The organism is Lysinibacillus sp. ZYM-1 (assembly GCF_001308875.1).
Lineage (GTDB): Bacteria > Bacillota > Bacilli > Bacillales_A > Planococcaceae > Lysinibacillus.
The window spans coordinates 1-57,671 of record NZ_KQ465127.1 but is presented as its reverse complement, the minus strand read 5'-3'; the positions used below and the strand labels follow the sequence as shown (position 1 = coordinate 57,671).

The 57,671-nt window shown below is 37.3% G+C and carries 66 protein-coding genes and 2 pseudogenes (1 of these 68 running past the window's edge); 53 read left to right on the top strand and 15 right to left on the bottom strand.

What is annotated here, in order from left to right; translation table 11 throughout:
* The 3 genes from AO843_RS16595 to AO843_RS16585 form a co-directional block, all read left to right on the top strand.
* On the top strand, positions 1-321 hold the 3' portion of the coding sequence (locus AO843_RS16595; protein WP_197278943.1) for a leucine-rich repeat domain-containing protein. The gene continues 534 nt to the left of window position 1, outside the view; only the last 321 of its 855 coding nucleotides appear in the window; the start codon falls outside the window, past its left edge; the stop codon is at positions 319-321.
* Positions 322-927: 606 nt separating this feature from the next.
* Entirely contained in the window at positions 928-1,800 is an 873-nt protein-coding gene (locus AO843_RS16590) for a GH25 family lysozyme (protein WP_054612201.1), read from the top strand.
* 155 nt (positions 1,801-1,955) lie between these two features.
* A complete protein-coding gene (locus AO843_RS16585; RefSeq protein ID WP_054612200.1) occupies positions 1,956-2,441 on the top strand; it encodes a GyrI-like domain-containing protein in 486 nt (161 codons plus the stop codon).
* A 278-nt stretch (positions 2,442-2,719) separates the two neighbouring features.
* On the opposite strand, the gene AO843_RS16580 is transcribed toward AO843_RS16585, so the two are convergent.
* Entirely contained in the window at positions 2,720-4,069 is a 1,350-nt protein-coding gene (locus tag AO843_RS16580) for a lytic polysaccharide monooxygenase (RefSeq protein WP_054612199.1), read from the bottom strand.
* Between the two features lie 448 nt (positions 4,070-4,517).
* On the opposite strand from AO843_RS16580, the gene AO843_RS24590 reads away from it, so the two are divergent.
* The 6 genes and pseudogenes from AO843_RS24590 (at position 4,518) to AO843_RS16555 (ending at position 9,476) form a co-directional block, all read left to right on the top strand.
* Complete coding sequence (locus AO843_RS24590) at positions 4,518-4,691, top strand: hypothetical protein (RefSeq protein ID WP_156313981.1); 174 nt, start codon at positions 4,518-4,520, stop codon at positions 4,689-4,691.
* 289 nt (positions 4,692-4,980) lie between these two features.
* Positions 4,981-5,619, top strand: a pseudogene (locus AO843_RS16575) (FadR/GntR family transcriptional regulator).
* Between the two features lie 21 nt (positions 5,620-5,640).
* On the top strand, positions 5,641-6,489 hold the full coding sequence (accD, locus tag AO843_RS16570; protein WP_054612198.1) for an acetyl-CoA carboxylase, carboxyltransferase subunit beta: 849 nt from the start codon (positions 5,641-5,643) through the stop codon (positions 6,487-6,489).
* Positions 6,482-7,438: an acetyl-CoA carboxylase carboxyltransferase subunit alpha gene (locus AO843_RS16565; protein ID WP_054612197.1), complete on the top strand. Its 957-nt coding sequence runs from the start codon at positions 6,482-6,484 to the stop codon at positions 7,436-7,438. The genes accD and AO843_RS16565 overlap by 8 nt, the downstream gene beginning before the upstream one ends.
* A gap of 845 nt (positions 7,439-8,283) precedes the next feature.
* Complete coding sequence (locus AO843_RS16560) at positions 8,284-8,553, top strand: CD3324 family protein (RefSeq protein WP_054612196.1); 270 nt, start codon at positions 8,284-8,286, stop codon at positions 8,551-8,553.
* A 236-nt stretch (positions 8,554-8,789) separates the two neighbouring features.
* The gene (locus tag AO843_RS16555) at positions 8,790-9,476 is read left to right on the top strand and encodes an MBL fold metallo-hydrolase (RefSeq protein WP_054612195.1); all 687 of its coding nucleotides are present in this window, start codon (positions 8,790-8,792) and stop codon (positions 9,474-9,476) included.
* 259 nt (positions 9,477-9,735) lie between these two features.
* On the opposite strand, the gene AO843_RS25185 is transcribed toward AO843_RS16555, so the two are convergent.
* Positions 9,736-9,831 (bottom strand): hypothetical protein, encoded by a 96-nt coding sequence (locus AO843_RS25185; protein ID WP_231630182.1) that lies wholly within the window; start codon positions 9,829-9,831, stop codon positions 9,736-9,738.
* Between the two features lie 364 nt (positions 9,832-10,195).
* Complete coding sequence (locus AO843_RS16550) at positions 10,196-10,849, bottom strand: TetR/AcrR family transcriptional regulator (protein ID WP_054612194.1); 654 nt, start codon at positions 10,847-10,849, stop codon at positions 10,196-10,198.
* A gap of 221 nt (positions 10,850-11,070) precedes the next feature.
* Here AO843_RS16550 and AO843_RS16545 point away from each other — a divergent pair, with 221 nt between their 5' ends.
* The 3 genes and pseudogenes from AO843_RS16545 (at position 11,071) to AO843_RS16535 (ending at position 13,287) form a co-directional block, all read left to right on the top strand.
* Positions 11,071-11,856 (top strand): SDR family NAD(P)-dependent oxidoreductase, encoded by a 786-nt coding sequence (locus tag AO843_RS16545; RefSeq protein ID WP_054612193.1) that lies wholly within the window; start codon positions 11,071-11,073, stop codon positions 11,854-11,856.
* Positions 11,857-12,002: 146 nt separating this feature from the next.
* Positions 12,003-12,614: pseudogene (gdh, locus tag AO843_RS16540) on the top strand (glucose 1-dehydrogenase); the annotation flags it as partial.
* Between the two features lie 391 nt (positions 12,615-13,005).
* A complete protein-coding gene (locus AO843_RS16535) occupies positions 13,006-13,287 on the top strand; it encodes a hypothetical protein (RefSeq protein WP_054612192.1) in 282 nt (93 codons plus the stop codon).
* 65 nt (positions 13,288-13,352) lie between these two features.
* Here the strand turns inward: AO843_RS16535 and AO843_RS16530 are convergent, their stop codons facing one another.
* Positions 13,353-14,006, bottom strand: coding sequence for a FusB/FusC family EF-G-binding protein (locus AO843_RS16530; RefSeq protein WP_054612191.1), 654 nt, complete (start codon positions 14,004-14,006; stop codon positions 13,353-13,355).
* Between the two features lie 531 nt (positions 14,007-14,537).
* The gene (locus AO843_RS16525) at positions 14,538-15,326 is read right to left on the bottom strand and encodes a lysozyme inhibitor LprI family protein (RefSeq protein WP_054612190.1); all 789 of its coding nucleotides are present in this window, start codon (positions 15,324-15,326) and stop codon (positions 14,538-14,540) included.
* A 667-nt stretch (positions 15,327-15,993) separates the two neighbouring features.
* On the opposite strand from AO843_RS16525, the gene AO843_RS16520 reads away from it, so the two are divergent.
* Positions 15,994-16,635, top strand: a complete 642-nt coding sequence (locus AO843_RS16520) for a class I SAM-dependent methyltransferase (RefSeq protein WP_054612189.1) — start codon at positions 15,994-15,996, stop codon at positions 16,633-16,635.
* Between the two features lie 6 nt (positions 16,636-16,641).
* Entirely contained in the window at positions 16,642-17,619 is a 978-nt protein-coding gene (locus AO843_RS16515) for an HD domain-containing protein (protein WP_054612188.1), read from the top strand.
* A gap of 42 nt (positions 17,620-17,661) precedes the next feature.
* Here the strand turns inward: AO843_RS16515 and AO843_RS16510 are convergent, their stop codons facing one another.
* Positions 17,662-17,958: a hypothetical protein gene (locus AO843_RS16510; RefSeq protein WP_082389499.1), complete on the bottom strand. Its 297-nt coding sequence runs from the start codon at positions 17,956-17,958 to the stop codon at positions 17,662-17,664.
* A gap of 287 nt (positions 17,959-18,245) precedes the next feature.
* On the opposite strand from AO843_RS16510, the gene AO843_RS16505 reads away from it, so the two are divergent.
* The 8 genes from AO843_RS16505 (at position 18,246) to thrS (ending at position 24,302) form a co-directional block, all read left to right on the top strand.
* The gene (locus AO843_RS16505) at positions 18,246-18,644 is read left to right on the top strand and encodes a MarR family winged helix-turn-helix transcriptional regulator (RefSeq protein ID WP_054612186.1); all 399 of its coding nucleotides are present in this window, start codon (positions 18,246-18,248) and stop codon (positions 18,642-18,644) included.
* Complete coding sequence (locus AO843_RS16500; protein WP_054612185.1) at positions 18,644-18,991, top strand: DUF3147 family protein; 348 nt, start codon at positions 18,644-18,646, stop codon at positions 18,989-18,991. The genes AO843_RS16505 and AO843_RS16500 overlap by 1 nt, the downstream gene beginning before the upstream one ends.
* A 14-nt stretch (positions 18,992-19,005) precedes the next feature.
* On the top strand, positions 19,006-19,488 hold the full coding sequence (locus tag AO843_RS16495; RefSeq protein ID WP_054612184.1) for a GNAT family N-acetyltransferase: 483 nt from the start codon (positions 19,006-19,008) through the stop codon (positions 19,486-19,488).
* A 51-nt stretch (positions 19,489-19,539) separates the two neighbouring features.
* On the top strand, positions 19,540-20,004 hold the full coding sequence (locus AO843_RS16490) for a hypothetical protein (RefSeq protein WP_054612183.1): 465 nt from the start codon (positions 19,540-19,542) through the stop codon (positions 20,002-20,004).
* A gap of 134 nt (positions 20,005-20,138) precedes the next feature.
* Positions 20,139-20,648, top strand: a complete 510-nt coding sequence (locus tag AO843_RS16485; RefSeq protein WP_054612182.1) for a hypothetical protein — start codon at positions 20,139-20,141, stop codon at positions 20,646-20,648.
* A 137-nt stretch (positions 20,649-20,785) separates the two neighbouring features.
* Complete coding sequence (locus AO843_RS16480) at positions 20,786-21,379, top strand: hypothetical protein (protein WP_054612181.1); 594 nt, start codon at positions 20,786-20,788, stop codon at positions 21,377-21,379.
* Positions 21,380-21,390: 11 nt separating this feature from the next.
* Entirely contained in the window at positions 21,391-21,747 is a 357-nt protein-coding gene (locus AO843_RS16475; protein WP_054612180.1) for a hypothetical protein, read from the top strand.
* Positions 21,748-22,388: 641 nt separating this feature from the next.
* A complete protein-coding gene (gene thrS / locus AO843_RS16470; RefSeq protein WP_054612227.1) occupies positions 22,389-24,302 on the top strand; it encodes a threonine--tRNA ligase in 1,914 nt (637 codons plus the stop codon).
* A gap of 108 nt (positions 24,303-24,410) precedes the next feature.
* Here thrS and AO843_RS16465 read toward each other — a convergent pair whose 3' ends face one another.
* A complete protein-coding gene (locus tag AO843_RS16465) occupies positions 24,411-24,881 on the bottom strand; it encodes a hypothetical protein (protein WP_054612179.1) in 471 nt (156 codons plus the stop codon).
* Between the two features lie 161 nt (positions 24,882-25,042).
* Complete coding sequence (locus AO843_RS16460) at positions 25,043-25,213, bottom strand: aspartyl-phosphate phosphatase Spo0E family protein (protein ID WP_054612178.1); 171 nt, start codon at positions 25,211-25,213, stop codon at positions 25,043-25,045.
* 909 nt (positions 25,214-26,122) lie between these two features.
* Here AO843_RS16460 and AO843_RS16455 point away from each other — a divergent pair.
* A complete protein-coding gene (locus AO843_RS16455; protein ID WP_054612177.1) occupies positions 26,123-26,680 on the top strand; it encodes a histidine phosphatase family protein in 558 nt (185 codons plus the stop codon).
* 151 nt (positions 26,681-26,831) lie between these two features.
* Here AO843_RS16455 and AO843_RS16450 read toward each other — a convergent pair whose 3' ends face one another.
* Positions 26,832-27,386: a GNAT family N-acetyltransferase gene (locus AO843_RS16450; RefSeq protein WP_054612176.1), complete on the bottom strand. Its 555-nt coding sequence runs from the start codon at positions 27,384-27,386 to the stop codon at positions 26,832-26,834.
* Positions 27,387-27,559: 173 nt separating this feature from the next.
* On the opposite strand from AO843_RS16450, the gene AO843_RS16445 reads away from it, so the two are divergent.
* The 3 genes from AO843_RS16445 to AO843_RS16435 are packed head-to-tail and all read left to right on the top strand — an operon-like array spanning position 27,560 to position 29,066.
* Positions 27,560-28,150 carry an SMI1/KNR4 family protein gene (locus AO843_RS16445; RefSeq protein WP_231630181.1) on the top strand — a complete coding sequence of 197 codons (591 nt, stop codon included), beginning with the start codon at positions 27,560-27,562 and terminating at the stop codon, positions 28,148-28,150.
* On the top strand, positions 28,150-28,641 hold the full coding sequence (locus AO843_RS16440; RefSeq protein ID WP_054612174.1) for a GNAT family N-acetyltransferase: 492 nt from the start codon (positions 28,150-28,152) through the stop codon (positions 28,639-28,641). Before AO843_RS16445 ends, AO843_RS16440 begins: the two co-directional genes overlap by 1 nt.
* Before the next feature lie 20 nt (positions 28,642-28,661).
* Entirely contained in the window at positions 28,662-29,066 is a 405-nt protein-coding gene (locus tag AO843_RS16435) for a GNAT family N-acetyltransferase (RefSeq protein WP_369814432.1), read from the top strand.
* 17 nt (positions 29,067-29,083) lie between these two features.
* Here the strand turns inward: AO843_RS16435 and AO843_RS16430 are convergent, their stop codons facing one another.
* Positions 29,084-29,821: a class I SAM-dependent methyltransferase gene (locus AO843_RS16430; protein ID WP_054612172.1), complete on the bottom strand. Its 738-nt coding sequence runs from the start codon at positions 29,819-29,821 to the stop codon at positions 29,084-29,086.
* Positions 29,822-30,013: 192 nt separating this feature from the next.
* On the opposite strand from AO843_RS16430, the gene AO843_RS16425 reads away from it, so the two are divergent.
* The 3 genes from AO843_RS16425 to AO843_RS16415 all read left to right on the top strand — a co-directional run bounded on the left by AO843_RS16425 (position 30,014) and on the right by AO843_RS16415 (position 32,700).
* Complete coding sequence (locus tag AO843_RS16425; protein WP_054612171.1) at positions 30,014-30,766, top strand: CPBP family intramembrane glutamic endopeptidase; 753 nt, start codon at positions 30,014-30,016, stop codon at positions 30,764-30,766.
* Positions 30,767-30,859: 93 nt separating this feature from the next.
* Positions 30,860-32,029, top strand: a complete 1,170-nt coding sequence (gene ccsB, locus AO843_RS16420) for a c-type cytochrome biogenesis protein CcsB (RefSeq protein ID WP_054612170.1) — start codon at positions 30,860-30,862, stop codon at positions 32,027-32,029.
* Positions 32,030-32,289: 260 nt separating this feature from the next.
* The gene (locus AO843_RS16415; protein ID WP_231630180.1) at positions 32,290-32,700 is read left to right on the top strand and encodes a hypothetical protein; all 411 of its coding nucleotides are present in this window, start codon (positions 32,290-32,292) and stop codon (positions 32,698-32,700) included.
* A 68-nt stretch (positions 32,701-32,768) separates the two neighbouring features.
* Here the strand turns inward: AO843_RS16415 and AO843_RS16410 are convergent, their stop codons facing one another.
* The 3 genes from AO843_RS16410 to AO843_RS16400 form a co-directional block, all read right to left on the bottom strand.
* Positions 32,769-32,969 (bottom strand): cold-shock protein, encoded by a 201-nt coding sequence (locus AO843_RS16410; protein ID WP_054612169.1) that lies wholly within the window; start codon positions 32,967-32,969, stop codon positions 32,769-32,771.
* A 234-nt stretch (positions 32,970-33,203) separates the two neighbouring features.
* The gene (locus AO843_RS16405) at positions 33,204-33,830 is read right to left on the bottom strand and encodes a response regulator transcription factor (RefSeq protein WP_054612168.1); all 627 of its coding nucleotides are present in this window, start codon (positions 33,828-33,830) and stop codon (positions 33,204-33,206) included.
* Entirely contained in the window at positions 33,805-36,003 is a 2,199-nt protein-coding gene (locus AO843_RS16400) for an ATP-binding protein (RefSeq protein ID WP_054612167.1), read from the bottom strand. Before AO843_RS16400 ends, AO843_RS16405 begins: the two co-directional genes overlap by 26 nt.
* Positions 36,004-36,191: 188 nt before the next feature.
* Between AO843_RS16400 and AO843_RS16395 the strand changes: the two genes are divergently transcribed.
* The 21 genes from AO843_RS16395 (at position 36,192) to AO843_RS16295 (ending at position 55,072) form a co-directional block, all read left to right on the top strand.
* Complete coding sequence (locus AO843_RS16395; protein ID WP_054612166.1) at positions 36,192-37,109, top strand: hypothetical protein; 918 nt, start codon at positions 36,192-36,194, stop codon at positions 37,107-37,109.
* A gap of 81 nt (positions 37,110-37,190) precedes the next feature.
* On the top strand, positions 37,191-38,168 hold the full coding sequence (locus AO843_RS16390; protein WP_054612165.1) for a thymidylate synthase: 978 nt from the start codon (positions 37,191-37,193) through the stop codon (positions 38,166-38,168).
* A gap of 184 nt (positions 38,169-38,352) precedes the next feature.
* Complete coding sequence (locus tag AO843_RS16385) at positions 38,353-38,538, top strand: hypothetical protein (protein ID WP_231630179.1); 186 nt, start codon at positions 38,353-38,355, stop codon at positions 38,536-38,538.
* A gap of 45 nt (positions 38,539-38,583) precedes the next feature.
* Entirely contained in the window at positions 38,584-38,790 is a 207-nt protein-coding gene (locus AO843_RS16380) for a hypothetical protein (RefSeq protein WP_054612163.1), read from the top strand.
* Between the two features lie 113 nt (positions 38,791-38,903).
* Positions 38,904-39,317 carry an Rrf2 family transcriptional regulator gene (locus AO843_RS16375; protein ID WP_054612162.1) on the top strand — a complete coding sequence of 138 codons (414 nt, stop codon included), beginning with the start codon at positions 38,904-38,906 and terminating at the stop codon, positions 39,315-39,317.
* A gap of 71 nt (positions 39,318-39,388) precedes the next feature.
* Positions 39,389-40,018: an NAD(P)-dependent oxidoreductase gene (locus AO843_RS16370; RefSeq protein ID WP_054612161.1), complete on the top strand. Its 630-nt coding sequence runs from the start codon at positions 39,389-39,391 to the stop codon at positions 40,016-40,018.
* Positions 40,019-40,342: 324 nt separating this feature from the next.
* Positions 40,343-41,761 (top strand): aspartate ammonia-lyase, encoded by a 1,419-nt coding sequence (aspA, locus tag AO843_RS16365; protein WP_054612160.1) that lies wholly within the window; start codon positions 40,343-40,345, stop codon positions 41,759-41,761.
* A 172-nt stretch (positions 41,762-41,933) separates the two neighbouring features.
* Positions 41,934-43,178, top strand: coding sequence for a methyl-accepting chemotaxis protein (locus AO843_RS16360; RefSeq protein WP_054612159.1), 1,245 nt, complete (start codon positions 41,934-41,936; stop codon positions 43,176-43,178).
* Between the two features lie 469 nt (positions 43,179-43,647).
* On the top strand, positions 43,648-43,950 hold the full coding sequence (ureA, locus tag AO843_RS16355) for an urease subunit gamma (RefSeq protein WP_054612158.1): 303 nt from the start codon (positions 43,648-43,650) through the stop codon (positions 43,948-43,950).
* Between the two features lie 14 nt (positions 43,951-43,964).
* Positions 43,965-44,333, top strand: coding sequence for an urease subunit beta (locus AO843_RS16350; RefSeq protein WP_054612157.1), 369 nt, complete (start codon positions 43,965-43,967; stop codon positions 44,331-44,333).
* On the top strand, positions 44,330-46,045 hold the full coding sequence (gene ureC / locus AO843_RS16345; RefSeq protein ID WP_054612156.1) for an urease subunit alpha: 1,716 nt from the start codon (positions 44,330-44,332) through the stop codon (positions 46,043-46,045). Before AO843_RS16350 ends, ureC begins: the two co-directional genes overlap by 4 nt.
* Before the next feature lie 52 nt (positions 46,046-46,097).
* Positions 46,098-46,544: an urease accessory protein UreE gene (locus AO843_RS16340; RefSeq protein WP_054612155.1), complete on the top strand. Its 447-nt coding sequence runs from the start codon at positions 46,098-46,100 to the stop codon at positions 46,542-46,544.
* Positions 46,486-47,226 carry an urease accessory protein UreF gene (locus tag AO843_RS16335; protein WP_231630178.1) on the top strand — a complete coding sequence of 247 codons (741 nt, stop codon included), beginning with the start codon at positions 46,486-46,488 and terminating at the stop codon, positions 47,224-47,226. The genes AO843_RS16340 and AO843_RS16335 overlap by 59 nt, the downstream gene beginning before the upstream one ends.
* Before the next feature lie 17 nt (positions 47,227-47,243).
* Complete coding sequence (gene ureG, locus AO843_RS16330; RefSeq protein ID WP_054612153.1) at positions 47,244-47,873, top strand: urease accessory protein UreG; 630 nt, start codon at positions 47,244-47,246, stop codon at positions 47,871-47,873.
* On the top strand, positions 47,866-48,672 hold the full coding sequence (locus tag AO843_RS16325; RefSeq protein WP_054612225.1) for an urease accessory protein UreD: 807 nt from the start codon (positions 47,866-47,868) through the stop codon (positions 48,670-48,672). The genes ureG and AO843_RS16325 overlap by 8 nt, the downstream gene beginning before the upstream one ends.
* A gap of 28 nt (positions 48,673-48,700) precedes the next feature.
* Complete coding sequence (locus tag AO843_RS16320; RefSeq protein WP_231630177.1) at positions 48,701-50,293, top strand: ABC transporter substrate-binding protein; 1,593 nt, start codon at positions 48,701-48,703, stop codon at positions 50,291-50,293.
* On the top strand, positions 50,283-51,251 hold the full coding sequence (locus tag AO843_RS16315; RefSeq protein WP_054612152.1) for an ABC transporter permease: 969 nt from the start codon (positions 50,283-50,285) through the stop codon (positions 51,249-51,251). Before AO843_RS16320 ends, AO843_RS16315 begins: the two co-directional genes overlap by 11 nt.
* Entirely contained in the window at positions 51,248-52,057 is an 810-nt protein-coding gene (locus AO843_RS16310; protein ID WP_054612151.1) for an ABC transporter permease, read from the top strand. The genes AO843_RS16315 and AO843_RS16310 overlap by 4 nt, the downstream gene beginning before the upstream one ends.
* Before the next feature lie 49 nt (positions 52,058-52,106).
* On the top strand, positions 52,107-52,796 hold the full coding sequence (locus AO843_RS16305; RefSeq protein ID WP_255350385.1) for an ATP-binding cassette domain-containing protein: 690 nt from the start codon (positions 52,107-52,109) through the stop codon (positions 52,794-52,796).
* 12 nt (positions 52,797-52,808) lie between these two features.
* On the top strand, positions 52,809-53,537 hold the full coding sequence (locus AO843_RS16300) for an ABC transporter ATP-binding protein (RefSeq protein ID WP_054612222.1): 729 nt from the start codon (positions 52,809-52,811) through the stop codon (positions 53,535-53,537).
* Positions 53,538-53,602: 65 nt separating this feature from the next.
* Positions 53,603-55,072 carry an amidase family protein gene (locus tag AO843_RS16295; protein ID WP_054612150.1) on the top strand — a complete coding sequence of 490 codons (1,470 nt, stop codon included), beginning with the start codon at positions 53,603-53,605 and terminating at the stop codon, positions 55,070-55,072.
* Between the two features lie 44 nt (positions 55,073-55,116).
* Here the strand turns inward: AO843_RS16295 and AO843_RS16290 are convergent, their stop codons facing one another.
* Positions 55,117-55,521 (bottom strand): YhfM domain-containing protein, encoded by a 405-nt coding sequence (locus tag AO843_RS16290; RefSeq protein ID WP_054612149.1) that lies wholly within the window; start codon positions 55,519-55,521, stop codon positions 55,117-55,119.
* A 102-nt stretch (positions 55,522-55,623) separates the two neighbouring features.
* Between AO843_RS16290 and AO843_RS16285 the strand changes: the two genes are divergently transcribed.
* The 3 genes from AO843_RS16285 (at position 55,624) to AO843_RS16275 (ending at position 57,288) form a co-directional block, all read left to right on the top strand.
* Positions 55,624-56,004 (top strand): PH domain-containing protein, encoded by a 381-nt coding sequence (locus tag AO843_RS16285; protein ID WP_054612148.1) that lies wholly within the window; start codon positions 55,624-55,626, stop codon positions 56,002-56,004.
* 94 nt (positions 56,005-56,098) lie between these two features.
* On the top strand, positions 56,099-56,449 hold the full coding sequence (locus AO843_RS16280; protein ID WP_054612147.1) for a YkgJ family cysteine cluster protein: 351 nt from the start codon (positions 56,099-56,101) through the stop codon (positions 56,447-56,449).
* Positions 56,450-56,778: 329 nt separating this feature from the next.
* Positions 56,779-57,288, top strand: coding sequence for a GNAT family N-acetyltransferase (locus tag AO843_RS16275; RefSeq protein ID WP_054612146.1), 510 nt, complete (start codon positions 56,779-56,781; stop codon positions 57,286-57,288).
* Between the two features lie 88 nt (positions 57,289-57,376).
* Here AO843_RS16275 and AO843_RS16270 read toward each other — a convergent pair.
* A partial coding sequence (locus AO843_RS16270; protein WP_156313979.1) for an integrase core domain-containing protein occupies positions 57,377-57,671 on the bottom strand: 295 nt, incomplete at its 5' end.

Below are 57,671 nucleotides of genomic sequence, written 5' to 3'. Positions count from 1 at the left end.
AAGATCGGAGAATTAGCTTTATTACGAGTTTTAGATGTTGAAGAAAATCAATTAAAGGAAGTGCCATATTCATTACATAAATGTTTAAAATTGAGACGGTTAAATTTAAGACATAATCAATTAATAACTTTGCCTGAATCGATTGGTCATTTAAAAAATTTATTAGAATTAGATCTGCGCAGCAATCATCTAAAAGAATTACCTGAATCATTATTGGCAATTGAAGGTCTAGAACGACTAGATTTAAGGTGGAATCATGAATTACATATTCCAAGCTGGTTAGGGGAATTAGAGGAAAGAGGATGTATCGTATATTTGTAGATGTATAACACATTTTAGATCAGATCTAGGGATGAGCATTGATTTTATTAGTTTTTATCGAATAATAAAAACTAAGGGAGATGATTCTACGTTGATCGTAAAAAATGTCAACACAAAAGTTTCAGGATCCATAACAATTTGCCTTCCACAATTATTTGTGGAAGGCTATTTTTATGCAATCCTAGTAGGTTAATCATTCTGAAAAATAAAATCAAACAGGGATGTATAGAAATGATGAAAAAGCACCAATGAAGTGTGGTACCACATACTTGAGGAGCAATCGGCTACGACATTTCGCTCATGTCAGGGGTCTTTTTTGTCTATTAAAACAGGAACTCCTTGGAAGGTTAAGAATTCTTTACTTTAACCAAATTCTATTGATAAATTTTAGTTCTAAAATTACGATGAGACTGTGGAAATAAGTGTTAAGAAAAAGCGCTGCTAATGTACTTAAATCGGTAGTGATGGGGATTGTTAGTAGTTTAGTATTTTGCCCTTTATTTGATTATCCAGTGTATGGCATGTTGATGGATGATTTTATCATCTGACTCCCAGATAAGGTACATTGGATTTACTAAAGGCAGCTAAAATGGAAGGAGAATTGAAATGAATAAAATAATTGATATTTCGCACCATCAAGGAGATATAGATTGGTCTGAAGCAAGTAAAGATGTGGACTTAGCTATTATCCGCACTCAATATGGTACAAGCACCATTGATCGTAAATATGTTCAAAATATAGAAGGTTGTAACAAGTATAAGATACCATTTGGCGTTTATATTTATGTAACTTATAAAAATGAAGCAGAAGCTTTGGCACAAGCAAAAGACTTCTATAACAGGGCAAAATGTCATAATCCACTGTTTTATGTTGTTGATGTGGAAGAAAGTTTTGGTGCTAGTATCCAAAACATTGTACAAGGTACACAGGCATTTGTTGATTATTTAAAAAGTAAGGGTGTAAAAGTAGGATTATATACAGGTCACCATTTTTACAAGCCTTATCAGATGGATACTATTAAAAATTATGATTTTCTATGGATACCACGTTACAGTGGTACAAGCAGTCCAGGCAAAAAACCCGATTTTGTATGTGATGTTTGGCAATACACTGATAAAGGTACCGTACAAGGTATTAAGGGAGAAGTGGATCTAAATTTTTTAAACGGTCATAAACCTTTAACTTGGTTTACAGACAATGACCATAAAGAGGCATTAACATTGGCACAATATGAAGAATTAAAAAATGAAAATAATCAGCTAAAACAGGAACTTGCAGAAATCAAAGCGTTATTAGCTGGAAAAGCAGAATTAAAATCAAATATGGCGGTAGCAACAACACATCAAGATGATTGGGAATGGGCCGTTGAAGAGGGCATCATCAAAGGGGATGGCAAAAGCCTGAATCCAAAAGGTGCATTAACTCGAGAGCAGATGGCAACCATGCTAAAACGTTACCACGATCAACAATTAAAATAATCATAAAGCGCAAGATAGCAGAGTGCTTTATTAAAAGTTAAAATATAGGTTGATACTATTTTGTTGTTTAACGTATTTTCAACAATCGATTCAGATGCCGAGCAACTCTTTATAAGAAAATTAGATCTCACGCTTAGGGAAAGGGAGGAAATTAATTGAGTTACAAAATTATAACTTTACCAACCTATCGGGCAGTAGGATTGAAATGGGAGGGAACTTTCTCTGAAATTGTCCCGAATTTACAAAACGTAATCCAACAAGTTGAAGACCGTGCCGATGAACTGGAGAATAAGGTGAATACCAATGTTTTATTGGGGTTATCTTATCATGTAATTGAGAATGGATTTGCTCATTATGCAGTGTATGAAGTGAGTGAGCAGCAGGGAATTCCGGATGGGATGATTGAAATAAGGGTTCCAGAATGGACTTATGTGAAAACGACACATAACAAAGGAGAAGATATACAAAAGACCTATACTGATTTACATGAATGGTTATTTGATAGTGACTATACTGCCTTTAAAGAAGCTGGTGTAGATTACTATGATCCTTATATGCCGATTAAACATGAGCATTATCCAGTTAACCGTGATTCGAATGATCCGCATTTTGATATTTATATACCGATTGTAAGAAAATAATGTTTTCTTATTAGACAAATGGGCGCTTTACTTCTAGTGTGGAGTAGAGCTTTTTCGACTTAAACGAACGGGGCCATTTGAATTAACTGTAAAAGGATAATTTTGAATTTTAAGGTGCTAAAAAGGTATGTTGCCTTGCGAGAAACCATTAATAAAAGCAGCTTATATGAAAGCTGCTTTTATTAGAATTTATTTAACTTCTAAATAACAAAACTAGCGTCGTTTTTCAATTATAAGGTTCTTATAATGGTTATCGACTCATACATGAACTTTACTTTTTATTTAATTTCTTTCCATAAAGACAATGCAGTTATCCAATTTGGATCTCCGTAGCCTTGATAGCTTTGAACAGCTTCATAATTCTTACCTTGGTATTCTACTTTATCACCTTTTGTGTACCCCTTAAATGGACTCCATTGCTCATAAGACGCTCCCTGGTCTTTTGTAGTCACAGTTAAAATTGAACTTTTAATAGATTCATTTCCAGCTGCATCCACGGCAGTTACTGCATACAAATATGTTGTGTTTGATTGAAGATTCATGTCCATAAATGATGTCATTTTCGATGTTCCAACAACAGTCATTTGTTCTACTTGTGTCCCTTGGTATATTACATAATGGTCGACTCCTACATTATCCTCTGATGCACTCCACATTAAGTCTACACTTGAAGATGTTGCTCCCATTGTGTGTAGTGCAGTTGGTTGCGTTGGTGCTTCTGAATCTGGAACAGCATTCATTGTCTCTACAACTACAGACTCACTTTCATTAGAAACATTTCCAGCTGCATCCACGGCCTTTACCGTATATGTATATTTTGTACTCGCTTTTAAATTTTTATCTGTGAATGTTGTTCCTGGAACTACTCCAACTACTTTATTATCACGTAATACCTGATATTCTTTTACAAGCACATTGTCTGTAGAAGGATTCCATTTTAGCTCGGCACTGTTAGCACTAATTTTTGTTGTATGTAATCCATTTGGCTGTGTTGGTGCTTCTAAATCTACATTTCCATTATTAATCAAATTAACATCAATTACACTATAGAACGCATTTGAAGTATCAGCTACATCCCAAACAGCTAGTATAATGTGATAGCCACTACGATCTGTTGGGACGTTAATTGTATGCGTTAAATTATTCGATGCGGCAGAACCATTATGTTCAACAGTTCCAATTAACTCAAGATCAGCGCGGGTTAATGGTTTATTTGGATTCCAAGCACTTTTTGTCATATAATAATGCCATTTGCTTGTTAAATGTGGCGCAGTATATTTCCATGTAAAGGTATTTAATCCTCCTGTAATCGTATTCTTAAACCAGCGATTTGAAGTTTGTTGATCAAGTATGCCACCAAACAGGCCACCTGCAGAAGCAATTTTACCATCAGCCGGTCCATTTTGTGGAAACCCTTTAGGTGCCTCTAAACTTTGTGGCTCATACATTATATTTCCACACATTAAGTTAAGTGCTCCATAATTTTGGCTACATAAAGCAGCACGGCTAGCAGGCTTTTCAACAAATCCATGGGCATATGCATTGGGTACCATTGCAGTACCCATTAATGCAGCTGCTAATAGGGCAGCACTTATTCCCTTTTTACTTTTTGTGAATTTAGTATTCATATAACTAGTCTCCTTTTAGTGATTTGTATAGCAATTAGTATGATAGCAATATATTAATAATTATTCAAAGTGTGTATATGTAGGATAATAGTACTGTTTCGGAAATTAGTTTTGTTCCGAGATGTATAGTTATATAGTACTTAAATGGATAAATATCTTACTTTATAGGGTTGTTTTCTATTAAAAAAAGCTAGGCATTTTAATAAAATCTTCATTTTTATTAAAATTTGTCAATTTACGTACAGTTACGCTCATCAGTCATCGAGTGAGCTGTAGCTTTGAAATAAAGCTTTGAAATAAAGTTGCGATGTTTATAAAAAAGATACGAAGTTTAAAATAAAGTCGCGACGATTATAAAAAAGTTACGATTAATAACCCTGGGTATTGGCTCAGTGGGCCACGTCCGGACGATGCCAGGTACGTGCTTTCCTTGTAGGTCGCCGTTTACATGCTTCAGGATGAGTTTGGAACGGTTTCTGTAACCTTATTCCCGCAAGTTTTTCATCTTGTTCAAGAGCTTTTACTAGAAGATGAATTGCTTTACATTGAGAAAACGCTTGAAAAGCGCTTTGGTAGACCTCAAGTGAAAATAAAATATGCACAAACGACGAAAAGAATATGAAATTGAAGGGAATTTTAGAAACTGCATAAATTTTTATGCAGTTTTTTCTTTACTTTCAAATAATTATTTTGTAAGATAAAGCCAACTTCAAAAGTGGCCAGACCACTTTTGGATTCATTCAGTAAGAGACGCCATCATCTGAAGGTGGTGGATTTTGTTTCTTTTTAGTAGGTATCCAAACACCTATTGAATGAAGATAAAGCCTTTGGATGCATTGTTTATCTGCGCGAAAGGAAAGCGACAGCAATAATTATGCCAAGGCGAATAGATTGACCGAGGAGTTGATCGTATGGATAAAAAAACCGAACAAACGAAAGTGTTTTTAGATATCGTCCAACAATTACGACAACTTATTAAAATAGAAAAAATACAGGCTGGTGAAAAGTTACCTTCCGAAAGAGTCCTTTCAGAACGTCTAGGTGTCGGGCGATCCTCTGTGAGAGAGGCATTGCGAAGTTTAGAGTTATTAGGTCTTATTGAAACGAGACATGGGGAAGGTACGTTTCTAGCTTCTACAAAAGCATCAGCTCGTAGAAATATTGTCGATGTTTATATTAGAAGATGAAAAATCAAAAAGGATGTCGAATTAACGCGATAAATTCATGAAAAGGAAGCCATTCGCGTTATAAGTTGTACAGAGACTCTGCGAACACTACCAGTGTGGGGCAGTTTTTTTGTAAAGCTAGAGATAGAAAGTACGATTAATTGTCGGGATGTTTTACGAGAAATAATCATCACGTCAGGAAATCGTCTTTCACTAAAAGTCTGGTTTCAGTTAGCAGTTTATGCCGGTGACCGTTTAAATCGAAACTCAACAGAAGAAGAAAAATTAATCATTCAAACTATGTTGAAATCGATGCAGCTTGGCTATGAAAAAGAAGCATTAAAAGCTTACGAACAGTGGATGAATGCTGAACAATTCATTTAGACAACAAAGGGGGAGTCAAACATGGCAATACGTAGCTTATTTAGTAAAAAGAAAGAGGACGGACAGGAAAAGGGATTTCCAGAAGGACTTATGACAAAATGTCCAGAATGCCGTCACATTCAGTTAACAAAGGAATTAGAAAAAAAACATAAAGTGTGTACAAAATGCGACCATCATTTCAAAATGACTGCACAGGAGCGCGTAGCATATTTCTTAGATGAAGGTTCATTTGTTTCAATGGATGATCATTTACAAACAAGTAATCCACTAAATTTCCCTGATTATGTAGAAAAAATTTCAGTGGCTAAACAACAAACGGGATTAAGCGAAGCTGTACTGACTGGGTTTGGTACTCTTGATGGAGAAGAAATTGTTGTAGCAATTATGGATTCCCATTTCCGTATGGGCTCAATGGGCTCAGTTGTAGGAGAAAAAATCACACGTGCCGTTGAAAAAGCTATTGAATTACGTGTACCGGTTATTATCTTTACTGCTAGTGGTGGAGCGCGCATGCAAGAAGGTATACTATCATTAATGCAAATGGTAAAAACGAGTGTGGCATTAAAACGTCATAGTGAAGAAGGATTATTATTTATTTCGATCATGACGCATCCTACATACGGTGGCGTTTCAGCAAGCTTTGCTTCTGTTGGAGATATTAATATTGCTGAACCACAAGCATTGATTGGCTTTGCTGGTCGCCGTGTAATCGAAGAAACATTAAGAGAAAAACTACCAAATGATTTCCAAAAGTCAGAGTTTTTACTAGCGCATGGTCAGCTTGATGCAGTTTTCCATCGGAAGGATTTACGAAACCAAGTAGCAATGCTTGTAAAAATGCATACGAAAGGCGGTGTGCAACATGTCTAAAAATTTAGATTTTGAAGAACCAGTAGTACAATTACGAGAAAAAATTGATGAAATAAAAACGATTGCTACAAAGGCAGATGTAGACATGACAGTCGAAATCGAAAAGCTTGAAACACGTCTAACACAGCTAGAACAATCTATTTATGCCAATATGAAGCCATGGGATCGTGTACAGGTTGCTAGACATCCAGAACGACCAACAACTTTACAATATATAGAAGCTATGTGTGAAAACTTTATTGAGTTACATGGAGATCGCACATTTGGTGATGATGCAGCTATTCTTGGAGGAATTGCTCTCTTTGAAGGACAGCCTGTAACAATTGTTGGACACCAGCGCGGAAAATCAACTAAAGAAAATATTCGACGGAATTTTGGTATGCCACACCCTGAAGGATATCGTAAGGCATTACGCTTAATTAAGCAGGCTGAGAAATTTAAGCGCCCAATTATTTGTTTTATTGATACGAAAGGTGCCTATCCAGGTAAGGCAGCCGAGGAACGCGGCCCAAGTGAAGCCATTGCCAGAACTCTTGCTGAAATGGCGATTCTAACAGTACCAGTTATTAGTATTGTTATTGGGGAAGGCGGAAGTGGTGGTGCAATTGCATTAGGTGTAGCTAATCGAGTCTTTATGTTAGAAAACTCAACGTATTCGGTTATCTCGCCTGAAGGGGCTGCATCGATTTTATGGCGAGATGGTAGCCTAGGGAAGCAAGCAGCAGAAGCAATGCGTATAACAGCACCTGACTTAAAAGAGCTTGACGTTATTGATGGAATAATCCCTGAAATAACTGGTGGAGCACACCGCAATGTTGCGAAGCAAGCATTTTATATAAAAAAGTGTATAAGCGTCACACTAAAAGCATTGAATTCTTTAAATGGCGAACAATTAATTGAAGATCGCTATGAGAAATTCAGAAAGATTGGACAATATACAGAAGCTTAAATTCATTTTTAGGTTTTTGGACATGTGAATTTGCTCGTAAAGAGATAAAAATTGTTTCTTAAAAATAAATTAATATCCTAATGATGGAAGAAAAAAGAGTTGTAGTTTGTAAAAAAGATTGATCAATTAAAATAAAGTTCGATAATTTGTAATATAGTTTGATAAAAATAACTTCGCATTTAAATAAAACCCATTCATTTTGATCAAACTTTTTTCAAAATGCATGGGTTTCTTCTATTATAAAATCAACGTTTGCAACAAACTTTTAATCAAACTTTATTCCAAATCAACATGAGCAAATAAAAGTTATTAAACTTGATCGAAACCTTAAGTATTGCAACATACAATGGCGATAAAGAATGTACCAAATAAATTAAACCTAACCAGTAGGGGAGATAGAGTTTTAAATCGTGTATGGCTACTAAAATTCCTTTTTCGTATTTAGATAAGGAAGTAACATTTTTGCCATTTGTATTAATCATTTCTATTTTTTTTCATGGCTTCTGCCACTGCATCAGCTTGAGGTTGTTCTTCTTTATAAAGCTCGCTAATAATATTGGCGTAATTAGCATTACGATTTTGACTTAAATTTATAGGCAGCCTTCACTCGTTATTAATAAAGTTGCATCATTTCATCCCTTTGGATATGATTATCCAAAGGGAAGGGGTGTTTTAATTGAAAAATGAATCTATTTCATTAAGAAATAGAACCCAAACTCATGCAAAGCCTTTAATTAGAAAAGCGATACTTTGCATGGGGAAAAATATTTAATCGCTAAATAATATTTCTAATATTTTGGCTTTGCACCTTATTTATGTTAAATCGAAATAAGGAGCGAGCAAAATTGAATTATATAAACGCTACAAAAGTATTACCCAAAGAGCTATTGGCAGAAGTTCAAAAGTATATACAAGGGGAAACTTTATATATTCCAATACAAGAAACCACTCGAAAAAAATGGGGTTCTGTTAGTGGTATACAAAAGCAACTGAATCAGAGAAATCGAAACATTCGAGAAAACTTTGAGAATGGAATGAACATCCAAGAAATATCTGAAAAATATTTTTTATCAGTTGAAACAATCAAAAAAATTGTTTATGCAAAAAAGAAATAAAATAATTGATAGGGCTAGTCTGGGGAATTATTAAAATAATACACCAGATAGCCTTTTTGTTTTTTAAAATCTAAAATAGGATATCTAATCACCAATCAGTATGGGTAAAAAGTATTGTTAGGTATTAAATGTTTCATTACTATTCTTTATCTATCTTTACTAATAATTATAAAGTAATGTTAAAAACAAGTAATGCTTGTTCAGTGTTTGAATATATAATTTATGGAGGAAGAAACATGAAGATATTAGAACTACCAATTGAATTTGAATTTAATGGACAAAAAAATACTATTTATCCTAGCTTAATTATATTGAATAATGAATTAACCTTGGTCGATACAGGGTATGCAAATTTTTTAACTTTAATTGAAAATGAAATTTTAAAAAATGGATATGAAATGAAGAATTTAAAAAATATTATCATTACTCACTATGATGATGATCATATAGGTTCCTTATATGATTTCAAAGAAAAGTATCCTTGGATTAACATTATAGCTAGTGAAATTGAATCAAAATACATTAGTGGTGAAATGAAGTCAGAGAGATTGATTCAAGCTGAAGAAATGCTGAAGTCTATGCCGAATAGCGAAGTAGATTTTGGTAATTGGTTTATACAGCAATTAAAGAATTTGAAGCATATTTCAGTTGATGAAAAGGTACATGATGGTGATATGATTTTAGATGATAAATGTAGGATAATAGCAACAATGGGGCATACTTCAGGGCATATTTCATTGTATTTCCCCAGTTTGAATAGTGTAATTACTGGTGATGCAGCTGTTAATGAAAAACAAGAATTGATTATTGCGAATTCAAACTTTTGTCTAGATGTCGATAATGCGCAACAGTCTTTAAGAAAGATTAAAAATCTTAAAGCTGAAACTTACTATTGTTATCATGGTGGGAAATTTTCTTTGTAATTGGGAGCTAAACGTAAAAGCTCTCGATTTTTATAACAATAATTGTGAATACAATTAAAAATTAAATATCTTTAACACCCTTCCAATCAATTCATGGATGGAATGTAGTGTAGGAAATACCTTCGATAAACGTTGGTTTATAAGGGTTTTTTGTATCTAGTTAATGTGCCAAAAACCCTTTTTACCCACATTTTTCCCACGAGTTTACGAATTAACGTGTTTCTTGTATAAATCGGGTGCATTGCGCTCGATTTTTTTGTTATATGCAGATAGGTATTGCTGTTGTTTTTATCGTTTTATGACCAAGCCTACGAGAGATATACTTTAAATCTGCACCAGCTTCTAAAAGATGCACTTCATGGCTATGTCTTAATGCGTGTGGAGATAAGTTGTTTCTGATACAAAAACTACATCTAGTGAACGAAAAATTGAATTTGATGATGATGTAGTTATCTCGATTTTTACTTGGTAATTTCAACCGAGATAAAGGATTTTCTCTTAAAATTTTAAATTCAAATACTGCGTCATTTAATGCACTAGCAAAAATACTGTGGTAACGTCTTATTATTCCATCCGAATAACTTTCACCAAGTTCTATTAGGAATTAATTTTTTGTTATATTGACGAAGACCAGGCACTCATTTTCAAAAGTGAAGTGAGTACCTGGTTTTTGTTTAGTTCATTAAATTAATTACCACTTTCAAAATATGGGTATTAAATTAATTGTCACTTCTAAAGAATGTATGAATTAAATTTGATACGGATCTATCATATAATGCTTTAGCAGTTTCCTTATTTATAATATGCCCCCCTAGATACAGATGAATAATGCCATGTAGTGATGCCCAGACAAGATTAACAACTAGTATAGGGTCTTTCTCAGTAATAATCCCTTGTTCAATCGCCTTTGTAATAATAGTGATTACTTGTTGTAAAGCCGTTCCAATAGCCAATAAACTTTCCTCTTCAGGTTTGAATTCGCTAAAGGCTCCTCCAAACATAACCATATAGTAACTGGTATAATTCTGTGAGAAATCCCAATAAGCTTGTCCAAGTTCGTGAAGATATTGTTTAATATCAACTTGTTCTGGAACTTCTTGAAATGAAGCAGCTAGTAATTTACACCCCTCCAGAAAAAGCTCCTTCGCCAGACCTTCTTTGCTTCCAAATAAATTATAAATAACTTTCGTGGGACATTCCATTTTTTGTGCAACTCTGCGAATGGTTACAGCTTCGGGACCAAATTCTTGCATAATGGCTGCAGCAGCTTCAATAATGTTCAGTCGCACTATTTCGGCATGTTGAAGTTTGGCCTTTGGGTAGGTTGTAACTGTATGAGCATCTATGGAAGGCATTTTTGACGAATTGTTCATGTAATTTCACATCCTTAGAACTTTAGTTTTCAAAATTTCATTCAATTCTAAACCTTATTTTACTGTTATGGTAGGCAAATTGCACATGCTTATTAGAAATTTGTTAGTAATGAATCAGTTCCTCAAGAATATTAAATACTATATTTGACATCAATACCCATTTAGTATACGATGATTCTTATTGAAACACTGTTTCTTTTTAAAAGGGGAGAGATGATAGAATGGTATCTACACAAAATAAATGGACGTTGATTACAGGTGCTTCTTCAGGAATAGGGGAAGCGTTTGCTCATGAATTTGCAGCAAGAGGGAGCCATTTGATTTTAGTTGCTCGTTCAGAAAATAAGTTGGTTGCTTTAGCTGAAAAATTACAAAAAGAACATCATATTCAAGCGCAGGTTATTGTTTCAGATCTATCTCAAGAAGGTTCCCCAACTAAACTCTATCAACAATGTGTGGAACGTGGTCTTAGCGTTGATATTCTTATTAATAATGCAGGATTCGCTACTCATGGGCTTTTTGAACAACTATCTGGTCCGAGACAGCATGAAGAAGTTATGCTCAATGTATTGGCGGTTGTGAATCTTACCCATTTATTTTTACCAGAAATGTTGAAAAGGAAAAGCGGAGTTGTTATTAATGTAGCTTCAACGGCTGGATTTCAACCACTCCCTAATATGGCTGTATATGGGGCTACTAAAGCTTTCGTCTTATCATTTACTCAAGCACTATGGGAGGAGAATCGAAAACGTGGGGTACAATTTCTTGCGATATGTCCAGGGTCAACAGAAACAGAATTTTTCAATGTTGTTGGCGCAGATGAAGCATCTGTGGGGAAACGAGACACTCCAGAAAATGTGGTTCAAGTGACTCTTCGCTCGCTTCAAGCAAAAAAAGTATACGCTATTCCAGGAATTAAAAATTATATTTCTGCTCAAATGTCTCGTTTCTTCACACGAAAACAAATGCTATATATTGTCGGACGAATGCTCCGTGCTCGTCATTAAAATTCAAATTGATGGTTCGAAAACAATAGATGAGAAGTGACATTATCGTTCAATGGAAGAATTTGAATATCCTGTTAAAGAGCAAGTGAAATATCCAATTAGAATATATATAGGAAACTAAAGATTGATATCAGTAAGAACATTCTTCAATTGCTGTTCAAGGTGATGTGACAGTGGAAGAAGATGTTATAAACCTCGTTCAGACCGCAATAAAAGAATTTGGGACACTCGATGTCATGATCAATAACGCAGGGATAGAAAATCCAGTCCCTTCACATGAAATGCCGCTTAAAGATTGGGATAAAGTCATCCATACAAATTTAACAGGTGCTTTTTTAGGCAGTCGAGAAGCCATTAAATATTTTGTCGAACATGATATTAAAGGGACCGTAATCAATATGTCCAGTGTTCACGAAGTAATCCCATGGCCGTTGTTTGTCCACTATGCTGCTAGTAAAGGTGGCATTAAGCTGATGACACAAGCGTTAGCATTGGAATATGCGCCAAAGGGAATTCGTGTTAATAATATTGGCCCTGGTGCGATCAATACACCGATTAATGCTGAAAAATTTGCTGATCCCGAAAAACGTGCGGATGTTGAAAGTATGGTTCCGATGGGGTATATCGGAAAGTCAGAGGAGATTGCTGCAGCTGCTGCCTGGCTCGCTTCCTCCCAAGCAAGTTATGTAACAGGGATTACGCTGTTTGCTGATGGAGGAATGACTTTATATCCTTCTTTCCAAGCAGGACGTGGATAAGGAATAGTTGATAAGAAAAGCAGAGATGTTGCACAAGCAATGTTTTTGCTTTTTTGTGTTCCTTTTTAGTCCAGATTCTTTCTTGAATTTATTGGAATCCTTTGCTAAACCAATACGTCCAATATAATTACAAAGTAAAGAGGGGGCTAACTATAAAGCTAAAAAATCCTAAAATATTGTTCTTTTTATTCGTGGTAGTCATGGATTTCCTAATTGTGCTATTGAGTATGAATGGATACTATTTTTTGTTTCTGAAACGAATGGGTATGTTTTCCCCATTTTACTGACACTGATTTCTTTCTATCTGGTAGTATGGACTGCTAGAATGCTAAGAAAATATGAAGTCATCATGCTGACAATCATAACCTTGTTCCTAGCAGGGGGTCTATTATTGATTCAAGCTATAACAGATTTTGAAATAGACACCATAGCCTCTCCGACAGGGAAAGAAAAGTTAATGATTGAACATCGTAACGTAACTTTAGGCGAGACAAGTCATTTTTATAATTTTTATTACCAGACGATTGTTCCGAGCGTCATCAAAAAGCTAAACAAAGATACCGTAACTATTATTAGGCATGAAAGAAACCTTCTGCTTGACGATTTACATGTTTTAGGTGTTGAGCATAAGGAGAGCGTATCAGTTTTCATTCAAGCTATGCCAATACACTAGTAAAATTTCGCTAGCCATCAAAAAGGCAGAAATGTTGCATACACAACATTTCTGCCATATCTCATTTATTTTTGTGTGATTCGTTGGAAAAATTCGCGTGTCCTATTCATATCTGAGACATGCTCGTTACATGTTTGGCTATCTGCACAAATGTAATTGCTATGGTTGGTAAATGTACCTACGATTTGTCCTTTAATGGAAGTGGTAAATAAACCAACATCCGAATGGCGATTACAGATGGCGCAAATACCGCGAACGGTATTGTTGGCAAATGTACCTTTAATCCCTTGTAGCTTGTCGTCTTGTTCCAGTACAACGTATTTTCGATGTGTCCCTGCATCATCCCATGCTAGGTAACAAATTTGTTGGAAATCTAGTACATCCAAATTAGGTAGCTTCAGCTTTTTTTCCTTTTTAAACAATGTTTTGAGTGTGCTAGCTGTCACCGGCTTGAACGGTATGACGTAAGGCTTTAACTGTTCTAACAAGGCATCGCCCTGGGCACGATCTGTGACGGCGAAAAGCTGTTCAACAAGCTTTGTCTCCTCAGTGGATAACTCTAATTTTGTAGTAATTTCCGTTTCGACAAGGCCACGTACTGCAAGAATGACACTATTGTCTTTCGTAGTTGTAAGGGCATGTAAAATTTTACTTAATTGCTGTTCCAGTAAATGATAGTTTGCGACCGTTAAGAACGGCTGAATTGTTTGTTTTTCCATTTGAAATCTCTCCTGTTTGATAGGCTAATTTTAAAGGTATTTGGCCTAAGAGATCATTCAATTTACGTTATAGGTATAACTTAATCTAGACCTCTTTGACCTGAAAAAGAAGTTCTAGAGCATGCATTACAAGTGAATGCGATCATTTTGATCCCTCCCTTAAGGATTGTTGATTTATATGCGTTCTTTATTATCTAGTTTAATATTGTGAATCATCTGTATTTGTTAATTTTATCAAATCTATAGCTTGATTTACAATAGTCAAATGACCAGAATGCCTGTAGGTATTTTAACATGCCCACGATCTAATTGCTCTTGTATTGTTTTGAATTTACTCCATTAACTATGTCATAAGAGGCTAAGGTAAGTCTCAGGTCAAATAAGTATATATACAGGTGATGGCAAAAGCATGAATCCAGGTGGCAAACTTACTCGTGAACAGATGGCGACTATGCTCAATTCATAAAGTAATAAAAAAGACATTTTAATATGTTGACCATCATTGAGATTTTATTTCAAAATCCCTATTTATCATTTCATATAAGTATCTAATAGTACATAGCATCTCTCTTTGGTTGAATTCGCTAAAGATTTTTGATACAGAATTTTTTTCATCGTACTACTAGCCATATTGGCTGTGTCTTCTTCTGCCTTTGCATCTCTATCAATTATCCACTGTCTTTCCTCCTTACGTAATTTTTCCATATCACTTTGCGATAATTTGATTATTAAAGTCTCATAAATTTCATTTAACAAATCATCAAATTTTTTGTATGTTTTATATGTTGTTTGGTACATCTCATCTACAGTTGTGACAGAGTTTGAAATTTCTTCAAACTCAAACGCAATTTTATCTAATGCCAATTTATATTCTAACTTTTGGTCACTTTGAATGTTGGAATCATGCTTAATATAATTATCGGTACTGGTTGTTTCTTGATCATTTGAAAGGGTTTGTTCTTCGGTACTTGAATCATTAGATATTTGAGTTTCTAACCATCTATCTACTATTGGTGTAGTAGTTTCCGATGATGCATAATCATCATTAAATTCTTTGTTCTTGCTTATATTGAAAATATTTGACCATACTTCACCTGATTCAACTTCCCGTTTTATATCAAAGTAAAATTTTATAGAAGCAACATTACCCGCATAACGACCTCTGTTTTCTTCTACTAATACTTGTAAATAGAATTGTCCGTCTAGCATCATTTGTTGTATAGAAAATTCCTCGTCAATCCATCCGACATCAGGAATTGAATCGTATTCGATTGCCTGTAATTGAAAACGTATAAAGGATGTATTGTAAGCGCCACCCAATATAATTTGAGAACCATTGAATAAAGTGGTTTCTTGATGATCAATAATAGCTTCTAGGTCAAAATCTTGTCCTACAGAGTTATCTTCAATATCAATGTTTTCTAAAGTTAATAGGTAATTACTGGGTATAGTATCATCCAGAACAATTCTGGTTAATTTATCATAAGTATTTTTATATTTGTTACTTAAAATAACTGCGCCTACAATTATAAATATTAAAACAGTAGTAGAGATAGCTGCTGTTAAATATTTCTTCCGAATATTCCACGAGTTTATACCATTATTATCCTATATTTATTAGTTTTACCAAAATATGATTAAAGTTTATAATATAATAACTAGAATGTACATGTTGTAAGAAGTGATTAGAATGAATAAAGAGATGTATGGTAGAAGTCTTATCGAGAATAGGGAATTTGTAAATTCATTCGAAAGTATACTAATAGAAGATTTGAAAAATAAATTATACTTAACTGATTACTTAACTATGGTCTGTTTTGGTTGTTAAACAAAAGTAATAAAGCGTTAGTTATTTTCTGAATTGTTCGATAGACAGATAATTGCTATAATTGAATGAATTGGTATATAAAGGGGGAATTGTTATGACACAGATGATGATAGGTCAACAATACAATGCTTGGAGAATTTATTCAATTTAGGAGGCACTATGATACTAAATCAACAAGGCTTTGATCTATGGGCGGAAGGCTATGACCAAACCGTTCAACTAAGTGAAGAGAATCATCAATATCCATTTGCGGGCTATAAAGACATTTTAAATAGAATTTTTAATGAGGTCATGCAAGTGCCAACATCGACGGTATTAGATATTGGCTTTGGCACAGGTGTTTTAACAGCAAAGTTATACGAGCATGGGCACTCTATCTATGGCTTTGATTTTTCATCTAAGATGATTACCATTGCACAGACAAAAATGCCACAAGCTAACTTAATCGAATGGGATTTATCGAATGGCCTGCCTGCAGCGCTGATGAATAAACAATATGATGCGATTATTAGCACGTACGCCCTGCATCATTTTAGTGATGAGCAGAAGGTTACCTATATCACGCAATTATTACATCAACTAACACCAAATGGCAAAATTTTGATTGGTGATATTGCCTTTCAAACAAGAGCGCAGCTAGAACAATGCCGCCTGGATAGTAAAGACTATTGGGATGATGATGAGTTTTATTTTGTCCATGAGGAGCTAAAAACTTTCTTGCAGGATCATTGTCAGCTGCAATTTTACCCAATCTCACATTGTGGTGGAGTTTTTGTGATATCGAATTGTGCTAGGGGATAGACATAAATGCTAATTAGAGACGTTCTATATGGAGAATTCGAAATTGAGGGTGTGTTAGAGGAACTTATTCATTCCACGCCCATTCAACGATTAAAAGGAATTCATCAAGCAGGAGCAGGCTATCTGGTGAATAATCAATGGCACATCACAAGATACGAGCATTCAATAGGTGTTATGCTACTGATTAGAAAGTTTGGAGGGTCACTGGAGGAACAAATTGCAGGGCTATTGCATGATGTTTCTCATACCGCTTTTTCGCATGTAATAGATGTTGTCCTTGAAAATGCTGAGGAAGATTATCATGATACTTTATTGCTGGACGTCATCCAGCCATCTGCAATTCCTGAAATTCTTAACAAATACGGTTATGATGTGGAGAAAATTTTATTTGATATGACGAGGTGGCCTTTGCTTGAGCAGCCAGCACCGGAACTTTGTGCAGATCGTGTGGATTATACATTAAGAGATATGTTTGGCTATGGCCATGCTTCATCAGAAGATATTCAAAGATTTTTACAGGATGTATTCGTTTTTCAAGGGAAGCTATGTGTAAAAACGATCGACAGTGCAGAATGGTTTGTGAAAACGTATTATCAAGAAGTAATAGATTTTTTCCTGCATCCTTTAAATATTTATGCGACTAGTACGTTAGCAGATGTGTTAAAACTATCACTAGAAAAACAAATTCTAACACTTGGTGATTTCCAAAAGACTGATCTTGAAGTACTGGGGCAAATGAGGGCATCACATGATCAAGATGTGCAAGCTCTTTTACAACAACTTCATGAAAATGTAGAAGTAAGGGAAGAACAAGTGAACGATGATATTCATTTTCATAATAAAGTACGACTGATAGACCCAACTGTCTATCATCTACAGCGATTATGGAAGGCTAGCGAAGTATCAGACCATGTAAAAACAATGAACGCCTATGCGATGAGTAGATTTGAGCAGGGTGTTCGCGTGAAAATTATCAAAAGTTAGGCAATAAATAAGGAGCTGTCAAAAGGCAGCTCCTTTTCTCTATTAGGCGAACATTGATAAAATAAATTTGCCAGATAGCATAAACACGGCATAGACAGCAAGCGCACTCATAACGGAAATACCTGGTTTAAACCAGCTTGTTAAGAGGAAGGCGAGCATAGTAAATAACAGCATGCCAACCGCTCCAAATACAGTGTTTTGTAAGACGGTATGAAAAGTATCTTCTTTCATATTTTTCATTTGCATACCCATATTAATAAGTGTCAAAATCGGCAAGGCTGTAATGATGCCTGACAAAAATAAATAATTCGATTGGCTCAGTAAAAGCGCTAATACCATAATGGTGCCACCTACTAAAAAATAGAGAAAGTATAACATAAGATGCCCTCAATTACATTTAGAATAGAGTAATAATACTGTAGAAAGTCAGTGTCTACAAGTAGCCATCGATGGTATTGAGCGAGATGTGCAAAAAATTAGAATTCTATGAAAATGAAAGAGCATATTCTTGTTAGTACTTTTTCTTAAGGGAAATGTCTGAAAATATAAACTTTATATGGAGACTGTTAATATATCGTATTATACGATATAATCGTATTTATCGATATATTAAAGGAGTTACCAAAATGATTACAGACATAAATGAGTATTTTACAACGATCTTTTATCATCTACATACAACACATGAAGATGTGATTTCCCATCAAAGCGTACGTATTTTACAGATGATTCAAAAGGAAGAAGAAGTAACAGTGCGTGATATTGCAGGGTTACTAAATATTTCCCATAATACAGCGTCAGAGCATGTCAAAAAGCTAGAGCGCCATGGCTGGGTGTCGAAAGAACGTGCGAGTGACGATCAACGGAAGGTTATTCTCCACTTGACAGTAGAAGGGTTACAGGTGCTGAAGAAAAACTCAGAATTAGATGAGGAGAAGCTAAAGCGCGCACTTCATCAGCTAACAGAACAGGAACAACAAGCCATCCTACAGGCATTCCGACGACTAAGTGAGGTGGCGAAATAATGTATACATTCTTTAAAATTCTTAGTTCTGCAGCAATTATTGGTGTGGTGACAGAAGTGGCACGTAGATTTCCTACCTATGGCGGGATTATTGCGGCATTACCATTGGTGAGTATTTTAAGTATTATTTGGTTGACGGTACAAAGTGAATCGAGTGAGCATATCCAGCGCTTTACAGTCGGTGTCATTGTTGGTTTGCCAGCAACGATGTGCATGCTATTTGTTATTTACATGGCGATGAAATCTTCTATTCATATTGTCTTCGCCATAGGTCTAGGTGTACTTTCTTGGGCGGTATTCTTAGGCATTCAAAAGGCCATTGCAGGTGTTTTTCATATTTCCATTTAACAAGGAGTTTAGACATGACGATAATAGCGATTCAACAATTACCACAACAAAATGTGCTTCATTTTTTTAGGGAGCATTGGGGAACGACAGAAATGGTCATTTCAAGTGGGATCTATGACTGTAGTCAATTAGAGGGCTTTGCTTATGTAAATGACCAGCAAGAGATGATAGGTCTTGTCACTTACATTATTCGTAAGCAAGACTGTGAAATTATTTCTCTAGATAGTCTAGTGGAAGGCAAAGGTATTGGTTCAGCGCTAGTAAAAGCGGTAGAACAAGTAGCATTGGATCACGGTTGTACATGCATTACTCTTATTACAACGAATGATAATTTACATGCCTTAAAATTTTATCAAAAACGAGGCTATTTTTTAATAGAACTACTGCGAGATGCGGTCGAGAAGGCAAGAGCCTATAAGCCTTCTATCCCACTCATCGGCAATGATGGCATTCCGATACGAGATGAATTACGACTACAAAAACAACTTGACTTCTAAAAAGTCAGGTTGTTTTTTGTTATACTGAGTAAGTGGAAAGAGAGGGAGCGTATGAAAAAAATACTATTTACATTATTACTGAGTGTGCTTGTGGTTGGCGCCGCATTTATGATTTATCTCAAGAGTAATCCACCACTTGTCATTCAAAGCTATACAAGCAAGCAGGGCAATGAAACGGTAAAAATCATTGCGATAGAAAATAAAGGATTACGAGAAATTAAGCTTAAGCAATTACTTGTCAATGAAAAACTTCCTGACAGCGCTGAGCTTGTCATTAGTAAGTCGGAACCATTCGAGATCGAAACAAAGCTAGATGGAAATACAAATATGTCTTTTCATAAATTAACGCAAGTTAAAATTTTACCTCGTTCATACATAGATCAACAAGCAATTGGTAAGCAACCGCAGCATTATGCTGTTCAAGTCAAAGCATCCGACATCAAAAAGGTAACGATTAAATACGACTATTTACGAATACCTTTTACCCTTACGGCTGAGCTACAACAGGGCCAATAGACAGATAAGACGCTAATTTTGTCTTATCGTTTATGCCTGTGTCATATCCTAAGATTGTTTGGTGAAAAGCACCTATCTCTCCTAAATCATGGTAATCTTATAGTAACAGCAATCGTGATACTAGGAGGGACCTAATGGCATTTATCATAATTGGTATAGTACTATTTATCTGTGTTATCACTGTGGCTTTGGTGTTTATAAAGAAATTTTTGAAAAATGATATTATGCTTGAAGTAACAGCAACCGCTGAGGGGAAAAATGAATTAGATCAAGCAATAATGAAAATATATTTTACGTATTCCATTGGCAAACTTGCTAGAAGGAAACGTCAAATCATAGGAAGTATAGAATGGTCCGATGGGTGGATGCCTGTCAGCTATAATTTAAAAGAGAATGGTGTGTATCGTGAGGAAAGGCTACTTTATGTAACAAAGAATCAGTCTTATTCAACCTTTGAATTTCATGCATCCAATGCAATAGATGATCAAGGGCGAGGGGAGGGCTATGCGGTTCTAGTATTGGAAAATCCAGAAATTTCCCATAGATCATCCAGAGCAGGTGTTATTCTCGCTGTCACAGCCAATATGGTTACATATCAATTATCCGACTCGACAAGCTGGCACAATGATGTTGTCATCAATTAATTTGAAGAATTAGCTACCCAAAGAATAGGGTAGCTTTTTTATTGGATCTGAAAAGTAAAATTAGGTTGATTATGGAACCAAATGGTGGAAATAACGTATAGAAAGAAGAAGGACTTGTAGGATGGAGGAGAATGGAAATGCACGAAATGCCAACCAATCACCAAAAACGATTAGCAATAGATGAGCAAATATGCATACTCTTACTGCAGCGGAAAGAGCTCTCCAGCCAAACGAAAGATTTCCCAACAGATGAAAATATTAAGGAGTGGGCACAAAAATATGGTTTCGATGACACTTATTTAGCTATGATTTTTAGTATGATCAGATCAGAAAAATATTATCAACCTCGTATCGAACCAGCTGGCTTTCGTCAATATATTCCTGTTTTGCAGTCCCAGGAAGTGGACGATCGAATCTATACAATTTCCTATATTCGCCAGTACGAAAATGCTAGTGTCGTGCAGTTATTAATGGACTGGGATTCACAGCAAGACACCCACCAAAATATTCGTCAAAGAATAAAGCAGCGCAACCATCTAGGATTATTTATAGATAAGCACTACGAATGTCGCAATACTGGTGCGAGAGGCTCAGATGGGCATGAAAGTAACACATTTGTGGTGACACCACCATTGCCTGATGACATACAAGGACTCAGTTTTAACTTTAGAGAATATCAGGATGTTTTTGAAGAAAAACCTACAGGGTTTGCTGTCACCATGCATTGTTAGGGGGATACTAAATGAAAAAATGGATAGTCCCAATGATCCTGCTACTCCTGTTAGCAGCTTGCCAGAGCCCTGATCAGGAAGTACATTATATTGCTAAAAGTGAACATTGGAAAGCGATCTACCATAGTAATGCTGAGCAAGGGTTACGCTTATATTATCTTGGTGATGGATATGATGTAGGGCCTTTACAAATCACCATTGAAGGGGAAAAAGAATCCAGAAGTATCATAGATGTTCAGTTAAATAAAGAGGGATATTACGCCTTTACAAAAAAAGAAAGTGAAAAAATTTTTAAACGTAATGCTAAACCCATTATTCATATGGAATGGCAATCTGATAGCGAGACTTTAGATATAAAAAATCATTAGGAGTTAATAATAATATGCGTATTGATAAAAAGAATATTTGCAGCACCTGTCAAAGTTCTTTTCTGCGTGACAAGACGTTTGATAGTTATTTTTGTCCGAGTTGTAATAAGTGGCAAGAGGAAACTTGTGATGATGAAAATTGTAAATATTGTAAAAACCGACCTGAACGCCCATTGCCAATCAAACGATAATTTTTATATTTCAATGTTTGACAAAAAAATCAGTATTCGTTATAGTAATTAACAATTTCATGCAAAGATGAAATGGGCAATGAAAAGGACAAGAGATTCGATCAATCATTTTCAGAGAGGGAGGCCTTAGCTGCAAGCTTCCTAATGTCGTGATCCCATCTTACTACCTTGGAGCCGTGCTTGGAAACTTGCACCGTTTTTTGCAACGTTACAGCAAAATCAATGAGCCACTAGTCCATTAACTAGTGGGAATTTGGGTGGAACCACGGGTAATGAACACATACTCGTCCCTTCGTAGGGGCGGATATGTGTTTTTTTATTTTTATCCTCATTCTGAAGCTGAATGAGGATAAAGCCTTTGGCAGATTCATGGATTTTCCATTTGTGCGCGCACAATCAGTCTTCTATGACGCCAAGGCAAAATTGATAAAAATAAAAGGAGTCGAGAACATGTCAAATCAAGTTATTCACATTCAATTTCCAGATGGTCAACAGCAAGTATTTACAAAAGGCGTGACACTAACCGATATTGCCCAAGCGATTCGTCCTGAGCTTCGCAAAAAAGCAGTGGCTGGGAGTGTCAATGGAACCATCGTTGATTTGACGCGCCCGATTATGGAAGATGCTCAAATTACATTGTACGATGCAAGCTCTAAGGAAGGGATAGAGGTTATTCGCCATTCAACGGCCCATTTATTGGCGCAGGCTGTAAAACGAATATACCCACATGCACAATTTGGGGTAGGGCCAGTGATTGAAAACGGCTTTTATTATGATATAGAGATTGCGGATACACTGACACCAAGTGATTTGCAACAGATTGAGAAAACGATGAAACAAATTGTACGGGAAAATGTACCGATACAGCGACGAGAAGTTTCACGCAATGAAGCCAAGCAACTATTTGCACATGATGCGTTAAAGCTAGAACTATTGGAGGCGATCCCCGCTGATGAATCCGTAACAATTTATGAGCAAGGTGAGTTCCATGATTTATGTCGAGGACCCCATGTTCCTTCTACAGGAAAGTTACAGCACTTCCAATTAATGCATGTGTCGGGTGCTTATTGGCGAGGCGATAGCAACAATCAAATGCTTCAACGTATTTATGGTGTCGCCTTCGCTACAAAAGAAGAACTGCAAAAATACTTTGTGTTTTTAGAGGAAGCTGAGAAACGAAATCATCGTAAATTGGGCAAAGAACTGTCATTATTTATGTTTTCAGAGGAAGCGCCGGGTATGCCCTTTTATTTAGCAAACGGGCAAATTTTACGCAATGAGCTAGAATCCTACTTGAGAAATTTACAAGCGAAATATGACTATCGGGAAGTACGAACACCACTGATGATGAATCAGCGATTATGGGAGCAATCAGGTCATTGGGATCACTATAAGGATAATATGTATTTTACGCAAGTGGATGATCAAAGCTTTGCCTTAAAGCCAATGAACTGTCCTGGACATATGCTAATCTTTAAAAATAACCTTCATTCTTACAGAGATTTACCTATTCGCATGGCAGAATTTGGGCAAGTGCATCGACATGAATTTAGTGGTGCACTGAACGGATTGTTACGTGTCAGGTCATTTTGTCAGGATGATGCACATATTTTTGCCACACCGCAGCAAATTGAGGATGAAATAGCGCTAGCTCTAAAAATTATCGATGAGGTCTACAACGTATTTGGTTTCCAATATACGATTGAATTATCTACACGACCGGATGACTTTATGGGAGAGCTGTCATTATGGGATCAAGCCGAAGCGGCACTTGAAAATGTTCTGAAGAATTTAGGTATCGCCTACACAATCAATGAAGGGGACGGGGCTTTCTACGGACCGAAAATCGATATTCATATTAAAGATGCCATTCAACGAAGTCATCAGTGTGCAACGGTACAGCTCGATTTCCAGCTACCAGAGAAATTTGATTTAACGTACATTAATGAACACAATGAAAAAGTAAGACCAGTTGTTATCCATCGAGCGGTGTTTGGCTCTATTGATCGTTTTTTAGGTATTCTCATTGAACATTTTGGAGGCGCGTTCCCAATTTGGCTTGCACCGCAACAAGTGCAAGTAATTGCTGTAGCCGATGCCCATCAAGATTATGCCAAGGAAGTTGTTAGAGCCCTACAACAGGCACAAATCCGAGTGCAAATAGATGATCGACAGGAAAAGCTTGGGAAAAAGATATGGGAGGCGCAATTGCATAAAATACCGTATATCATTGTAATCGGTGATCGGGAGGCTGCTAGTAAAAATGTGTCTGTCCGGAGACACGGGCAACAAGCCTCGCTTGAATATTCGCTGCCACAATTACTAAAAGAAATAACAGTAGCCATCAAACATAAGAGCTTATAAAAGAAAGCTTGTCTTGAATATACCTATTATTCAAGACAAGCTTTTAAAAAAATAATTTCTATTTTTTTGAAATGACTACTAGAATCTAGGTGATGTGCATACAATGAATTAAAGGTCCTTGCTCCTCTCTTGGAATTGGGATTGACCAAGTATAACTGTTTGTGTTTCAGCGTCAATGACTAGAAATTTTCGATAGGTTTCATTGGTATTGTGCTGAAAAGATGCTAAAAAATAAACTTGTCGATTGGGATGAATAAAAGTATGTTGAGAGAGGTCGATTGTTTCCTGTTTACTATTGGTTTGTAAATAAAAGTTTGCAGTTGCCTCTGCTATATTTCTAAAGGCCATTTTTTTCCGAATATTCCATGAAGCATTGCGATATTCCTCGTAAATTGTACGATTAAGCTGCTGATAAAATTCGTCCTCATCACGAAACGATTGAAATTGGTTGTTTGGATATTGATATAGTGTATTTATTTCAGTTGGTGTGCAAAGTGTGGGTGCTGTATAGTCTACTGAATGTTGGGGTGGCAATAATATTTTGGAAACAACCATAAAAGTTAAGATGAATACATGCATCATTCAACCTCCAAATGTCTTCTTATCAAAAACATCGCCTAGTTTTTCTGGATCTATACATGTAGAGGTTTGGCTAGCTGAATGCAAAGATAAAACCAGCCAAAAATCAGGTCTGGCTTTACCCATATCTATACTTTCTTCTATTATATGCCTCGTTATGATTAGGAAGCTTGTGCTTGTTTTAAATATCTATTTAGTAGGACATCCAATTCTTGACTGTAATCTACTACAACCGGGTGGGTGAAACCAAGATCCTTTGCCTTTTTATACATAATTCTACGTTTGATCTCAATTTCCGCCTTCAAGAATTGTTTAAGCAATAAGTTTACCAAGATATTTTCCTCCTAATTTTTTATCCTTATTCTTGAAATGAATTTCTTATGACCTCGATTCAACTTTTTCATTGTATATCACTTATATTAAAAAAAATGTCATATTGTGTACCGTAAGTCAAATTCGTAATTTAGTCACAGATAAGGACCTTCATCCTGTAAGGTGGAAAACAAACGATTTCTCCTTACTAGTTAAAAAGATATGGTAAATTATCCTTTTATTGAATAAAAATTATGACAAACAACCCTAATCATTGAGATGATGGGGTTGTTTGTTTGTGTAAATTTAGAAAAAATTAAGGGCAAAAGAGAAAGGGATTAAACCTTTTATACTATGAAAAAAGTTGTTGTTTGAGATTGAATTTTCCGACAATTTACGGCGTCATTCGTATCTTGTCACATTTTATCAAATTAGCTTTGATGTTGTTTAGAAATGGGGACATTTCATTGTGTATGGTGAAATGTTGAGAATTATTGAAATTAATGGAATAATAGAAGGGGTATGAAAGAGTAATTTTGTTGTCGCTACTTTTCCAAATAAACGAGCAGCATGTGAAGTGGAGGAGCTCTCACATGGGAACCATCCGTTGGAATACCTTTACTAAAATATGAAACGTATCAACTTTTCTTATATTGATATTATTACTACGTTGAAAATAGTTGAGTAAATGCTGTCTCGCTAGATGCATTATAGGCCATTACATATAGTAATCACGAATACGCAATAAAAGAATTGTTTGAGCAACAACTTGAAGTGAATTGGTTTGTTTGATGTAATGACGAATAGCTTTAATAAAACGCGCACTTCTGATATGCATGTTTATTTGGAAATTTCTGTGGATAGTAGGGGATCTTTGCATGGCAATATCATTTATCCTGATTTAGCAAGTGATGGTAGAGGAGACAAGAATGACAGAATTATATTTTGTGAGACATGCACATGCCGATTATTCCGAGGATGAATTTCGTCGTCCGTTATCATTAAAAGGGATTAAGGGTGTAGAAAGAGTGACATCCTTATTCAACGATCAACGCATCGATGCAGTATATTCGAGTCCTTATAAAAGAGCCATTCAAACAGTACAGGGTATTGCTAAGTATCATGATGTACCAATCCAAACAGTGGATGCACTAAAAGAACGGCAGCTTGCCAATGGAGCGATGGAAAACTTTCGGGAAGCGCTACAACGAGTTTGGCAAGAGCCGAGTTTTGCGTGGACTGGTGGGGAATCCAATCAGCAGGCAATGACACGGGCTGTACAGAGCTTACAATCTATCATTCTTTCTCACCCCCATGACAACATTGTTATTGGTACACATGGCAATATTATGGTGCTGATGATGCAATCCTTTGATACACAGTATGATTATGCTTTTTGGCAAAAGCTGACTATGCCTGATGTCTACCGATTATCTTTCCATGAGCTGACTTTATTAGAGGTAGAACGGGTATGGCAAGACTACTAGTGATGGTTGATGGAAGGGTCCATGTAAAGGACTATGATTGAGGCAGTTGGATAGAACAAAGTGGATGGATTCGTTAAATCCAGTCTGTGTTGATGTAAAGGAAAAATCCCAAAGAAGACATGATTTATGTATCTCCCTTGGGGAATATCCACTAGTTGATTTGAGTCCATTCAGAACGTAATAAGCCAAATACTATTAGGTCATGGAAGGTGCCGAAGCGGAATATTTCATTTCGTAAATGGCCTTCCTTCGTGAAGCCGCATTTTTCATAGGAGCGAATAGCTGCCGGATTAAAGCTGAATACTTGCAGTTTAATTTTTTGAATAGCCATGTATTGGAAAATGAATTCAATAAGTGTTTTCATAGCATCCGTGCCATAGCCCTTTCCTTGCCATTGCTGTCCAATTGAAATGCCCACAGAACAAGTGCTATTTTGCCAGTTTACGGCAAAAACACCACAGGAACCAATCAGTTGCTGAGTCGCTTTTTCATAAATACCAAAGAAGAATTCATCTTTTTTTCCACTAATAGAATGAAAGAACGCGGAATGGTCCTCCATCGTTTGAGGGAAGGGAATTTCATCATTAGCTAGGAGTAAAGTTTTTGTTTCACTTTCAATGGCTACAAATGATTCTAAGTCAGCGGGGGCCATTTGCTGTAAAGTAATTGATTGACCCGTTAAAAATGTTTTTAAATAATGATCCATGTATGATTCTCCCTTTAATAAGGGCTGCAAGTATCGTTACAACCCCTAGATTAATAGCAAAACTTTAACGTCTCCTACAATTTTGGCACCCATAGGCACAACTCCTTTAGTTTGAATGCTTAAATTGTACCATGGTTACCAATTTCGGGGAATATTTTTTAAGAGAGGGAGGAATGGCCGTGCATACAGCCTATTTTAAGAATTTACTGCAATATTTACCGCAAGAGGAGCAACAACAATTACAAAAAGCACATGGTGCTACAGACGCACAAATTGAAAGCTTACTAGAAATATTTCCAAATAGTCCGCAATCCTTAATTGAACTACTAAAGGATGTCAATGGCACTTACCATTGTCAGCATGGGCAAGAAACCATTAGTGTGCTTGTACTAGGTTCTGATTTAGGGGATTATCCCTATTATTTAAAATCTGTTGAGCAAATCCTAGCAGATGTTCAAAATCAGCGTGAAACAATTTTTGAGCGTTATCAGGACTTTTTAGAGTATGTGGACATAGATAAAAAGATAAATATGCATGTACCTTTAAATGAACGATTATGCTTTGCAGATTGCATGAATAATGGCGGAACATCAAGTTTATATATTGATTTTTCGCCAAATGAAGGTGGACAGGTAGGACAAGTGGTCCGTTATGTCCATGATCCCGATGGTTTTGAGGTCATCGCCACTTCCTTTGATGAATATTTACAACAGCTTGTAGATGGGGATTATGAATTCACAATTCTATACGAGGAGGAGTTCTGATGGCCCTGCAGTTAATGTTCTATGAGGACAAGGCGCAATCATTAATAGCGCAATATACAATTACAGAAGAGCAGCTTCGCTATACAAAGTCTCCAAAAGATAGTATTGAACTTGCCAAGCAGGATGACAGCAGACATGCTGTGTTAGCCATAGATGGAGACAAGTTGGTAACCTTTTTTGTAATACATGAAAAAGAAGGGGTAAAGCCATACTCCTCTAATGAACAAGCGTTATTAATCCGCTCATTTTCTACCGATTACCATGAACAGGGCAAAGGGTACGCTAAAACAACCCTCCAATTGTTACCGGACTTCGTTCGTCAGCATTTTCCACATATTAATGAGCTAGTACTGGGCGTGAATATGCCAAATGTAGCAGCGCAAGCACTCTATGCAAAGTGCGGATTTGTAGATGAAGGTAAACAGGTAATAGGCTTTGGCGAAGAGCTAAAAGTGATGAATTATTTTATGAAGAAGGATGTGGCAAATTGAGTTATATAAAAGAGGCTGGAATGGAGCATTTCCAAGCATTATGTGCAATCGATCAAGAAGTGATTGGGGATACATCCAGAAGCGGGGAAATTCAACAAGCAATCGAGGAGAAACGCTGTCTGCTCTACCAATCCACCGAAGATATTGCGGGTTTTTTGATCGTTTCTCATGACTTTTTTGGCTATGACTTCATTTCCTTAGTCATTGTCAAGCCATCAGAGCGGAGAAAAGGCATAGCCTCTGCATTATTAAGTGCTTATGTGAAAATAGCCAAAACATTGAAGGTTTTTTCCTCTACGAATCAATCCAATACAAGTATGCAGCAAGTATTTCAAGCAGTAGGGTTTGTCAAAAGCGGCTTTATTGATAACCTGGATGAAGGTGATCCAGAAATTATTTATGTGAAAATAGCCTCACCGCAATAGTAGGGTGAGGCTCTCGTTTATTTTTTTGCTTTGATGAATAAAAACGATGGTCGGCGAAGTTCCTTTTCAATAGATGGAAGCTGTTGAATGGCTTCCTTGCTTGGGATGGGCTCTACGATTTTATCTATCGATAAACCATGGTCAATTAATGTATTAATCATAGTAGCGATCGTGCGGTGATATTTGACAACCCCATCCACCAACCAAGTTTGCTGTCGCAAGCCTTCCTCCTGGTAATGATCCATGGCATAATGAAGTCGGTACCCTTGTGTATCATAGATCCAATTATCCTCCATTGTTTTACGAGAGGTAGCAATCGGATGCTCCACAGAGAAAATAAAAACACCGTCTGGACTTAGCATTCGTGCTATTTGTCCAATGACCGCCTCGAAGTCTTTGACATAATGAAGCGAAAGTGAACTTGTTATACAATCAAAGCGATGCGCTGCTACTTCATAATCCTCTATTGCTTGCAGCTGATAGTCAATTTGTGGATGGGCATTTTCTAATTGAGCGATGGTCAACATATTGCTCGAAACATCCAATGCTGTCACATGCTTGGCATGATGATCGATACAATATTTGGCGAATTCACCCATACCACAGCCAATATCGAGTATTTGTAAATTCAATAAAGGTGGCAGTAAAGACTTCATTGTAGGTTGCTCCAAGAGACGATTATAGTTAGATGTTTTTTGGCGTAACGCCTTATATTGATGGAAGAATTCAGGATTGTCATAAATATTTTGTTTCATTTCAACCTCCAGTTTGTGAAACATAACGTTATGTCATTTGTGCGCACTTTTATTTTCCCATGCTAGAGGAAAAAGAAATAGACTTTTATTGCAATTTTTTGTAAGATGTAGATAGAGGCATGCCATAACTTGATCATGATTAATTACCATCTATTTACAAATAGATGGTTTGTTTTTTTAAGGAGGACACTAATGAAAAAAAATGTTCTATTCATGACGACGTTTTTTTTATATTGCCTAACATTTTTGACGCATTATTTTCTTACTTTCTTTGAGCAGGGGAGGGCATTTCTTGGTACTACAATGGTAATTCCTTTGCTTTCCGTTATCCTCATACAAAAGATTTTTGCTAGGCTCCCAGTCCTATCAACGTTTTCTTTCACTAAACCTACATGGCCATGGCTCCCAGCCAGCATAATCATACCTTTTTCATTAGGCCTCTTATTACATAGTTATTTTTATTTTACTCACCATGATTCTTTTCTCATCAAGACTCCTTCCCAACTGATCATGTTATTGCTAATTGGGCTTACCATTAGTACAGGCTCCGCTCTGCTAGAAGAAATCGTCTGGCGAGGCAATTTCCATGTTTATTTACGGCAACACTATAGCTTCTGGTCGACTGCTTTCCTAATCGGCATATTGTGGTCGTTCTGGCATTTACCTATTGCCCTGCTATACAAGTCTTATATTATGCCAACAGTGGGAATACCTGCTTATTTGTTGCTTCTTTTTGTTTTATCCCTCATGCTTTCAATCATTCGAGAATGTGGTCAATCTATTGTGCCTGTTGCTATTTTCCATGGCATGATGAATGTCTTTTACTTAAGTGATGGACATGACATGACCATTTCTCCAGATAATCAAGAACTTGTTAAATGCCTGATGCTGATCGTGTTCTTTTTCCTTTTTTGTCATAGAAATGTAACAATTCTTAAAAAATAAAAAATTCAAAAGGAAAATATGGCACTTCTTGTCATTCATGTCGTTCTTATTAGTTGGAAGCATATTCCGTAAAAAAACATTGGAGGGATTCCGTTGAATCAAGAAACCTTATTATCCATTAGTAGCAATGCCTTATTTGTTGCCTTCATCTTACTACTGATTGCGATTGTGCCATTAGGGCTTGCTGTCAAATCAAAGGGGAAGATGTTTGGCAAATTAGGACTGCTTCTTACTTATGTAGCCTTTGTCCTGCAACTCGTTTATTTTGTTGTGAGATGGATGGCTGTAGATCATGCACCCGTCAGCAATATGTATGAATTTATGACATTTTTTGGCATTATGCTCACTGGCAGTTATCTAATCATCCATTTTTTATACAAACAAATCGTGGTTGGCTTATTTACAATTCCTGTGTCCTTAATCATCCTCGGCTATGGAAGCGTTTTCGCAAAGGAAGTGTCACCGCTCGTTCCTTCCTTACAAAGCCACTGGTTAACTATACATGTAATGACCGTTGCTTTTTCTAGTGCGATTTTATCGGTGTCTTTTGCCACTGGTTTGATTTTCTTATTAAGAACATTGGATGTGTCTAAGAAATCCATCAGTACATATGCACTAGAATTCGTGTTGTATTGTTTGGTTGTAGTAATTGGTTTTATTGGCGTATCGACTTTTTTCAGTCTAGCAACCGACGAGGTACAGGTACAATTTGAGAATGCTCAAGGACAGCCAGAAAAAGCAGTCTACTCAATGAAGCCACTGATTGTCAATAAAGGGGCAGTCATAGAGAATGGTGATGCGGTTGGTTTAATAGAAATTACAAACAAAATAGATGCTAAAAAATCTAATTCGATTGTCTGGGCATTTATGGTCGGTACGGTCTTGTATGCTGTCATTCGCCTCATCACAAGAAAATCGGTGAGTGCTCTATTAAAACCATGGACAAGTCGCGTTCAACCACAATTAATGGACGAAATTTCCTATCGTGCAGTCGTTATCGGCTTCCCATTATTTGCATTAGGAGGACTGTTGTTTGCTATGATTTGGGCACAAATTGCCTGGAGTCGTTATTGGGGCTGGGACCCTAAAGAAGTATGGGCATTGATTACCTTTTTATTCTATGCTGCATTTCTCCATTTCCGTTTATCCAAAGGTTGGGAAGGGGAGAAAACGGCCTGGTTGGCCATCATCGGATTCGGTATCATCGTGTTCAATCAGGTGTTTGTCAATTTAGTCATTGCAGGCCTACATTCTTATGCGTAGTTATAGAGAAGGGGCCTCGTTTGTTTTTTAAAAAAAGACCTCGCTCATTTGCGAGGTGGAGGTAACATTGTGATAGATCTGTTCAAAAGTGAGTGTTATGTAATCAATCTAGCATTTCCAACAGAGTCAGTGTCGAGCGATCAAACCAAGCTGTTCATCGGCACAGAGTTCCCCATTTAGATAGAACGTGACCCAAAACATAGCCAAATGATCCAATAACTTTTCAAATTAAGCATCTTTTGAAAGGATGAAAAAATCCAATGCCAATGTCCTATTTTCTAAAATTGAATATTGTTAGTGTACTGTATGGTTTGCTATTCTTTATATCCATGGAGTTACAAATCAATTATTATCGACTACTCAGACTTACAGGATGGGCAGGAGACATCTTGGATACTTTCTTGCTTATTGTTCAATTAGTGGGACTTATTGTAGCGACAGTGTGTATGTATAAGCTCGTTGTTACATGGCTTGGGCATCGTCGCGTTGTATATGTAACAACGATTCTTTGGTTGCCGTATACTGTGATTTTTACAATGATTTTTGCCTATCTGTTTCCTATTTCTCATAGGGGAGATATGCCGGTACCTGTGCAAGGTCTTATCTTATTGGTCTTGCTTGTGGGGTATCCGTTTTATATTGGCATGATTAGTATAGTTGCTAGGACGTAAAATAGGCCAAAAAAGAGACATCCTCATTGGATGTCTCTTTTCATTTGCTCGTCTATGTTAAGTGAATATTATAGTTTCACTACATTCGTTGCTTGAGGTCCGCGGTTGCCTTCTTCTACGCCGAATTCAACTTTTTGGCCCTCGTCTAAAGTTTTGAAGCCATCTGATTGGATCGCTGAGAAATGTACGAATACATCGTTGCCACCTTCAACTGCGATGAAGCCAAAACCTTTTTCTGCGTTAAACCATTTTACTGTCCCTTGTGTCATGTAAACACCCTCCCAAAAAAATTCAACAATCAATTTCTTCAATCACATATAAAAAACGTATTCAAAAGCTCGTATTACCTTTGAATACGCGTTTTTAATCGTAGCAATGAAGGAATGTAATTATTAGCTTTATTATAGTACAGAATTGTTTGTATATCCAGTATATTCCGTTTTTAGTAAGAAAAAATTTACATTTGTAATCTATTAGTAATGAAATGAAACGTTCTTCTAGTATTAGTCAATCCATGCTTTTTCCTTCGCAACTATTACTGCTTCTGCACGCGATTCTACGTTGAGTTTAACGAACAGTTTTGATAAATAGTTCTCTACGGTGCGTTGTGTGACGCCGATAGCAGAGGCAATGGCTTTATTCGTACAGCCTTGAGCAACAAGTTGTAAAATCTCCTGTTCTTTATCGCTGAGTAACACTTCTTGCTGGACATTCGGCAGATTTGACCGTTGTTGGACAAAGTCTAAGAAATCTGCTGCTAGTAATATTTCGCCTCGTAGGGCAGCTTGAATCGTTTGGATGACCTGCTCTTTCGTTGCTAGTTTTGATAATAAGCCATCAATCTTTTTCTCAATTAACAGCTCATAATAATCGGAAAGCTCATAGCCTGTATAAAGAATAATGAGGGCATCTGGTTGTTTCTTCTTGATCATTTCCGCTAGTTGGATACCATTAATTGGCTTCATATTAATGTCAATCAGAAATAACTGAAAGGCTTCTGTATCCATTCTTGGTAAAACTGCTGCACTATCCTGTTCTGTTTCAATTTGGACATTGGCTAAATCTTGTAACAATGTTTTCGTACCATCTAAAACGACAGGATGGTCATCTATAATAAGTATGTTCATCATATGAATCCCCGTCCTCATGTATTTGTATAAAAATATGCATGCCTTCATTTTCGCTAGATTGTATGGTGATGTCCCCGTTAAAAGCACGAACACGTTCACGGATCCCATTAATGCCCATGGAAGCGGAGGACTGAATTAAATCCTCGATATCACAACCTACTCCATTATCATCATATTGAAGGATAAAACCTTGAGGAATCGCTTTTAGTTGCAGTGAAACCTCGGTTGCTTCTGCATGCTTGATCGCATTATTTAATAGCTCCTGTACTAGGCGATAGACAACTAGATGGAGCGTGACATCCTGAAATTCTACTCGTTCAATTTGAGCACTTAATAAAAAGTCAGCCCGTATTTTTACCTTTTGAATCAATTTTTTTAAGGCCATTTGTAAGCCAAAGGTATCAAGTAACGGTGGGCTTAAGTTCTCACAATATTCTCGTAAGTCCTTTGTGGCATTCAACAGCTGTTCACGAATATCCAGGATGGTTTCCTTTTGAATAGTAGGGGTGCCAGCTAAGACATCTAGTTCTCTTGCTAAATGTAGCTGCTCCTGCAAAATCGTATCGTGTAATTCCTGTGCTAAAATGCTCTTTTCTTTCTCAATAATATTCCATAGCAGTTTATCAAGCCAAGGAAGCGGTGTATCACTGGTGTTTTTCATATGTTGAACTTCACGCACTAAATCTTCAATTTGCTGTAAATTATTGATAGACATTGAAACATACAGTGCGAGTAGCTCTAACCAAAGTAGCTCTTCCTTTTGTAGAGAATGCCTAATTTCTAACATTATTTTTTCATCACCAGCATCATGTAACAGCAATTGTGTGTAGTGGCTACCGAGCAGGGAAGAGGGCGTGTCTTCGGTAACCGTACTGATGTGAAAGGCTGTCGTGCCCAGCTTTTCAGTGATTTCATACTTAAAGCGATCCAGTAATTCTTGTTGATTTTTGGCTTTTCCCATACGTTGAACCGCAGCATATAAATTATGTACATAATTTCCAGTTGAAGAAAAAATAATTTTTCGATATTTAAAATCTATACGTTCCTTGATATAAAAACTAGCCATCATCACCATGAAAACTAGTAAAAAAATACTTGTGACATGGACTATGGATAATTGCCCGATAAACAATAGGGCAATACCTGTCGTCAGTAGAAGTGCACTGAAAAAGGCCAATGTTGAATAATAACGTAACCGTGATAATTGGTATTCAATATCAAATAATCGTTCATTAACCTGGATGAACAGAAATGAAAAAGGAATAAATAATAAAAATAACGCGGCAATATCAGCGTGTAATAACGGCTTATGACCGAGAATTTCAGGCGTGACGAAAAAGACTAGGAATGGTAAAAACGGAATGATAAAAGCAATGGCAATCAACCGAATCTTAGCCAATTTGGTGCGCAAATAACTCGTTAATAAAATATAAATAGCGTATAGCACAAGGACCGCGAATACACTCAAGTTTAAGAGTGGCGTAATCTCTCGGAACGAAGGTACAAAACCTTCTAGTAAGTAACAACCTGGGATGATAAGTGGTGAAAAATAAAGCCACTTGCTGTCAATATAAGCCCAATTGATTTGTAGGTAACAGAAAAAGTGCTGTAAAAAATGAATGAAAAGCACCATGCATAAAATAATGCATATACCAATAACAACTTGCCCAATAAGATTGGCCCTGGCAGATGCCCCCATACTGATATAAGCCAGGGAACAAGTTAATAAAAATAAGGTCAATAAAAATGTCGGAGGGTTATCTTTGTTACGTTGCCATAAATACATGGCCACACCAAAAGCTAAGAGAAAATAAAAGATCGGGAACAAAATTTGCAAATATAATTCTTCTGGCATATCTGTATGCTTCACGTCTATAGTTTGAATCGTCCCATCAGACTTTTGGATGGTTAACTGATTGGCACTTCTAATAAGTGAAAATAATTGCACAGAGCGATTGTCCCAGGTTGGTTGCCCATCAATGGAAAGGACGATATCGCCTTTTTCAACGTTTTTTTGCTGAGCCCAGGAAGGGTAATAGCTATCCATAATAACAGCTTGACCATTTGTCGTATCAAGGGTGAGACTAATAAACGGTGTTTTTATGGCAATTGTTAATACATAGATACCAAGAATTAAATAAGTAAGAAAAATACTATAAATCCATTTTTTCATTGTGGAACCTCAGTTTGTTAGATGATAATAATCTCCTATATATTATCGCTAATTATTGATAAATTTGGAATACCGAAATGAAGGGTTTCGGAAAACCACTATTGTTTTTTCGGAATAACGAAATAGTTTTTTCGGACATGGCTGTGATAGGGTAAGTTTAATATTGTGACGAAAAGGGGGATTATTATATGAAAAAAAGCTTATTAACACTGATTCTTTTTTTCCTAATCGCCTTGATTACCACTCCATTGACCACAAAGGCCAATGCAGTTGATCAAGATAAAGTCGAGGTTGAAATTTGCCTAATCGGTAGTGATAACCACTTTGTTTATAAGATACCAAAGCGATTACATAAGGATATACCATATACGGAGATGAGAAATGGTATTCAAACTTCCCTTGCTAGTCATTGGAAGATTGAAGAGGCCCGTTATGACACAAATAAAACGGATGTATCCTATACATTTTACATTCAGGACTTATTCCAAGAAAAGCAAAATGGACAGTTAAAAGTGGCCATTCCTTATAGTATTTTGGTAGGGATGTTTGGAGAGCAAGATCCTATTCAATTGCGCATTTTAGCGAGTAAATTATCGAATTGGACAGTGAATACAAAAGATTGGACAGCGCTTGGCTTTATGGAGCCTTTTACCTTTTTAAGTGAGCGTGAATATGTCTATGATGGAGCCGTCAATGATCTATTAAATCAAAGGGTTGGTCATTTTGATGGTACGATCCAGAAAAGTCAATTCTTCCTTTACGGGGTTATTTATTTTAGTTTTATTGGGGTCCAATTGCTTGCTTGTTTCATATTATCGAGACGATTAAAAAGGAAAATCATCGACAATCCCGACAATTTGCATCAGTTTCGTAAATTCAATTACATGTATCAATCTTTGCCGATTATGATTATTGTTGCACAAATTATTTTTCTGGTGCTTTCGGGTTTGATCACAGCATTCGGTCTTTATTTTAGTCCTGGTATCGATTTATTAGTCATTGTTGGACCAGTTTTATTGAATATCATCTTGCTGCCTACTTTTTTCGTCACAACAGAGAGTGAAATTTCGAAAGAGCTTACTAACAATTCCTCTCGTTCGAGTTGATAATGGAATAATTTCTTCGTACGAAAATACGTGACGAAATGGTATAATGGTCAACAGCAACTGGAAGGAGCTGTTGAAAAAATGTCGCATCCAGAAATGGCGTACTTAAATTTACTACAACATATATTAGAAAATGGCACGAAAAAAGAGGATCGTACGGGGACGGGTACATATAGCGTCTTTGGCTACCAAATGCGTTTTGATTTAAGCAAAGGATTTCCTCTTTTAACGACAAAACGCGTACCTTTTAAGCTTGTCGCGAGCGAATTATTATGGTTCATTAAAGGGGATACAAATATACGTTATCTATTGCAACATAATAATCACATTTGGGATGAATGGGCATTTAAAAAATGGGTAGAATCAGATGACTATACAGGGCCTGATATGACGGATTTTGGTCGACGTTGTTTAGAGGATGAGGCGTTTAATAAATTATATCAAAAAGAGCTAGCTTCATTTTGTGAGCGTGTCTTAACAGATGATGACTTTGCGCAAAAATATGGAGATCTTGGTAATGTCTATGGCAAACAATGGCGTCATTGGACAACCTCTACTGGGGAAACGATCGACCAGTTACAAGATGTCATTCATCAAATTAAACATAACCCAGATTCACGACGTATTATTGTCAATGCTTGGAATCCTGAGGATGTCATCAATGCAGGCGCGAAGGGCAGTAAAGCCGCATTACCGCCCTGTCATGTGATGTTTCAATTTTATGTGTCCAACGGCAAATTGAGCTGTCAGTTAATGCAAAGAAGCTTGGATACATTATTGGGCTGTCCGTTTAATATAGCTTCTTACGCTTTATTAACACACCTGATTGCACATGAGTGTGGATTAGAGGTTGGCGAGTTTATTCATAGTATTGGGGATGCTCATATTTATGCGAACCATGTGAAGCAAGTAAAAGAACAGTTAGCTCGAGAGCTAAAAGACCTACCGACATTGCACATCAATCCAGATAAAGCATCGATTTTTGATATCGAGCTTGAGGATTTATCAATCGAAGGGTATGATCCACATCCTGCAATTAAAGCTCCAATTGCCGTCTAACATTAGCAGCAGCCGTTTTGGTTGCTGTTTTTTAAAGCCTTATAAATAGGTCTAAATATATGTTTTACTAAATAGGCTAGTCGTTGGATGACTGAAAGATGAAAAGTTGATTATAGTAATCGTGGGATTGTTAGCATAATTTGGAACTGAAGTGTCTGTCAAATTTATGGTAGAGGTGAAAGTTGTGAAGAAAACAATGATACTTCAAGCAGAGGAAAGTGAGCAACAGTCCAATCATCTAGAACGAAAAATTGTTTCCGAGCAACAGGCGCATACCGCTAATACCTCAAAGTTATCCCGGCAACAAATTCTCGACATGATGCAAGTGATTGAAGAAATCCGAGTAAAAGGCTATAAAGAAAGACTGTAAATGTAAGCGCCTTCTAAGCTATAATGGCTGAGGAGGTGTTTTTTTATGAACGTAATCTTTGTAGATTCATTTTCTGGAGATGAATTATTACAAATAGTAACTCACGATGTGGCAGGAATGCTTGTAGCCGCACAGGGTGAAAGTGTGACGTTCCCAGTAGGTCATTTTAAGTATGAATTTCATAATTTAGATTTTTATGAAGACAATGGGCAAATCCGTCAAGAACTTGTGATTTATGTGAAAAAATTGTAAGCGATGTATAGGAAAGAAGGAAACGGAAAATATAAAGACAGGTAGTAAAAGGGCAATGTACTTGCTTTTTTATGCACCTGTAACTATAATGGTTACAACAGGTGGTGATACATATGGTGAACAGTCGATTTTCGGTGGCGATCCATATTCTTTCGCTCATTGCTACAACATCTGATAAAAGCCTACTTACGTCCGACTTTATTGCTGGAAGTGTAAATACAAATCCAGTTGTTGTAAGACGTATGATTGGTGTTCTAAAAAAAGCAGGCTTATTGTCATCACATTCAGGGGTTGCGGGGTATGAGCTATTAGTGGAGCCAAAGAAATTAACACTGTTAGCGATTTATCAAGCAATCGATGGGCCAGAACAGCTTTTTGCAATTCATGATGAGCCAAATCCAGCGTGTGCAGTAGGGCGAGAAATCCAACATACATTGGAAGATGTGTATACATCTATTTGGCAGGCAATGAAAGAGCAACTACAGGCACAGACTTTACAGGATGTGCTAGATCAACTTCGTACTTAGTCGAAGATGGTCTTTCTGTATCTAACCTGTAACTAAAATGGTTACATCTATATTTGAAGGAGGAACATTTAATGAAAATTGCTGTCATTGGTGCAACAGGGAAAGCAGGACAAAAAATTGTAGGGGAAGCGGTACAACGTGGGCATGAGGTAACAGCCATCGCTCGTTCCGCTGCGAAAGTAACAGCAGCTATTCCTGTTATTGAAAAAGATGTGTTTGATTTAACACAAGAAGATATCAAAGGCTTCGATGTAGTGGTGAATGCGTTTGGCGCGCCAGCTGGTCAGGAGGACTTGCATGTGAAAGCTGGTCGTCATTTAATTGGAATTTTCAATGGTATTGATACAAAATTATTTGTCGTGGGAGGGGCAGGAAGTCTTTTTGTGGATCCAGAAAAACAAATACGTGTTATGGACACACCTGATTTCCCAGACATGTTCCTTGCAACTGCGCAAAATCAAGGACAAAATCTACAGGATTTACAACAATCGGCTATCCATTGGACATTTTTAAGTCCATCTGCATTTTTCGATCCAGAAGGTCCACGTACAGGTCACTATACAACAGGTGCAGACCATTTATTGGTTAACGAAGCCGGTGAAAGCTATGTCAGTTATGCAGATTTTGCAGTGGCAGTGTTAGATGAACTTGAAAATCCACAACATAAAAATAGCCGTTTTACTGTGACATCAACTAAATAATAATAAGAAATAATGAACCAATAGAATTGACCTCGTCGGAATTTCTATTGGTTTTTTTCTTGGACAGACAGTTGTGATTCGTTGTGAATATGAGTAAGCAGCAGACATTCCTTATACGATACGAATGGTGAAGGCTCCATTTATATTTTGAATAGATCATTTAACGGCTAATAATGCTGGGCCACTAATAAAATGTGCTCGGTTTTTAGCGGATTCTTTGCTTTTTTGAAGATTTTTTTTCGTTTACTGAAAAATGACTGTTTACAATACGACTTTTATTAGCTACTATCAAGTGTGAGTATTACATAAAAGGAGACGACAATGATGTCAACACAACGTATAGAAAAAGATTTTTTAGGTGAGCGCGTATTACCAGCGGAAGCGTATTATGGGATTCAAACGCTACGTGCTACTGAAAACTTCCCGATTACAGGCTACACAATTCACTCTTCACTTATTAAAGCGATGGGGATTGTGAAGAAAGCAGCTGCTTTAAGTAATATGGAAGTACACCTATTATCAAAAGAAATTGGTGAGGCAATTGTCGAAGCAGCACAAGAAGTGATTGAGGGCAAATGGGATGCAGAATTTCTTGTAGACCCAATCCAAGGTGGGGCAGGAACATCCATCAATATGAATGCGAATGAAGTGATCGCCAACCGCGCCCTAGAAATTTTAGGGAAAGAAAAAGGTGACTATCATACAGTTAGTCCGAACAGTCATGTAAATATGTCACAATCAACAAATGATGCTTTCCCAACAGCTATTCACATCGCTGTGTTAAATTTAATAGATGAATTATTAGAAACGATGGATTATATGCAATCAGTTTTCCATCAAAAAGCAGAGCAATTTGCACATGTCATTAAAATGGGACGTACGCATTTACAGGATGCAGTGCCAATTCGCTTAGGACAAGAGTTCGAGGCTTATTGCCGTGTGATCAACCGTGATATTGTACGTATTCGTCAAACACGTCCAAACTTATATGACGTAAATATGGGTGCAACTGCTGTAGGGACAGGTTTAAATGCCTTCCCAGATTACATTAAATCTGTTGATGAGCATCTTGCAGAAATTTCTGGTTTACCATTAAAAGGTGCGACTCATTTAGTAGATGCTACACAAAATACAGATGCTTATACAGAAGTATCTGGTGCTTTAAAAATTTGTATGATTAATATGTCGAAAATTGCCAATGACTTACGTTTAATGGCTTCTGGTCCACGTGCCGGCTTAGCAGAAATCCTTTTACCAGCTCGTCAACCAGGTTCTTCTATTATGCCAGGTAAAGTAAACCCTGTTATGCCAGAGGTACTGAACCAAGTTGCATTCCAAGTAATTGGTAATGATCATACGATTTCTCTTGCTTCTGAAGCTGGTCAATTAGAGTTAAATGTTATGGAGCCTGTATTAGTATTTAACCTAATCCAATCCATTAGCATCATGAATAATGTTTTCCGTGCGTTTACAGAAAACTGCTTAAAAGATATTGAAGCAAATGAAGAGCGCATGAAAGAATATGTAGAGAAAAGTGTAGGGGTACTAACGGCTGTTAACCCTCATATTGGCTATGAAGTTGCTGCTCGTCTTGCACGTGAAGCGATTCTAACTGGTCGTTCAATTCGTGAACTTTGTATTGAAGCTGGTGTCTTGACAAAAGAACAATTAGACTTAATTTTAGATCCATATGAAATGACACATCCAGGTATCGCTGGCTCTAGTATCATGAATTTGAAATAAATATTGAGGACTGTAGATATGCCTTCGTGGTGTCTACAGTCTTTTTTTATAGAAAGCTCAGATAGGTTTTAGACCTTTATTCTTATAAAAACAGAGCATTTTCTTATGGTTTTTAGGATTATTAAACTATAATGATGGCAAGGAAGTAATATTTTAGTTGGGGGAATTTGCTATGAGTTTAAGAAATAAGAGTTTACTTGGCTTTTCAGCTTTAAATGTTTTAATGATTATTATTTTATATTTAGATTTGGCCAATGTAACCACATTAGAATGGCTTGCAACCGTTTTAACAGTCTTGGGAATTGCCATTACACTTTCGTACACGGTCTATGTCCATTTTAAGGTAATACAGCCTATCAAACAATTAACGGAGGCTGCACAAGATATAACCGCAGGCCAATTTGATACAGTTGTCATTGAGGTACATGACAAAAGTGAAATTTCTCAGCTAGCACAATCTTTTGTAGAGATGAAGAATCAATTACGAACAATGACACAAAAAATTGCGAATAGCTCTACGGATTTATCGGCTAGCATTGAAGAATTATCAGCAAGTACAAATGAAATTACGCTAGCTGTGGAAGAAGTAGATCAGCAGATAGAAAAAACATCAGAGGGCTTGAAACAAGCTGCTCAATCGGCTACTTATAGTGCCCATGCCATGCAAGAAACTGTCGATGGAATCGAACGTATTACGGTCGCGACACAGGATGTTTTTAGTCATGCCAAAGATGCCAATGAAATTGCAGGAAACGGGGCAACGATTTTAAATGTAGCGAAAGAACAAATGCAATTTATTTCATCGTCAACAGAAAAAACAAGTGGTCTTATGCAGCAGCTATCCAATAAAATGTCAGATATTAAATCGATGACAGCTATGATTACAACCATTACAGATCAAACCAATCTATTAGCTTTAAATGCTGCTATTGAAGCAGCACGTGCGGGAGAACATGGGAAAGGCTTTGCGGTTGTTGCAGAAGAGGTGCGCCAATTAGCTGAGCAGTCGAAGCATTCTGCTACGCAAATTGTTGACTTAGTTGTAGGTATTGAACATGATACAAAACAAGTCGCATCTTCAGTGGAAGAGGATTTGAAAAATGTTCAGCAAGGTGTTTATGTCATTGATGAGGCGACAAAATCATTCGGGAACATCTCGCAGCATGTTAGTCGCATGAATAACCAGCTTGAAGACATTTCCGCAACAGCCGAGCAGCTTTCCAGTAGCGCTAATGAAGTGGCATCGACTGTGATAACCATTGCGGATGGAATGGGCAGATTATCGAATTACACAGAGTCCGTTTTGCATTCAATGGATGAGCAAACTGCCTCCATGCAAGCAGTCAATCATGTCACACAGGATTTAAGTGTGCAAGCTGATAATTTACAAAAGTTAACAAATCAATTCGGTGTTTAAGATGAAAGAAGGAAAATTTCAAGGGTTTATAGCCCTGAAATAATGACCCTTGTAAAATAAATTTACAAGTTTTTTAGTATAATTTTAGTTTCACTATACTCAAAACGAAAAGAGGCTTTTTTACAGATGATCATTTTTCTGTAAAATAAGCCTCTTTTTTTATGAATTATTTATAAAACTTGTAAATTCACAGACAAATAAAAATGTTGAATTTTTTAATGTAGTTTCTTATAATGGACTAGCTGTTACCTCTATTACTCACTTCAACTATTGCAACCCGCATTCGCCGGGTCAACAAGTCATTTCTATTTCTCTTCGCATATCCCTTGCGAAATCATAATTTGTAAGACAACAATTTAATGTTTAAAAAAACTGAATGGTATGAAAATACTAATGTAATTGAAAGGAAGAATGCTTCAAAAAATATTATTGAAAGATAATTCTGAATATAGGAAAGTGAGAGATTGATTTGAAGCTATCACCAGTAGAACAAGAAAAACTACTCCTCCATGTGGCAGGAGAACTTGCGCTGAAAAGAAAAGCTCGCGGCTTAAAGCTAAATTATCCAGAAGCTGTTGCTCTGATTAGTAGTTTCATAATGGAGGGAGCTAGAGACGGGAAAACTGTCGCACAGCTAATGAGTGAAGCCAAGCATGTACTCGCATCGGAAGACGTAATGGAAGGTGTCGGGGACATGATTTCAGATGTACAAGTTGAATGTACATTCCCAGATGGGACAAAGCTTGTCACAGTTCACCGTCCAATTCAGTAAAGGAGTGTTAGCAGATGATTCCTGGAGAAATCCGACCAAAAAATGGTGTCATTGAAATCAATGTGGGCCGGGTAACTAAGAAGGCACTGGTAGCGAATACAGGTGACCGCCCGATCCAAGTAGGGTCACATTTTCATTTTATCGAAGTGAATAGATTTCTAGAATTTAATCGAGAAGATGCAATCGGTATGCATTTAAATATTCCATCCGGGACAGCAGTACGCTTTGAACCAGGAGAAGAAAAAGAAGTAGAGCTTGTCGAATTTGGTGGTAAACAGCATGTCTTTGGCCTAAATATGTTAACGGAAGGGTCAACCCACCATAAAGATGAAATTTTAGACAAGGCAATTGAAGGTGGCTTTAAAGGAGCGGAAGAAAAATGAAGGTAACACATGAAGCTTACGCGAAAATGTTTGGTCCTACTGTTGGCGATAAAGTTCGTTTAGCAGATACGGACTTATGGATTGAAATCGAAAAGGACTATACATCATACGGAGATGAAGGTGTCTTTGGTGGTGGTAAATCATTGCGTGTCTCGATGGGACAAAACGGTAAAAATACACGTAATGAAGGTGTACTAGATACAGTTATTACGAACGTCATCATTATCGATTATACAGGTATTGTTAAAGCTGATATTGGCATTAAAGATGGTCGAATTATTGGTATCGGCAAAGCAGGCAATCCGAATAGCATGGACGGTGTTGATCAGGACATGATTATCGGTGTGGGGACAGAGGTTTATGCAGGCGAAGGGCTCATTGCAACGGCAGGCGCTATTGACACACATATCCATTTCATCAGCCCCGATCAAGTAGAAACAGCCCTGTTAGCAGGGACAACTACATTTATTGGGGGTGGAACAGGGCCAGCAGCTGGTTCGAAGGCGACAAGCTTAACTGCTGGTGAATGGCATCTACATCGTATGTTACAGGCTGTAGAAGGCTTCCCAATCAATGTTGGTTTGCTTGGCAAGGGTAGTGCATCCGACCCAGCTCCAATTATTGAGCAAGTTCGTGCGGGTGCCATTGGTTTGAAAATTCATGAGGACTGGGGGGCAACACCTGCCGCACTCGATCAAAGCTTAACCGTTGCAGATGAATACGATATTCAAGTAGCCCTACACTCCGATACATTAAATGAAGCAGGGTTTGTGGAAGATACAATCAATGCCATTGATGGCCGTGTGATTCATATTTTCCATACGGAAGGTGCAGGTGGAGGACACGCGCCAGACCAGTTAGTGATGGCATCTTTACCGAATATATTGCCAGCATCGACGAATCCTACGAAACCATTTACAACGAACACGATTGATGAGCATTTAGATATGTTGATGGTCTGCCATCACTTGAAGCATGATGTCCCAGAAGATGTGGCCTTTGCGGATTCCCGTATTCGACCTGAAACGATTGCGGCAGAAGATATTATGCAGGACTTAGGGATTTTGAGTATCATGTCTTCGGATTCGCAGGCGATGGGTCGTGTTGGAGAAGTAACGATACGTACGTTCCAAACAGCAGACAAAATGAAAAAGCAGCGAGGTCCTTTACCACAGGATGAGGGCAAGGATCACGATAATTATCGCATTAAACGCTATATGGCGAAGCTAAATATTAACCCCGCAATTGCACATGGGATTAGCCATGAGGTTGGTTCACTTGAAGAAGGGAAATTAGCCGATATCGTCTTATGGGAGCCAGCGTTCTTTGGTGTAAAGGCGGAAGTTGTCATCAAGGCTGGAATTGCGGTCTATGGTATCACAGGTGATCCTAATGCATCTATTCCAACACCACAGCCAATGAAAGGTCGTCAGACATATGGCTTCTATGGACAAGGTCCGCAAAATTGTGGGATGACATTTTTACCGAAAATCGCTGTGGAAGAAGGCTTACCAGATAAATTAGGCTTAAAACGAATGATTGGAACGGTTTTGAATTGCCGAAATATTCGTAAAGCTGACATGAAGCTCAATAATGAGACGCCGGAAATAGATGTCAATCCAGAAACATATGAAGTAAAAATTGATGGTGAATTAGCAACATGTGAGCCAGTGGACGTACTACCAATGGCACAACGATATTTCTTATTCTAAGCAATCAAAGTGAGTGTAACAGCCAATAAAAAGAGGATGAGGTGCTGAATATATGTTAATTGAAAAAATTATGGGAAACATTGCCCACGAAGAAGAACATCAACAAAAGACAACAGAATGGATCGATCTAGAGTGGGAGGAATTAAGCAAACGAATTCTTCGCACAGAAACAGATCAAGGCACAGATATTGCTTTACGCTTAGAGGGTGATGAACCATTAAAGTATGGCGACTTATTATGGGAAGATGATCACCGTCGAATTGCGGTCCGCACTAAATTAGAACCAGTTATTGTTATTACGCCTAAAGACATGCAGGAAATGGGAAAATCAGCTTTTGAATTAGGAAATCGCCATACACCTTGCCTAATTGAAAACAATGAAATTATCGTACGAGCAGATCATACGATAAATCCATTATTAGATGAAATAGGGGTGCACTATGAAACTACAGAAAGACGTTTCAAGCAGCCATTCAAATACCGTGGACACGCTCACTAACTTATCCATACTGCAACTATTGCAGATTCATGATTCCGCATTTCCAATTGGTTCGTATACGCATTCCTATGGTATGGAAACGTATATTCAGGAAGATCTTATTTGCACAAAGGACCAATTAATCGAATTTTGTCAGGCTTATTTATTTCATAATTTAGTTTACGGGGATGCCATCATTATTCAAGAAGCGTTCCATGCAGCAAAAGAAAGAGATGTTGATCATCTCTCGGAGCTCGATGAACTTTGTGGAGCCATGAAGCTAGCCAAAGAATCCAAAGAGGCAAGTGTCAATGTTGGGAAGCAATTTATGCGAACAGTGGCACCTTTGATGGAAAGTCCTTTCTTATTGCAATGGAAAGAGAAAATCGACTGTGAAGAAGTGAAGGGGCATTACGCTGTCCTTTATGGCATCTATTGTGAGGCGTTAGGTGTCAATGTATTTCACACAGTTATGACCTTTATGTATGCTTCAATCAGTGGCTTAGTACAAAATGCTGTACGTGCAGTACCATTTGGTCAAAATACAGGTGTTCAAGCATTGAATGAGCTATTGATTTCAGTAGAAGAAGCAGCGCAAACAGTGATGTCGTTAACGATGGATGATTTAGCTAATAATGCATTAGGAATTGAACTAGCATCCATGAAACATGAGTTTTTATATTCAAGATTATTTATTTCATAGAAAGAGAGAGGATAAAAATGAAACCAATACGTATTGGTGTCGGCGGACCAGTAGGGTCAGGGAAAACATCTTTAGTAGATCAATTAACACGTGTGATGCACGAGCATTATAATGTAGCGGTTATCACGAATGATATTTACACAAGGGAAGATGCCCAATATTTAATAACAAACGGTGTTTTAGAGGAAGAGCGAATTATTGGGGTGGAAACAGGTGGTTGCCCTCATACTGCTATTCGTGAGGACGCATCGATGAATTTTGCAGCAATTGATGATTTAAATAAACGTTTCCAAGATTTAGATATTATTTTCATTGAAAGTGGTGGCGATAACCTATCTGCGACATTTAGTCCTGAGCTCGTGCATGGCTATATTTATGTAATTGATGTGGCAGAAGGACAGGATATTCCGCGAAAAGGCGGTCCAGCACTGACGCGTTCGGATTTATTATTAATCAATAAAACATCATTGGCACCTCATGTTGGGGTGGATCTAGAGCTTATGGATCAAGATGTGAAAAAAATGCGTGGGGGTCGTCCATACATTTTTGCAGATGTTCGTTCACAAACGAATGTAGATAAGGTGGTTGAATGGATTCAACACCATATGCTACTTGAAGGTGCCGAAGCAGTTGACAACCATGCTTAATCAACAAAAAGTGAATCATTTCGGCAAATTAGAAATGGCCTTTGAGCCTAGGAGGGGCTATACACGACTTGTTCATGTGTACCAGCAGCCTCCCTTAAAGGCAAGCCGGGAACTATATGAAGGCAGTGATCCTACTGCCACAGTTTTTTTGATGGAATCCTCTGGTGGAATGGTAGCGGGAGATCGCAATGAAATTTCTGTCAAACTAGCGCCAGACAGCCAAGTAAGACTCAAGCAACAATCAGCCTTGAAAATCTATCCTTCACACACTGGTGAGCATTGTACACAGGCTATTACGGTTGAGATTGCTGACAAGGCTCGGTTGGAATGGCTCCCTGAAGTGATCATCCCATTTGAACGAGCAAAGTTTCAAGTTGATACGACGATTCGCATGAAAGAGAGCTCGACATTGATTTGGGGTGAAATTATTGCACCAGGTAGAGAAAAGCGAGGAGAGATCTTTGATTATCAAGCCTTCCAATCTAAATATAAGGTTTATGTAGAGGACAATCTTATTGCATTTGATTCCCTCCATTTTAAGCCACAGGAGATGAATTTTTCAGCAATTGGCTTGCTCGAGAAGGCCCTCTATATTGGTTCCCTATGGATTGTGTCACCACTTGTGAAAAATCTTGCCATTAGAGATTTACAGGATATGATTCAACAGGAGCATTCTCTACAAGCAAGCGTGACAAAGCTAACAGATCAGGCGATTCATTGTAGATGGCTCGCCAAAGAGCAACGAACACTTCACAAAGAAATAAACAGTATGTTTGAACATATGACAACATTGCTGTAATTGCTGTTGTGATAAAGGAGATAGTAAATTGAAAAAGTTTTCAATATTGATACTTCTGATGATACTAGTAGTTAGTCTTGCAGGCTGTACCAAGGAGTCTAGTCAAGGCGAAGAGAAACAGTCAACTGCTACGTCATCTTCTCAGGCAAATGAGCTTGTTTTTGCTTCAGAGTCTGAGTTTGCAGGTTTAAATCCACTTTTGGAGGAAACCAATTTAGACGCCTTTTTATTTAGAGGTCTGATGCGTTTCGATGAAACAAATGTACCTGTTAATGATATTGCTAAAAGCGTTGAAATATCAGATGACCAGATGACTTATACGGTAGTGATCAATAACAATGTGACATTTCATGATGGTCAAGCTTTAACAGTGGACGATATTATTTTTACCATCGATAGTATTCTTGACGATGCAAATGGCTCCTATTTAAAATCTGATTTTATTCATGTGAAGGCCATGAAAAAGATCGACAACACAACAATGACCATCCAATTGGATGAACCATTTACGCCGATGTTAGATAAATTAACTGTGCCTATTTTGCCCAAGCATGCCTTCAAGGGACAGGAAATGAGAACCGCTCCATTTAACCAACACCCAATCGGTGCAGGTCCCTATATGTTCGAACAATGGGATAAAGGAACAAGCCTGACGTTGAAAGCCTTTCCTACTTTTTATGGCACAAAGGCTTCGATTGAAAAAGTCATTTTTAAATTTATCCCTGATAGCAATGTACGTGCCTTACAGCTAAAATCTGGCGAGGTTGATATTGCCTTACTTGACCCAAATCAGGTGGAGGAGCTTTCTCAAGTAGCACATTTAAAAATGTACGAGGTTGAATCAGCTGATTACCGCGGTGTTTTATTCAATATGAAGTATCCTATTTGGAAGGATGTTACGATTCGAAAGGCTATCAGCTATGCAACAGACCGTGCTGGCATTGTAAAAGGCATTTTACATGGTTACGGCATAGAAGCTTATTCGCCCCTACAAAAACATAGCTTTGTTAATAAAGAAATCGAACATTATACTTATGATGTTAAAAAAGCAAATGAGCTCCTAAAGCAAGCAGGCTGGCAACTAGCGGATGACGGTTTCCGCTATAAGGATGGCCAAAAATTAGCGTTTACCATTACGGCACCAATTACAGATACAGTGCGTGTCAATATGGCCAATTATGTGGCAGAGAGTTATAAAGCTGTTGGGGCAGATGTAAAAGTTGCCGCCTTAGATTGGAGCAATATTGTGATTGAAGAAACAGAAGCCTTTATGGTTGGTTGGGGAAGTCCGTATGATGCGGATCATCATACGTATAGCCTATTCCATTCTGGAGAATCAAGTCTTACAAGTGCTGGTTATAATTACGGCAGCTATACCAATGAAAAAGTAGATGCCTTGCTGGAGGAAGGACGTACTACGGTTGATCCTGAACAACGCAAGAAAGTCTATATGGCATTACAGGAGGAGCTTGCTCAAGATCCACCATTTGCCTACTTTGCTTATGTAGATGCTGTGTATGGTATCAATAAACAAATTAGCGGTGTCAAAGAGCGAATTTTAGGTCACCATGGGGCAGGCTTCTTATGGAATGTCGAGGAGTGGAAATGGAATGATCGCTAAATGGCTTGGGAAGCGAGTGATAATGGGGACAATTGTCCTCATTATCGTGAGCTTCCTCTCTTTTTTCATGATGCATGCCGCTCCTGGCAATCCAGCTACAGCTTATTATGGTGGCAATGCCCAAACATTAACGACTGGTGAAAAAGAACGTATTGAACAAGCATTTGGACTCGATAAACCTGTTCTCTTTCAATACGGCACTTGGCTAGGAGAAGCACTGCAAGGGAATTTAGGCTACTCAGCAAAGGAAGGAAGACCTGTTTCAACGATTTTACTTGAGCGTTTACCCAATACGCTACAGCTTATTGTCCTGACGTTATTCCTAGTAACGATTACCTCTATCTGGCTTGGCTTACAAGCAGGCATGAAGGAGGGCTCATTATTGGACCGTGGACTTTCTATCTTTAGTATTGCTAGCTCAGCGATACCACCATTTTGGCTAGGCATATTATTTATCATGGTCTTCTCTATAACGTTAGGTTGGCTTCCGTCATCAGGAATGAATGATGTGCGGGGCGATGGGGGATTGGTGGATCGTTTATACCATATGGTACTCCCATTAACGGTCCTTGTTATTTCACATGTTGGCATCTTTGCCCGTTTTTTGCAGGATAGTGTGAAAGTGGAGAATCATAGTTACTATGTACAAGTTGCACGCGCTAATGGAGTCTCAGAAAGGGAAATTCGAAGTATGATTTTACGAAATGCTGTCATTCCCTACATCAATTATGTCGGTGTTACCATTCCATCATTTTTCGGTGGCTCCATCGTTGTTGAAACATTATTTAGTTGGTCTGGCTTAGGACAGCTTTTGGTAAAATCCGTCATGGTCAAAGATTTCCCTGTTTTGATGGGGGCCATTCTGATCATTGGTGTGGTGGTGGTCATCTGTTTATTCATAATTGATGTCCTGATGATTTGTCTTAACCCTCGACTAAGAAGAGGGGGATTTGTATGAGAACACAGCGAAAGTACCCCCTCTTTTGGATAGTACTTTTAGCGCTCATTTTTACTACAACTATATTCTCTTCTTTATTAGCCCCTTTTGAACCAAATGCGATGGATATGAATCAAATTTATAAAGCGCCAAATGCCACGCATTTATTAGGGACTGATCAGCTAGGTAGAGATGTTCTTTCGCGCTTACTGGTTGGGGGTAAGGTGACGCTATTCATTGCCATTATTTCGGTTGTACTATCAAGTATAATAGGCATCATTTATGGCGGCATAAGTGGTTATTTTGGTGGTGCCATTGATGCGGTGATGATGCGTATTCTCGAAGCATTCTTAACGATTCCTTCATTAGTCATCGTCCTAGCTCTACAAGCTATTATGCAGGGCAGTGTTTGGCGGATGGCGATGATTATGGGTGTTACTGGATGGTTTGTCACAGCTCGTATCGTACGATCTGAGTTTATCCGATTAAAGGAACTAGAATTTGTGCAAATGGCGAAAATGTTCCGCACACCTTTGTGGAAAATTCTCTTTGGTCATTTATTGCGCAATTGTATCCCTGCTATTTTTGTGGTGACCATTTTTAATTTTGCTGGTGCCATTTTTACCGAGGTTTCCTTAAGCTTTTTAGGAATTGGTGTCCCACCAGCTACCCCATCTTGGGGAACAATGCTGTATACAGCGCAAAATGATTTACTTGTAGGTGCTTGGTGGATGGGACTTTTTCCAGGGCTGTTCATCTTTGTAACGATTTTATGCGTGCAAGTTATTGGAGGTACTTTCAAACAAGGGGGGCGATCACATATTTAAGATTGAAAACGTAGCTGTTCATTTAAACGGAAAATATCTCATTCATGATGTGTCTTTTACTGTGCCTAAGGGTCAAATTACCGCTGTCATTGGCGAAAGTGGGAGTGGTAAAAGTACAACCCTTTCAGCCCTTCTAGGAATGCTTCCAGCCCAAGCAGTTATGGAAGGATCGATTCTTTTTAATGAAAGAAATCTCATGGAGCTATCAGAACAGGAGCGAGCAGGGCTACGAAAAAAGCATTTCTTTACCATTTTTCAAGATGCCACGAATAGTTTTTCTCCAACTCTAAAAATCAAGCAGCAATTATATAGGTTGACAGCTTCGCGGCTAGGACAGAAGGAAGAGGCGTTTTTAGGTAAAATCACGGCTATATTAAAGGATTTAAACTTACCAGAGGATGTGTTAAATCGCTATCCCTTTGAGCTTTCTGGCGGGATGCTGCAACGATGTATGCTCGCCTGCGCCTTCTATAATGAGCCGGATGTTTTGATGGCAGATGAACCGACCTCAGCCTTAGATATGCTCCATCAACAGGAGTTTATCAAATTGCTGAAAAATCTCCATGCTCGACTAGGGGCGACAATTATTTTGATTACACATGATTTAGGGGTTGCTGCGATCGCTGATTCAATGATTGTTATGAAAAATGGCGAAATTGTAGAAGCTGGGCAAGTGGCAGAAATCTTTAAAGAGCCCAAGCATCCATACACAAAGCGGCTTGTAGCAAATCATTTTTAGGAGGCGTTGATGTTGTTGCTTCAAGTTGATCATGTCAGTAAAAGCTATCAAACACGACAGCAAGTATTAAAAAATATTAACCTTACAGTGGGAAAAGGTGAAATCGTAGGTCTCGTTGGAGAAAGCGGCAGTGGCAAAAGTACATTAGCCAAAGTAATTATGCAGCTAGAAACGCCTGAAAAAGGGGCAGTGTTCTTTGACAATCAATTGATGGCTAGGCATAATCGCGCGCATTTTTATGAAAATTGTCAAATCATTTTTCAAAATGCTACGGCTGCCTTAAACCCAGTGTGGACAGTCAAGGAACTATTACAAGAGCCAATACAGTCACAAAAGCCAGTGACAGATAGCTATCTACAGACAATGCTTGAAAATGTTAGGCTCCCAACGGATATCTTACAAGCCTTGCCTTCCGAGCTAAGTGGAGGGGAGAGACAACGGGTCAATTTACTAAGATCCATTTTAGTTGAACCCCAACTATTAGTATGTGATGAAATTGTTTCGAGTTTAGATCGCTTGATTCAACGAGAAATTATTGATTTATTAATGTCTCTAAATAAAGAAAGAGACATGGCAATTTTATTTATCTCACATGATTTAAAGGTCGTTTCATATTTGTGTGATCGCATTTATGTCATGAACGCTGGTGAGATTGTCGATGAAAGCCCTAAAAAGGAAAGTAGCTTTACTTTCACCGACAATTATGCACAAATGCTGTTTCAGGCCATAAGAAATGTATAAAAAAACCATATTCACTTCTTTTTAGCATTATTGTTATAATAGTATGAAAACGGCTAGGAGATTATATGGTGATAAAATTTAATAGTTTTTTAAGAGAAGAAATGTCCATATATGATATTCAAAAAGCACTGGAACAGGGGGAAATCACGTCTAAGGAATTAATTATGTATTACTTACACCGTATTGCCAGTTATGATCAAGATGGACCCATGATAAATGCGATGCTTGAAATAAACCCTGAAGCGTTATTTATAGCAGAAGCATTAGATGAAGAAAGAAAATCTAGAGGTGCAAGGGGATTACTTCATGGTATTCCCATTGTATTAAAAGACAATATTGAGACAAAAGATTATATGCACACCAGTGCGGGGACGATAGCATTAGAAAATTTTGTTGCGAATGAAGATGCATTTTTAGTAAAAAAACTTCGTGAAGCGGGAGCAATCATTTTAGGAAAAGCCAATATGACCGAGTTAGCAAACAGCATGTCCAGTACGATGTGGGCTGGCTATAGTTCACGGGGTGGTCAAACGCTAAATCCTTATGGAGACCCAACACTTTTTGTGGGTGGCTCAAGTACTGGATCAGCTGTTGCAGTGGCTGCTAATTTTTCCGTTCTTGCTATCGGAACTGAGACGGACGCATCAATATTGAGCCCAGCTATTCAAAATTCAGTTGTTGGTATAAAACCAACTGTCGGGCTCATAAGTCGTCGGGGGATTATCCCGTTTACCTACGCGCAAGATACCGCAGGCCCATTTGCCCGAACAGTGACAGATGCAGCCATATTATTAGGTGCGTTAACAGGTGTAGATAAGGCAGACAGCGCTACTTATAAAAGTGAAAGAAAAAGTTGTGAGGATTATACAAGTTTCCTAGAGGTTACTGGATTAAAAGGTGCTAGAATTGGTGTTTATAATCAAGGGAGCGACGCATATTATGATTCTGGTGAATATGATGCGGCTCTATTCCATCATGCAATTCAGGTTATGCAAGAACAAGGTGCAGTTGTCATTGAGGACATTGACATCTCTTCATTTCATAGAGAGTGGAAAAAGGGTGTGCTGTTACATGAATTAAAGCATAGTTTGGATAATTTTCTAATAAACTTACCTGCGCATTTTCCTGTACATTCAATGAAGGAATTAATTCAATTCAATCAGCAAACAAAAGTAAACTCGTTGAAATATGGTCAAGATAAGTTAGAGATGCGCCAGAACATACCCAATACATTAAGAAATCCTGACTATTTGCATGCCAAATTAGAAGATATTTATTTTTCACAGGACCAGGGGATTGACTATACCTTGAAAAAATATGAACTTGATGCTATAGTTTTCCCCTCCTATATAGGCTCTACCATTAGCGCGAAAGCAGGTTATCCAACAATAGCTGTACCTGCAGGCTATATGGAAAGTGGCCGACCCTTTGGCATCTCGTTTGCTGGTAATGCGTTCAGTGAAGCAACTTTAATAAAATTCGCCTTTTCATTCGAACAAGCGACAAAACTACGGAAATCCCCACAATTGCACTAATTGCTAGAAAAAAACACTTTCCTTGCTTGAACGGAAAGTGTTTTTTATTCTCGGATCAATGACGATAGTGAGTCGGTAAAATCCTCGGAGATACTATAAATTGTATGTGTATCCTTCACATCCATCAAAGTGCTATTTTGTCCTGTTTGCCCTAACCATAGATGATAGCCATGCTTGTTTCCAGCTGTATCCACTACTTGTAAATCAAATTCTGGAGCAGCCATATCGACAATTCCCTCATTTCTCACAGCAGTTGTAATCGCACCATGGAAAATTTCGAGAGATTCTTCATCCTCATATTCTTTTATAAAATGGGTATTCACACTGCCAAATCCAGTGCTTTTAGAAATGCTGACTTTAGCAAGTTCGCCGTCTGGTAGCTTTTCATCCATACAGCCTGAAAGAACAATGGCTAGTAGAGCGATGACAACCATTCTTAATTTTCTCAATGGAACCCCTCCTTACATGCTAAATAATACCATAATCTTGTGTCGTAGCAGTGCCTTCTTCGTAATATATTAAAAATAAACAGAACTGAAAGGGGATAGAAGATGGGCTTATTTGATGGGTTAATCGGTAATGCAAGTGAAGTGAATTTAGAAAAATTACAAGCTGAGGTAAATGATTTATTAATTCCTCATGAAACGATCAAAAATGCCTATAAAATTATAAGAGATATTTTTATTTTTACAGATAAAAGATTAATCCTCATCGATAAGCAAGGCGTCACGGGCAAGAAAATCGAATATCATTCCATTCCCTATAAAAATATCGTGCATTTTTCAGTGGAAACAGCTGGGACATTTGATTTGGATGCAGAGCTAAAAATATGGGTGTCTGGTAGTCAAATACCAATTCAAAAAAACTTCAATAAGGCAACCAATATTTATAAAGTACAAAGTGTTTTAGCACAGTATGTTTTAGGCTTGTAATTTATGGTATAATAGTAGTAACATTTGCAAACACACCCAAAGCCCGCATTTTATGCGAGGCTTTTTTTGTTGTGCAGAGAAAGGGGTATCAAGGATGGGGAAATTACCATGTGAAGGATGTAAGGGACTGTGCTGTGGCCCAGTTCCAATCACGGAAAATGAACTGAAGAATATAAAAAAGAGGCTCAAATCAATGCCCACCAAATTACGTATAGAACTTAAAAATCAACAAAGATTCGTTGGGACATGTATTTTTTATGATATGCAAAAAGATCGGTGTGGTATCCATTCAGCAAGGCCAGAAATTTGCCGTATGTTTGGTTATTACCAAGAGCTAGTTTGTTTTCGAAATCCAGTAGTAGCCACCAAAACGATGAAAACTTCTACATTCGAAAAGCATATAGGTATTTTATCAATCGATTATATGTGGAAGGATTTTGACTAAATAGAGTTTAGAGTATTAAAAGGTGGAAAGTAGAGAATCGTTTTTCAACAAGAAATCTTCCTTATTGTCACTGTCACTATGTATGTTGAAACAGCACCTATAATCTACAAAATCTTGTGTAAGATCCAGCTCATGAAGTTTTCTTATAGAAGAATTTTTTAAATAACTGAGATTAGTTCTACTTTGTTCAAGAATACAAATTCAATAATCTAATCGGTAATATATTACATTATTTACGGTTTTTTAGTATGATATAACAAATACTATTAGATAGCTTCTTGATAAAAGAAAAATTTTGAAATTTAATCTGTCGAAAATTGGGAGACTTTATGAATATTACAATAAAAAAATTAGAATATGTTGATATTGAAGATTTGTATGAATTTGAGCTTAAGAATAGGGCGTATTTTGAAAAAATGGTACCTAGTCGCGGCAATGAATATTATCATTTTGAAACTTTTAAAGTGAAAAATGAGATCTTATTAGAAGAGCAAGTTCAAAAGTTATCCTATTTCTATTTAATAAAAAATGAAAATGGGCTAATTGTTGGGAGAATAAATTTGGTCGATATTGATAAAAATCAAGAGCTAGGTCATATTGGTTATAGAGTTGATGGAGATCATATTGGTAGAGGAATTGCTAACAAAGCATTAAAATTATTATTAGCAGAGATGAGTAATCTAGGAATCAAGCAAATTGAAGCGAAAACGACGACTAACAATATAGCTTCACAAAAAATATTAGAGAAAAATGGATTTAAATACATCGGCACAAGTGATGAAGAATTTGAGATGAACGGACAAGATTTAAAATTTGTTTATTATAGGTGGGTAGATTGAACTGCACCCCGTCAAGTAGACAGTGGAAATAATAAAAAATGTATTAAGCGGCTTGAACTCTGAATTCAAAAGGACTCAAGCTGTTTAATCATTTCTGGTAGCGATAGTGATTATAAAAATGAATATAGTCATTTATCGCTTGTTCTAACTCTCCATATGTATCGTACTTATATAAATAATACTTCTCACACTTCAGTGTGCCCCAAAATGATTCAATTGGTCCGTTATCACTACATCGACCAACCCGCGTCATACTTTGTGTCATATCGGCTGTTTCCACAATACGCTTAAAATCCTTCGATGTATATTGAAAACCTCGGTCACTATGTATTAACGGCTGCTCGCCTGATTGTAATGATTGAATAGCTGATTTTATTGTTTTG

Bases quoted from the DNA above. Each gene is read 5' to 3' on its own strand.
- AO843_RS16530 (WP_054612191.1), bottom strand. From the start codon at position 14,006: ATGGAAAAACAAACAATTCAGCCGTTCTTAACGGTCGCAAACTATCAT.
- AO843_RS24590 (WP_156313981.1), top strand. From the start codon at position 4,518: ATGCTTCAGGATGAGTTTGGAACGGTTTCTGTAACCTTATTCCCGCAA.
- accD (WP_054612198.1), top strand. From the start codon at position 5,641: ATGGCAATACGTAGCTTATTTAGTAAAAAGAAAGAGGACGGACAGGAA.
- AO843_RS16340 (WP_054612155.1), top strand. From the start codon at position 46,098: ATGTTAATTGAAAAAATTATGGGAAACATTGCCCACGAAGAAGAACAT.
- AO843_RS16490 (WP_054612183.1), top strand. From the start codon at position 19,540: ATGAAAAAAATACTATTTACATTATTACTGAGTGTGCTTGTGGTTGGC.
- AO843_RS16435 (WP_369814432.1), top strand. From the start codon at position 28,662: ATGGAGCATTTCCAAGCATTATGTGCAATCGATCAAGAAGTGATTGGG.
- AO843_RS16415 (WP_231630180.1), top strand. From the start codon at position 32,290: ATGCCAATGTCCTATTTTCTAAAATTGAATATTGTTAGTGTACTGTAT.
- ureC (WP_054612156.1), top strand. From the start codon at position 44,330: ATGAAGGTAACACATGAAGCTTACGCGAAAATGTTTGGTCCTACTGTT.
- AO843_RS16590 (WP_054612201.1), top strand. From the start codon at position 928: ATGAATAAAATAATTGATATTTCGCACCATCAAGGAGATATAGATTGG.
- AO843_RS16405 (WP_054612168.1), bottom strand. From the start codon at position 33,830: ATGATGAACATACTTATTATAGATGACCATCCTGTCGTTTTAGATGGT.
- AO843_RS16455 (WP_054612177.1), top strand. From the start codon at position 26,123: ATGACAGAATTATATTTTGTGAGACATGCACATGCCGATTATTCCGAG.
- AO843_RS16510 (WP_082389499.1), bottom strand. From the start codon at position 17,958: ATGGTATTAGCGCTTTTACTGAGCCAATCGAATTATTTATTTTTGTCA.
- AO843_RS16390 (WP_054612165.1), top strand. From the start codon at position 37,191: ATGTCGCATCCAGAAATGGCGTACTTAAATTTACTACAACATATATTA.
- AO843_RS16450 (WP_054612176.1), bottom strand. From the start codon at position 27,386: ATGGATCATTATTTAAAAACATTTTTAACGGGTCAATCAATTACTTTA.
- AO843_RS16545 (WP_054612193.1), top strand. From the start codon at position 11,071: ATGGTATCTACACAAAATAAATGGACGTTGATTACAGGTGCTTCTTCA.
- AO843_RS16315 (WP_054612152.1), top strand. From the start codon at position 50,283: ATGATCGCTAAATGGCTTGGGAAGCGAGTGATAATGGGGACAATTGTC.
- AO843_RS16410 (WP_054612169.1), bottom strand. From the start codon at position 32,969: ATGACACAAGGGACAGTAAAATGGTTTAACGCAGAAAAAGGTTTTGGC.
- AO843_RS16295 (WP_054612150.1), top strand. From the start codon at position 53,603: ATGGTGATAAAATTTAATAGTTTTTTAAGAGAAGAAATGTCCATATAT.
- AO843_RS16275 (WP_054612146.1), top strand. From the start codon at position 56,779: ATGAATATTACAATAAAAAAATTAGAATATGTTGATATTGAAGATTTG.
- AO843_RS16480 (WP_054612181.1), top strand. From the start codon at position 20,786: ATGCACGAAATGCCAACCAATCACCAAAAACGATTAGCAATAGATGAG.
- AO843_RS16485 (WP_054612182.1), top strand. From the start codon at position 20,139: ATGGCATTTATCATAATTGGTATAGTACTATTTATCTGTGTTATCACT.
- AO843_RS16500 (WP_054612185.1), top strand. From the start codon at position 18,644: ATGTATACATTCTTTAAAATTCTTAGTTCTGCAGCAATTATTGGTGTG.
- AO843_RS16580 (WP_054612199.1), bottom strand. From the start codon at position 4,069: ATGAATACTAAATTCACAAAAAGTAAAAAGGGAATAAGTGCTGCCCTA.
- AO843_RS16425 (WP_054612171.1), top strand. From the start codon at position 30,014: ATGAAAAAAAATGTTCTATTCATGACGACGTTTTTTTTATATTGCCTA.
- AO843_RS16380 (WP_054612163.1), top strand. From the start codon at position 38,584: ATGAACGTAATCTTTGTAGATTCATTTTCTGGAGATGAATTATTACAA.
- AO843_RS16335 (WP_231630178.1), top strand. From the start codon at position 46,486: ATGAAACTACAGAAAGACGTTTCAAGCAGCCATTCAAATACCGTGGAC.
- AO843_RS16505 (WP_054612186.1), top strand. From the start codon at position 18,246: ATGATTACAGACATAAATGAGTATTTTACAACGATCTTTTATCATCTA.
- AO843_RS16440 (WP_054612174.1), top strand. From the start codon at position 28,150: ATGGCCCTGCAGTTAATGTTCTATGAGGACAAGGCGCAATCATTAATA.
- AO843_RS16555 (WP_054612195.1), top strand. From the start codon at position 8,790: ATGAAGATATTAGAACTACCAATTGAATTTGAATTTAATGGACAAAAA.
- AO843_RS16520 (WP_054612189.1), top strand. From the start codon at position 15,994: ATGATACTAAATCAACAAGGCTTTGATCTATGGGCGGAAGGCTATGAC.
- AO843_RS16465 (WP_054612179.1), bottom strand. From the start codon at position 24,881: ATGCATGTATTCATCTTAACTTTTATGGTTGTTTCCAAAATATTATTG.
- AO843_RS16350 (WP_054612157.1), top strand. From the start codon at position 43,965: ATGATTCCTGGAGAAATCCGACCAAAAAATGGTGTCATTGAAATCAAT.
- AO843_RS16325 (WP_054612225.1), top strand. From the start codon at position 47,866: ATGCTTAATCAACAAAAAGTGAATCATTTCGGCAAATTAGAAATGGCC.
- AO843_RS16280 (WP_054612147.1), top strand. From the start codon at position 56,099: ATGGGGAAATTACCATGTGAAGGATGTAAGGGACTGTGCTGTGGCCCA.
- AO843_RS16515 (WP_054612188.1), top strand. From the start codon at position 16,642: ATGCTAATTAGAGACGTTCTATATGGAGAATTCGAAATTGAGGGTGTG.
- AO843_RS16550 (WP_054612194.1), bottom strand. From the start codon at position 10,849: ATGAACAATTCGTCAAAAATGCCTTCCATAGATGCTCATACAGTTACA.
- AO843_RS16400 (WP_054612167.1), bottom strand. From the start codon at position 36,003: ATGAAAAAATGGATTTATAGTATTTTTCTTACTTATTTAATTCTTGGT.
- AO843_RS16285 (WP_054612148.1), top strand. From the start codon at position 55,624: ATGGGCTTATTTGATGGGTTAATCGGTAATGCAAGTGAAGTGAATTTA.
- AO843_RS16310 (WP_054612151.1), top strand. From the start codon at position 51,248: ATGAGAACACAGCGAAAGTACCCCCTCTTTTGGATAGTACTTTTAGCG.
- ureG (WP_054612153.1), top strand. From the start codon at position 47,244: ATGAAACCAATACGTATTGGTGTCGGCGGACCAGTAGGGTCAGGGAAA.
- aspA (WP_054612160.1), top strand. From the start codon at position 40,343: ATGTCAACACAACGTATAGAAAAAGATTTTTTAGGTGAGCGCGTATTA.
- AO843_RS16370 (WP_054612161.1), top strand. From the start codon at position 39,389: ATGAAAATTGCTGTCATTGGTGCAACAGGGAAAGCAGGACAAAAAATT.
- AO843_RS16565 (WP_054612197.1), top strand. From the start codon at position 6,482: ATGTCTAAAAATTTAGATTTTGAAGAACCAGTAGTACAATTACGAGAA.
- thrS (WP_054612227.1), top strand. From the start codon at position 22,389: ATGTCAAATCAAGTTATTCACATTCAATTTCCAGATGGTCAACAGCAA.
- AO843_RS16445 (WP_231630181.1), top strand. From the start codon at position 27,560: ATGGCCGTGCATACAGCCTATTTTAAGAATTTACTGCAATATTTACCG.
- AO843_RS16475 (WP_054612180.1), top strand. From the start codon at position 21,391: ATGAAAAAATGGATAGTCCCAATGATCCTGCTACTCCTGTTAGCAGCT.
- AO843_RS16395 (WP_054612166.1), top strand. From the start codon at position 36,192: ATGAAAAAAAGCTTATTAACACTGATTCTTTTTTTCCTAATCGCCTTG.
- AO843_RS16360 (WP_054612159.1), top strand. From the start codon at position 41,934: ATGAGTTTAAGAAATAAGAGTTTACTTGGCTTTTCAGCTTTAAATGTT.
- AO843_RS16495 (WP_054612184.1), top strand. From the start codon at position 19,006: ATGACGATAATAGCGATTCAACAATTACCACAACAAAATGTGCTTCAT.
- AO843_RS16375 (WP_054612162.1), top strand. From the start codon at position 38,904: ATGGTGAACAGTCGATTTTCGGTGGCGATCCATATTCTTTCGCTCATT.
- AO843_RS16430 (WP_054612172.1), bottom strand. From the start codon at position 29,821: ATGAAACAAAATATTTATGACAATCCTGAATTCTTCCATCAATATAAG.